The organism is Aestuariivirga litoralis (assembly GCF_003234965.1).
Lineage (GTDB): Bacteria > Pseudomonadota > Alphaproteobacteria > Rhizobiales > Aestuariivirgaceae > Aestuariivirga > Aestuariivirga litoralis.
On sequence record NZ_QKVK01000002.1, the window covers coordinates 393,942 to 448,336 of the forward strand.

The following is a 54,395-nucleotide window of genomic DNA, read 5'->3' on the forward strand; positions in this document are numbered from 1 at the left end:
AGGAGCCGACGATGAAGGGGCCAAGACGCGGGGAGAGTCGCAGCAGCTGGCCGCCGACTTCGATCTGCGTTGCCATGCCGAAGACATCGAAGAGCACGATGCCCGTGGCGGCAGAGATCACCTGATCGACAGCGGGATCATCGAGCGCATTGGCTGGCACGAGATCGACGGGCAGCTGCGTCTGCCGCGCGAGATGAAGGCGAAGATCCGCCTCGTCCATCGGTGTCACCGGATGGCGGCTCATCACCGGGTGCCGGTCGATGCGGTAGGTCTTGCCCTGGTAACCGGCGAAGAGATGGCCAAAGGCCGTGTAACGCCGGAGCTGCGGCGCGCCGACGACGAGCGGCGTCACCTGCTGGGCAAAGACCCCTCGCCCGATCTCGATGGCGCGGCCGATATTGCCGACATGGGGCGCGGAGTCGAAGGTGGAGCAGACCTTGTAATGGCAGAAGCGCGCGCCGAGCGCCTTCAGCCAGCGGAAATACTGCGGCAGATGCGCATCCATCCAGTCCGGCGTCTGGCTGCGGCTCGTTCCTGCAATGCCCACGGCATCGAAGCCCGCGAAGCGCGCCTGTTCTTCCGCAGTGGGAATGCGGGTGAAGAGCACGGTGTTGACGCCATGCAGCGCCATCGACTCCATGACGTCGGTGGAACCCGTGAAGTCGTCGCCATAAAAAGACAGCAGCATCAGGAGGCTTTCCCGTCGCCGAAGAAGGCGAGCGACTGGGCGAGTTCTTCGTGCTCCCTTGCATAGGCTTCGAGCGGAATGCCCGCCACCGCCGCCTCCCAGGCCTGGCTTACCGCACGCACGCCGGCGGCGGGGCCCGACGGGTGGCTGACGATGCCGCCGCCGCAGAGATAGAGCAGGTCCTGCGTCCTCCCCGTGCGCTCATAGGTCTCCGGCGCCTGGCCGCCCCACTGGCCGGAGCCCGCCACGGGCAGCGGGCAATCGGCCTCCGAGAACAGCGGTTCCTTCAGCGCCTTGAAGGAGGCGACGAAGCTCTCGTCCGGCTCCCAGTATTTCACCTTGATGCCGTTGATCTGGAACTGGTCGACACCGAGCAAGCGCCAGTATTGCTGGTAGACCGCGAAATCCATGCCGATGCCGGGATGCCTGGTCAGCAGGTCCCAGCCGTTGCGATGGGCGTGGAGGACGAGGCCGGAGCGCTTCCTGAGGAAGCTCATGCCGCCGAAGCCGATCGAGTTGATGTTGACGACGGCGCAGTTGCCGCCGGCCTCCAGCACCATGTCATGGTTGCGCATCATCTGGTCCGGGTCGGCATGGCTGATGCCGAAGGCATACATCACCTTCTTGCCGGTCTTCTGCTCATGATCAAGGATCAGCGGCATAATGGCCTTCACGCGCTCCGCGAGCGGTGAATAGGCGGGGCTGGCCAGCTTCTCGTCGTCCTTGATGAAGTCGACGCCCGCGTCGATCAGCTCCTTCACCAGCGCAGCCGTCTCGCTGGGGCGCAGGCCCAGCGCCGGCTTGACGATGGTGCCGATGATGGGGCGGCCCTGAACACCCGTGAGGCGGCGGCTGCCCGGAATGCCGAACTGCGGACCGGGATGCGCGCCGCGGAATTCCTCCGGCAGATGCATGGCGACGACGCGAATGCCGGTGAAACCCCGGATCGACCAGACGCCACCCAGGGTGATGGTCATCAGCTGGGCGAGATCGGTGCCGATGGCGTCGAAGGGGAAGTCGATGTCGGCCTCGGCGCGATGGAAGGGGCCGGGGTGGCCGGAGGGGTAGGACGGCGTCTTCACCGGCGGCAGCGGCCGCAGGGCCACGACCCGCGCCGCCACCCTCGCCTTCAGCTCTTCCGTCTCGCCCGGCACGGGGACGAAGGTGCCGGTTGACTGGTCGGCAGCGATCTTGGCCGCCAGCCTTTCCGGACTGCCATCCGTTTCAATGAGATAGGTGAGGCGGATGGTGTGGGGCGGCACGTTGCGCATGGACGGCTAACTGGTATGATGAGCTAAACTCAGGCCAAACTAGCAGCCGAAGCCATGACGATGCAAACCGAGCGTATCATCCGCCGCAAATTGTCCGACGAGGTGCTGGAACGCCTGCTCAAGCTGATCGCCGAGGGCAACCTGAAGGCCGGCGATGCCATGCCATCGGAACGCGAGTTGATGGAGCGCTTCGGCGTCGGCCGCCCGGCGATCCGCGAGGCGATGCAGTCGCTGGCCAACATGGGGCTCGTGTCCATCAGCCATGGCGAACGGGCGCGGGTCAAGGAACTGACGGCACAGTCGATCATCCGCCAGGTGGACCTTTCCGCCCACATCATGCTGCAGCGCTCGTCGGACTCCCTCGAGCACCTGAAGCAGGCGCGGCTGTTCTTCGAGCGCGGCATGGTGCGGGAGGCGGCGGCAAAGGCGAAGCCCGACGACGTGGCCCGCCTGCGTGCCATCGTGGAGCAGCAGCGCGCGGCGCTGGGCAAGGCCGATGCCTTTCTCGCCGCCGACATGCGGCTTCACACCGAGATCGCGGCAATCTCCGGCAACCCGATCTTCGTGTCGGTGAGCGAGGCGATGCTGGGCTGGCTCAAGGCCTATCACACCGAACTGCTGATCTGGTCCGGCAAGGAGACCTACACGCTGGCGGAGCATGCGCTGGTCATCGATGCGATCGAGAGGGGTGACGCCGATGCGGCCGAGGCCGCGATGGTGAAGCACCTGGAGAGGTCAAGCGGGCTTTACGGGCTGAAGGGGTAGTTACCACTCTACGAAACGGTTCGTCACCCCGGCGAAGGCCGGGGCCCCGCTTTGGGCGCCTGCCGCAAGGAAAGAAAGCTGGGTCCCGGCTTTCGCCGGGATGACGGACCTTGGGGGATCGGGAATCGGGATGACGGCACTTAGAGAAGCCCAAGAATGGCCCGCGCCTCCTTGGCGCTTGCCGGGTGTCGCCCATATTCCCCACACATCTCCGCCACCCGTTTTACCAGCTCGGCATTCGACTTCGCCAGCCGCGTCTCGTCCCAGCGGATATTGTCCTCGAGCCCGGTGCGGCAGTGGCCGCCACGCTCGAGGCACCAGCGGTTGACCTCGAGCTGGTGCCTGCCGATGCCCGCCGCGACCCAGGTGGCCTCCGGTGCCAGCCTCGTCACCTCGTCCACCATGAAGTCGAAGGCCTGGCGCACCACCGGCATGGCGTTCCTGACACCCATGACGAACTGCACGTGAAGGGGCTTCTTCAGCACGCCCTCGTCCGCCAGGCGCAGCGCCTGGTAGAGCATGGAGAGATCGAAGACCTCGATCTCGGGCTTCACATCGTATTCCATCATCTTGCCTGCGAGCTCGCGGACGAGGTCCGGGTGGTTCTCGTAGATGATGGTGGGAAAGTTGCAGGAGCCCGTCGACAGCGAGGCCATGTCGCAGCCGAGATGCAGCATGCCGCCGCGCTCCGAGCCCTTGCCGGAGCGCCCGCCGGTGGAGAACTGCACGATCATGCCGGGGCAATGCCTGCGCAACCCTTCCAGCAATTGCGCGAAGCGCTCCGGATCCGAGGTCGGGGTCTGGTCGTCCTTGCGCACGTGCACATGGGCGATGGTGGCGCCGGCCTCGAAGGCGGCCTGTGTGGATTCCACCTGTTCGGCGATGGTGATGGGAACGGCCGGGTTGTGTTCCTTGCGCGGAACGGAGCCGGTGATGGCGACGGTGATGATGCACGGCTTGGTCATGCCGCGAACTTACGTCAATCCCAGCTGCGCATCCAAGAGGGATTGATGAGGCGCAGCTTGCGGCTGCCCAGCGCGGAGATCGCATCCATCTCCCCTTCCGTCAGCGTGAACTCCGCCGCGCGCAGGTTGGAGGCGGCGTTCTCGCGCTTGCGCGTCATCGGGATCGCCGCCACACCCTGCTGGATGATCCAGCGCAGCACCACCTCGGAGGCGGGCCGGCCATGGCGCGCTGCGATGTCCTGCACCACCTTCTCTTCCATGCAGCGGCCGCGCGCCAGCGGGCTGTAGGCGGTGAGCACCATGTTGAGCTCGCGTGCCGTGGCAAGCCAGGCCGACTGGTCGAGCAGCGGGTGGAATTCGATCTGGTTGCAGATGAGCTTGCCGCCGGCCAGCGCCTGCGCACGGCGCATGAGCCGCGGGCTGAAGTTGCTGACGCCCAGCTGCTTCGCCAGGCCGCGCTCGCCCTCACGCAAGAGGCGCTCGACCGGGCCGTCGATCTCGCCATCGGAGGGCGGCCAGTGGATCAGCAGCAGGTCCGGCACGGTGCCGAGATCATCGACCGAGCGCCGGACCGAATCGGCAAAGCGGGCCTGGCAGAGATTGGACGGGTCGACCTTGGTGACGAGGAAGATTTCTTCCCGCGGCACGCCGGACGACACGAGGCCGCGGCCCACCTGCTTCTCGTTGCCATACATCTGGGCGGTGTCGACGTGGCGGAAGCCGGTTTCGAGCGCCATGGCCACGCAGCGTTCCGCCTCCGCCCCCGACAGCGGATAGGTGCCGAGGCCGATGGCGGGGATGCCGTTGAAGCGGTCCATGCAAATCTCCTGGTGCTGACAATCTGGTAGAGCGCGGCGGTGGAACCGACAAGCGAGGAACAACGTTCCGCGTGAGTAACCGGGTCCGGACGGCATCGATAAGACCCGTGGCGCCCCGACAATGTGAAGGAAACCGCCATGCGGCCCCTGCCTGCCACGGTCTATCGCGAAAACAGCCTGGGGCCCGCGCCGGGCCAGGGGCTGGTCAACGGCCTCATCATCTTTCTCGCCATCTGCGCCATCCTTTATGCGGGTGCGGAAATCCTCATTCCGGTGGCGCTGGCCATCCTGCTGTCCATCCTGCTCGCCCCCGTCGTCACCGGGCTGCAGCGGCTGCGCCTGCCCAAGGCGCTGGCGGCCATCGTGACGGTGGTGATGGCGGCGCTGGTGGTGGCGGTGCTGGCGGGCTTCGTGGCCTCGGCCGTCACCAATCTGGCGGCCGACCTGCCCTCCTACCAGTCCAGCCTGCGGGAGAAGGCCCAGAACCTGAAATCAATGACCACCGGCGGCGGCACGCTGGAGCGGGCGGCGGGCGTGCTGGAGAGCCTGCGCAAGGAACTCGACCGGCCCGAACAGCCGCGTTCCGCCGCAACCGAGCCGGTGAAGCCGATCCCCGTCGAGATCCGCGAGGTCACCGGTCCCTTCACCTCGCTCGAGTCGATCCTGTCGCTGCTCATCCATCCGCTGACGCAGCTGGGCATCATCATCCTGATGCTCACCTTCTTCCTCATCTACCGCGAGGACTTGCGAAACCGGCTGATCCGGCTGGCCGGCACCGGCGACATTCACCGCACCACCACAGCCATCGACGAGGCGGGCCGGCGCCTCAGCCGGCTCTTTGCAACACAGATGACCATCAACGCCGCCACCGGCGCCTTCATCGGCACGGCCTTGTTCGTGATCGGCGTTCCGGGTGCGGCGCTGTGGGGCACGCTGACCATGATCCTGCGCTTCGTGCCCTATGTGGGCACGCTGCTGGCGGCCATCTTCCCCATCATCATCGCCGCCGCCGTGGGCGATGGCTGGACCCTGGCACTGGTCACGCTGGGCGTGGTGGTGGTGACGGAAACGATGGTGGGGCATGTGCTGGAGCCCTTGTTCTTCGGCCGCAGCACCGGCCTCTCCCCCGTTGCCGTGGTGGTCGCCGCCGCCTTCTGGACGGCGCTGTGGGGGCCGGTGGGGCTGGTGCTGTCCACGCCCATGACCATCGTGCTGCTGGTGGTGGGCCGCCACATCGAGGCGCTGCAGTTCCTCGAGGTCCTGCTCGGATCGAAGCCGGTGCTGACGCCGGACCATGCCTTCTATCAGCGCATGCTGGCCAACGACCCGGTGGAGGCCGCCGAAGGGGCCGAAACCTATGTCGAGGAGAAGGCGCTCGACAGGTATCTCGCCGAGGTGGCGGTGCCGGGCCTGGTGCTGGCCCAGAACGACAAGGCGCGCCAGGTGCTCACCGAGGACCGCGAAGTCACGGTGGTGAGTGCCTATTCCGAACTGCTGGAGGAGCTGTGGCCGGAGGGCGATGCCGCAGCCGATGCCGCTTCGCCCGTAGTCGTCATCGCCGGGCATGGCGCGCTGAACTTTGCCGCGGCCCTGTCGCTGTCGGCCTTCCTGCGTCTCAAGGGCGTGCCGCACCGCCTGCTGCCGCCCGATGCCGTGCAGCCGGGAAAATTTCCTGACGGGATGGCGGAGGGCGCCGCCATTGCCTGCCTGTGTTATCTCACCGCGCCTTCCGAGGCGCGCTATTCCTATGTCGAGAAGCGCATTGCACAGAGGATGCCGGGGGCGCGCATTCTCGGCGTCGCCTGGCGCGAGGTGGAGGATGCGCGCAGCATGCTGGCCCCCGAGCACGCGCTTGCCTTGCTGCCCTCCGCGGACCTTGCGCATGCCACGGAAACGCCTCGGTCCAGCCCCGAACTGACGGTTGCAACACGCTGAATCACAAGGGTTTTACCTGATGTTCGGAACCAGGTGGGTGGCTCTCCCGTTAGGTTGGCAGCGGTGCAGGATTGCACCACGCAATGTCAACCAACCCAGGAGAGTGTCGCATGGACTGGGATCGCATCGAAGGTAACTGGAAGACGTTCAAGGGCCGCGCCAAGCAGCAGTGGGGCCGGCTGACGGATGACGACATCAACATGGTGGAAGGCCGCCGCGAGGAGCTCGAGGGCCGGCTGCAGCAGCAGTATGGCTATGCAAAAGACCGTGCACGGAGCGAAGTGGACAGCTGGCTGAACTCGCTCTGAGCAGGGGAACGGCCATGAAAAGCCTCATCGCGGTGACGGTGCTGACCATCAGCCAGTTCACGGCCTTTCCCTTCCTCGCCATCGTCGCGGCCAATACGGCGCGCCACAGCGAGGCCCGGAGTGTCGATCCGGCCAACATGACCGTCGTCTACAAGACCGAGGACGGCCGCCGCTTCGAAACCATGTAACCGTCTCGCCACAAAAGGAAGGGCCCGGCATTGCGCCGGGCCCTTTTTGATGGGTCTGATCAGCCGTGGCCGGTCTTGGGCATCAGCGCCGCCTTGACCTCGGGCTCGGGGCCGAATTCGGAGGCTTCGTTGAGGTGCAGCAACTCGCCCAAACGGGCGCGGGCGCGGTTGACGCGGCTCTTGATCGTGCCCACCGCCACGCCGCAGATCACCGCCGCCTCCTCGTAGGACATGTCGCTGGCGCTGACGAGGAGCAGGGCTTCGCGCTGGTCGACCGGCAGCTGGCCGAGGGCCTGCTGCATGTCGGTCAGGTCCATGTGGCCGTCCTGTTCCGGGTGGACGCCGACATTGGCCGCGATGATGCCGTCGGCATCCTCCACCTCGCGCTTGCGCTTGCGGAACACCGTGTAGAACTCGTTGCGCAGGATGGTGAAGAGCCAGGCCTTCAGCTTGGTGCCGGGTTCGAAGCTCTCGCGGTTGGCCCAGGCCTTGAGCAGCGTCTCCTGCACCAGGTCATCGGCGCGGTCCACCTTGCCGGTGAGCGAGATGGCGAAGGCGCGCAGCGGCGGGATGAAGCCGATCAGGTCATTCCTGAACTGGTGATCGCTCATGACCGGGCCACCATGCGGCTAAACTTCAGGTTGTCGCTCTTCACTCTGGCTTACCGCCGCCGGCCTTGTCGAGGTCGGCCAGGAGATCGAGAAAGCGCTGCGGAACCTCCTGCCGGGCAATGTCGTCGTAATAGGCCTTGAGCTTGCTGCTCACCGCCTCCTTGACCACCTGATGTCCGGAGGCCTTGTTTTTCTTGCCCGACGTATCGTTCATGTTCCGAATTTCGCCCGTCCAACCCGCTGCATAGCGGCGGTTCAGTCCTGCACAATGCGTGAAACCGCAGTTTGTTCCAAAGAATTCTGCTAGGCTGGGAACCGCAGGCCGGGGCGCGCGTTAACGCACCTGACGATCACCGAGGGAGGGCCGTGGCGTCACGCCATGCCGTATGTCTGAATGACTCTGTCCGCTACCGTTGCACCCCATCTTCCCTATCTCCGCCGCTATGCCCGTGCACTGACAGGTGCACAGTCCAGCGGCGACACCTACGTGGCGGCCGTGCTCGAGGCACTGATCGCCGATCCGGGCCTGATCGGCGCCGCCAGCACGCCGCGCATCGCCCTCTACAGGACGCTGTGCAAGCTGTGGGGTTCCATCCCCGTCAACGGCCAGCCGGAGGGCGGCCAGCCGGCCTGGGAGACGACCGTCCAGGGCCGGCTTTCCAACATCCCGGGCCCGGCCCGCCAGGTCTTCCTGCTCTCCGCCGTCGAGGGCTTCGAGCGCCGCGAGATCGCGGAAATCCTGCAGCGCCCGGATGCCGACGTCGAGCGCCTGTTCGACGAGGCCAACCGGCAGATCTCCGAGATGATCGCCAGCGACATCCTGATCATCGAGGACGAACCGCTGATCGCGCTCGACATCGAGGACACCATCACCTCGCTCGGCCACCGCTCCGTCGGCATTGCCCGGACCCACAAGGAGGCGGTGAAGCTTGCCCGCGAGAAGCGGCCGCAGCTCGTTCTCTCCGACATCCAGCTCGCCGACGGCAGCTCCGGCATCGACGCGGTGAACGACATCCTCGGCGCGTTCGACGTGCCGGTGATCTTCATCACCGCCTTCCCCGAGCGCCTGCTCACCGGCGAAAGGCCGGAGCCCGCCTTCCTCATCACCAAGCCCTTCTCGCCCGAGATGGTGAAGGCGCTGATCGCCCAGGCCCTGTTCTTCGACCTGCGCTCCCGCAAGGCGGCGTAACGCGCCCACGGGGCCGGCAGCGGGCCGGCCCCCGCCCTTGCATGCCGGGAGCCTGCATCCGACATGACGCCCATGGACAACCGGACCACCGCCATCGTGGTGAACCGCCACGCCGGCACCGTGCGCAGCATGGGGACGGAAGCGGTGCAGGCACTCATCGCCGATGCCTTCCCGGAGGCGCAGGTCAGCCTGCTCGATGGCAGCGACATCGAGGCGCATGTCCGCTCGCTGCTGGGCGGCGGCGCCATCGACCGCCTGATCGTCGGCGGCGGTGACGGCACGCTGGCCAGTGCCGCGGGGCTGGTGGCGGGCAGCAGCGTCGCCCTCGGCATCCTGCCGCTCGGCACCATGAACCTGATCGCGCAGACAGTGGGCATGGAGGCCAGCCTGGGCGCCGCACTGGCGCAGCTGCGCGATGCGCAGGCACAGCCCGTCGATGCCGGGCGCGCCAATGGCAGGCTGTTCCTGCACCATGTGTCGTTCGGCCTGCAGCCGCGCATGGTGCGCATCCGCGAGCGGCTGGGCTACAGCTCGCGCCTCACCAAGATGCTGGCGGCGGCCCGCGCCACGCTGGCGGTGCTGGTGAACCCGCGGTCGCTGCGCCTCGGCCTCACCATCGACGGCCAGCTCGCAGAGATCCGGACGCCGGGGCTCATCGTCAGCAACAACCTCTATGAGAACGCCAGAATGCTGAAGCAGGCCAGGCTCGACGAGGGCGTGCTCGGCATCTATGCGCTGAGCCCCATGCCGCTCATTGCCTATCTGCGGCTGGCAATCGACGTGCTGCGCGGACGCTGGCAGGACAACGTGAACGTCCAGGAGCAGCGCGGCCGCCGGGTCGGCCTGGTGCGGCACCGCCGCCTGCGGCGCGACAGCCGCTCGATCCAGGCCACCGTCGACGGCGAACTCGCGCTGCTGGACCTGCCGCTGCAAATTGAAAGCGAGCCCGGCGCACTGCGCCTGCTCATCCCGTCCGCAACGTCCGCCTGAAGTCGCAAGACATGCGGAACCTCATGGTCGAACCGGGCGTTTGGCTGCCATCGCACGCACACGGGCGTGCTGCCCAACGATCGGAGACTGCAATGGCAGACAATATCGAGAACCATTACCATCAGAGGCCTCAGCGATCGGAATCTTCGGCAACCGGCTGGGTGCTGGGCGTCATCGTCGCCCTGCTCGCCATCCTTGCCCTTTGGTATTACGGCACGCACCGCGATGTCGTTTCGACCACCAACACCACCACCACGGTAACCACCGAGCCTCCGGCCGCCACGACGCCCGTGGCCCCGGCGCCCGAAGCACCGGCCACCACCACCCCCGAGGCGCCCGCCAACGGAACCACCGGAACGACGACCGGGACGACGGGCAGCAACAACGGCACCACCGAAACCGCCCCGGCCCCTGCGCCGGCACCGGCGCCGGCGCCTGCCAATCCGTAGCGCTGCCTGACGCGCGAAAGCCCGGCCCGGGTTGAACGGGCCGGGCTTTTTCCTGCGCGCCGCCTCACGCTTCGGGGTAGACGCCCTTCAGCACGGCGTGAAAGTGCTGCTTCACCACCTCGTGGCAGCTGCAGGCGCGGGCGCGCAACTGGTCCTCGTTCTTGACCACCAGATGGCCGCGGCGCACCGCCAGGGTGCCGTCACGCTTGAAGGTGCCGATGACACGGCTGATGTAGCTCCGGCCCACGCCCAGCATGGCGGCGAGCCGTTCTTGCGTAAGCGGCACCTCCTTCGAGCCCGACCGCTCGATGGCAGCCCCGATCCACTTGGCGGTGCGCTGCTCGATCGAGTGCGCGGCGTTGCAGGCAGCGGTCTGGAACATCTGTGCCACCAGGCAATCGGCATAGCGCGAGAACAGGCTGTCGATGGCGCGCGAACGCGACTTGCATTCATCGAGCACGCTGACGGGGATGGACAGAAGGTCGCCGCCGGTCTGGATCGCAATGCGTGCGAAGGCCGGCAGGTTGCCCTGGCTGACGATGCCGCCAACCGCCCCTTCGCGCCCCACCAGCAGGGCTTCCACGGCGCTGCTGTCGTCGGTCGAGACGAGGAAGGAGACAAGCGTGCGGTGACAGGGAAAATAGACCGTCTGCACGTTCTGCCCAGGATCGTAGAGAACGGTGTTGGAGGCACCCTGCAGGGCCCGCAGGTGCGGCCGCAGCATGTCAAGGTCGGGGCCGCGCAGCGCCAGCAGCAGGTTGTTCCCCGACAGCAGCGTGTCGATCAGCGTGGACGTTTCATAATGCGCCATGAATGGTCACTTCTGCACAGACAAACCTGTGTGATTCCGCTATCACTCAACACCCGGACCGGATGGCGGAAGCGCTGGGCGGGTTGCCTCCCCTGCAGGCCATTGGCTGCAGACTCCCGGATATCGGAATTTGGAACGCTCATGCCGGGCAATTGTTCCAGACCTGCTCCACGCCCGCCCCTTCAGAAAGTCAGCCATGGAAAAACGCCTCCGCTCGGCCCGCGTCGAGTTGCTCGACCAGTGCCTCGTCGTCGAGGATGATTCGATCATCCGGCTGGACCTCGAGCAGACGCTGAAGGGCTTCGGCCTGAAGCACGTGCATGGCGCCTCGACGCTGGAGGCCGCGGCGGAGATCATTTCATCCTCGCCGATCCGCTTCGCGGTTCTCGACTACAACATTGGCCCTTCGAACACGGTTGCCATGGCGGAGGCGCTGGTCGCCAGCGGCGTGCCGGCCTTGTTCCTCACCGCCTACGGCACCTCGGTCGAACTGCCTGAAAGCCTGTCCCGCATGCAGGTGCTGGCGAAGCCGTTCTCGTCCGAGCTCCTTGCCGAGGCGATGCTGAAGGAACTCGGCAGGCTGTCGCCCCCTGCCGAACCCGATGTTTGCGACGGCGGCTGTTGCGTCTAGTCTTGACTGGCGGCTCGCGTTGAGTCGCCGGGGACCTTCCATGCCGAAATTCGCTGCCAATCTCTCGATGATGTTCAATGAATGGGAGTTCCTCGACCGCTTCGCGGCGGCGGCGGACAATGGCTTTGCCGCCGTCGAGTTCCTGTTTCCCTATGCCCATGCACCGGACGAGATCGCCCGGCGCCTCGCCGCGTCGAACCTCACCCAGGCGCTGTTCAACCTGCCGCCGGGCGACTGGGACAGGGGCGACCGCGGCATGGCCTGCCAGCCGGAGCGCGCTGACGAATTCCGCGCCTCGGTGGCGCAGGCCCTGCCCTATGCCTCGGCGACCGGAGTCCGGCGCCTGCACCTGATGAGCGGCCATGGTGACCGCCGTGACGCAGCCGCACTCGAAGCCTACAAGGCGGCCATACGCCATGCCTGCGCCGCGGCGGCGCCGCTCGGCATCGACATCCTGATCGAGCCGATCAACGGGCGCGACATGCCGGGCTATTTCCTCAACGACTTCGGTTTCGCGGCGGGGCTGATCGCCGAACTGGACCCGCCGAACCTCAGGCTCCAGTACGACATCTACCACCGCCAGATCCTGCATGGGGACGTGATGAAGAGCCTCGAGGCGCTGATGCCCGTCACCGGCCATGTGCAGGTCGCCTCGGTGCCGCGCCGCCACGAACCCGGCACCGGCGAACTCGACGATGCGCGCATCTTCCGCCACCTCGATGAACTCGGCTATGCGGGCTATGTAGGGTGCGAATATCGCCCGGCGGCCGGCACCGTCGCGGGGCTTGGCTGGTTCAGGCCGTGACCCTCAGCCCAGGCGGGTGCTGATGGCCGCCGTGGCGACCAGCTCGTCGAGCAGCGCCATGGTTGCCGCTCCGGAACTGGCGAAGGGATTGAGCACGGCGCGCTCGCCATATTTCAGCAGCAGGCCGGGGTTGACCCTGGACAGGTCGACATGGCCCATGGTCCAGTTGCAGAACTTGCGCTCGCGGATTTCCTCGAACACCAGGAGCCGCACATTGGTGTGCCTGCCGTCGCGGACGATGGCGTTGTAGAGTTCGCACACCTCGTCACGCCCGCCTTCCAGAACCTGGATGAACACGTCGCCGCTGTAGCAAAGGATTCCAGTGATGCCGCTCGCCGGATTGTGGCTGCGCGAGGTGTCGAGGATGGCCTCCACCATGGCGCTGGTGAGACCCGACGCGGCCCGGCTTGCATAGACACAGCGAACGATCATCTCGAATGTCAGTCCTTGAGGTTCACGAGGGCGAGGAATTCACGGCGGAGCGAGGCGTTCTTCAGGAAGGCGCCGCGCATCACGCTGTTGATCATCTTGGTGGCATTGTCCTTCACGCCGCGCCAGTGCATGCAGAAATGGTCAGCCTCCATGACGACGGCCAGGCCGTCAGGCGCCACCTTGCTCATCAGCAGGTCCGCCACCTGGGCAATCGCCTCCTCCTGGATCTGCGGGCGCGACATGATCCATTCGGCAAGGCGGGAGTATTTCGACAGGCCAATGAGGTTGGAATGCTCGTTGGGCAACAGCCCGATCCACAGCCGACCCATGATCGGGCAGAGGTGGTGGCTGCAGGCGCTGCGCACGGTGATCGGGCCGACGATCATCAATTCGTTGAGATATTCGGCATTGGGGAACTCGGTCACCGGCGGCTGCGCCACGTAGCGGCCGCGGAACACCTCGTTCAGATACATCTTGGCCACACGGCGTGCCGTGTCCTGGGTGTTGTGGTCATGGTCGACGTCGATGACCAGGCTTTCCAGCACGCCCTTCATCTTTCCGGCCACTTCATCGAGCAGCGCTTCCAGTTCACCGGGCTCGATGAAGGCCGAGATATTGTCGTTGGCGAAATAGCGCCTGTTGGCCTGTTCGACCCGGGCGCGGATCTTCGCGGAGACGGGCTCGGCCCGTCCTTCCTGCGCAGACTTTGGCGGTTTGTCCATTGCCATCCGATCCATGGTGCCGATCCTCGCGTTGTAGCAGCCCGTTCTGCCCGAAACAACCGAAGGGCATGTGAAGCTGTTACGCAGGGACGGCCATGGCGGACCATCATGTCCCGAATGCATCGCCCCGGCGGAGGCCGGGGCGATGCGTGGTGCTTCAGCGGCTGGTGCGGCCGCGGCGGGAGCGGCCCGCCATGGAGGACAGCGTGCCGGGCAGCATCAGCCCGATCACCGCGCCGATGCCGAGGCCGATGGCCCCCAGCACATAGGGACGTTCATCGGCAAGACGCTGCACGACGCGCTGGTCGCCCAGCCCGCGGCTGGCGAGCGGAATGGCCCGTCCGGCCCGGGCGAGAAGCCGCGCACCGAAGCCGCCGCTAGAGTTGGAGATCGACTTGCCGCGCCCGCGCGTGGAGCGGCTGCGCGCCGGCGCCTGTTCCGCCTGCGTGCTGCCACGGCTCGACGCCGAAGAACGCCGCGAGGCGGTTGCCTTCCGGCCCCGCTTCGCCATGCCGCCGGAACGCTTGCGCGCCGGCTTTCGGCCGCGGGGGCCTGCGCTGCCTGCCTCTCCCTGGGTCTGATGGCCGTTGTCGTTGCTGTTGTCCGCTGTCATCCTTCTTCTCCTTTGGTTTGCCCCGCGCCCTGGTCGCAGCCGCGGGATCCTTGCCGTCACGATGGCGGGCAAACCCCGCCAGCCAGCCTGCTCCCGCCAGCACCGCCAGGGAGAGCAGCTTGTTGCGCCCGACACGCTTGCGCAGGCGCGCCAGGACGGAAAGCTTCGGATCGAGCAGTCGCAGCGCATCCTCCGCCAGGGGCACGGGACGCAGCTGCCGGCGCAGGTCGGAGACTGTCGACAACAATGCCTGGCGCCGTGCGCGGACCTCGGCCAGCGCCTGCTCCCGCGCTGTCATGCGGCATCTTCCGCATCGGAGCCGAACCAGCGCAGCACCATGCTGTCCGCCCGCCACGTCATGGCGCGCCTCGCCAAGACCGCACTGAGCGCCGCCACCAGCGCGAAGATGACGGCCACCAAAAAGGCGGCCATCGCGTTATCCGCAACATGCTGCGACAGCAGCGCGATCGCCGCCTGGGTGAGCGCCACCAGGACGCAGATGAAGGATGCCAGCGCAAGGGCCGCAAGACCCGCGGCCTTCAATGCGCGCAGTTTCAATTCCGCCAGTTCCAGCCGCGCGAGCGCAGCTTCCGCCGACATCCAGGCGCGGCCCTCGGCGGCGAGCCGCTCAAGCAGCAGCACGGTCTGCGGAGCTTCGCCATGGAGCTTGTGCATCATGGCCAGTGCAACGCATCGCGCGCTGCTTGGTTCCTCTGGCTGCAAGCCTCCCATGAAAAGAGGCCCCGCGGTTGCGGGGCCCGAGGTGCAGGCAGCCTGTTGGGGGAGGGAGACACTGCCCGGGGAAACGTCGTTACGCGGCATCACCGTCTTCCGCGGACACACGCAGCGATGACCGGCGCGCCTCGAGCACGGAGCTGCCGCGCGCCTGCAGGAATTGCGCGATCACGAGCCCCGCCACGACACTGGAGCCGAAAGCGGCCAACGGGTAGCGCCGGGCCAATTCACGCGCGTCGGCGATCATGCCGGCAAGGTCATTGTCCTGCACATAGCCCGAAAGATCGTCCAGGCCCTCCGCTGCCGCTCCGGCATAACTGCCGATCAACGGCAACGACGGCAGTGATCCGCCGAATTGCCGCAGCGATGCCGCCAGCGTTTCCAGCTGTGCCGCAGCATGATCCTTGCGGCTGTCGGCCAGACTTCCTGCCATGGCGAGAACATCATCCATGAAGCCCGGTGCCGGGCGGCGCTGTGCGTTGCGGCCGCGCTTGCGGGCACGTTTCGGCGCGACGGCCATGCCTGTTCCTCCGGTTGTGATGCGTGGGTTCCCCGCCTTAACTGAAGCGCCTGTGAATAGTTCCGCCGGAACCCTTCGCCCCTGCGCGCCGTTCTGCGGGCCGGCATGCCCGCACAGGATGAAACGCGAGGGGCACGCCGCGGGGAGGTCTTCACACATGACAGCGCAGATCATGATCTGCCTCGCCATCCTGCTGGCGGCGGTGGTGATGTTCTCGTGGGACCGCGTGCCGGCAGACGTCGTGGCACTGGGCGTGATGCTGGCCATCCTCGGCACCGGTCTCCTCACACCCGAACAGGCCTTCGCCGGCTTCGGCTCCAGCACGGTGATGATGATCCTTGGTTTCTTCATCATGACGGCGGCCCTTTCCCATACCGGCATCGTCGATACGGTGGGCCGCTGGATCCTGGCCCATGCCGGCAATCGGCCCTTCGTGCTGCTGGCCGTCATCATGATCTCGGTCTCGACGCTGTCGGCCTTCATCAGCAACACCGCAGCCACTGCCTTCTTCGTGCCGGTGGTTCTGGGCATTGCGGCACACAACAAGCAGAGCCCGTCACGCCTTCTGCTGCCGCTCGCCTTCGCGTCCATCCTGACCAGTTCGGTGACGCTGATCAGCACCTCCACCAACATCGTGATCAGCGAGTTGATGGTGCGGGCGGGCGAGCCGCCGATGGGCATGTTCGAACTCTCGCCCGTCGGCCTTCCCATCGCGGTGGCCGGCATCGCCTATATGCTGACCATCGGGCTGCGGCTGATGCCGGACCGCGGGCGCGACGCCGCAAGCCTCGATGAAGTGGGCAATCGCGACTACACCGCCGACCTCGTGGTGACGGCGGACTCGCCGCTCATCGGAATCGCTCTCGCCTCCTCGCCCGTGGGCAGGGAGTCCGGCTTCAGGGTGGTGCGCCTGCTGCGCGAGGAGAAGCCCGTCACCGACAAGGACGAGGCCCACCTCGCAGCGGGCGACGTCATCGTGGTGGAGGGCCGCCGCCGCGATCTGCTGCGCGTCAAGGACACGCCGGGCCTCGACCTCAAGGCCGATCTCCACCTCGCCGGCAGCGCGGACGAGGAGACGGAGATCGTCGAGGGCGTGCTGATGCCGGATTCACCGCTGATCGGCCACACGCTGAAAAGCGCCGAGTTCCACGAACGCTATGGCCTCAAGGTCCTCGGCCTCAACCGGGCCGGCTTCCGCATGCCGCGCCGGTTGAGCCGCATCCGCATGCGGCTGGGTGACGTGCTGCTGCTGCAGGGCCGGCCAGAGGACGTGCGCGAACTCGAACGCGGCAACCTGTTCAACATCTTCGGCGGGGTGGATACGGAGCGGCTGCGCACCTCTCACGCAGCGCTGGCGGTGCTGATCTTCGCGCTGGCGCTTGCCGCCATCACCTTCGACCTCGTCAGCATGCCGGTTGCGGCCCTGGGCGGGGCCTTCCTCATGCTGCTCACCCGCTGCATCTCGCCGGAGGATGCCTATCGCCGCGTCGAGTGGAAGGTGCTGATCCTCATCGGCGCCCTGCTCTCGCTGGGCGCCGCCATGGATGCCACGGGCACCGGGCGCTACCTGGCTGACAGGCTCATCGCACTGGTGGGGGGCGAGAGCCCGCTGCTGCTGCTCAGCTGCTTCTTCGTGCTCACCGTGGCGCTGACACAACCCATGTCCAACCAGGCGGCGGCGATCGTGGTCGTTCCCATCGCCTTCGAGACTGCCCGGCAGCTCGGCTACAATCCGCGCAGTTTCGCCATGATGATCGCCATCGCGGCCAGCTGCTCATACCTGACGCCGCTGGAACCTTCGAGCCTCATGGTCTTCGGCCCCGGCAGGTACCGTTTCATGGATTTCGTTCGGGTGGGCTTTCCCTTGACCTTCATCATCTTCGCCATTGCCCTTGCACTGGTTCCACTGCTCTGGCCGCTGCGGTGAGCGGAACCCCTTTGGCCTTTGTCACGTTGCCCTGCGCTGAAGGTCCAACAGCAATGGAAGGGCAGACCCCATGAAACTCAAGACCATCCTGGCCAGCACGGCCATTGCCACCCTGGCACTCACCGCCGCACCACAATTCGGCGCTCCGCCAATCGTCACCCGGGCGGAAGCCGCCGTCGATGTGAGCATCGGCATCTTCTATGACCGGCTCGGCGGCCAGGGCGACTGGGTGAGCTACGGCGACCAGTATGTCTTCATCCCGACCAGCGTCGGCCCCGACTGGCGGCCCTATACGCTGGGGCACTGGGTCTACACCAAGCGCTATGGCTGGACCTGGGTGTCCGACGAGTCCTTTGGCTGGGCCACCTATCACTATGGCCGCTGGGGCTATGCCAATGACATCGGCTGGTACTGGGTGCCGGGCCGCAAGTGGGCGCCGGCCTGGGTGAGCTGGCGGCGCAGCAACGACTATGTCGTCTGGGCGCCGCTGCCGCCGGTGCGCGGCGGCGGCGTGGACATCTCGATCAACATCAATGTCGGCGACATCCCCGACTACTACTGGGTTGCGGTACCGACGCGGCGCTTCCTCGAGCCCGACCTGCGGGTCGCCATCATCGATGATGACCGCGAAATCCGCCAGGTGGTGCAGCGCACCGAATTCATCGGCACGCCGCGCATCACCAACAACATCGTCGTCAACAACGTGATCGATGTCGACGTCATCGCCCGCGAGACGGGCCGCAAGGTGCGCGCCGTCGAGGTGCGGGAGACCGACAATCCGGCAGAGGCCAAGGCCAGCGCCGACCAGGTCACGGTGTTCCAGGGCGAACTCGCCAGCGATGCCAAGGAAAAGCCGCGCAAGCTGACGGACGTCAACAAGGTCCGCAAGGTGAAGCGTCAGGACGCAGCCTCCGACGCCACCGCGCCGGCCACGGGCCAGGACCAGGCGGCACCGGCCGACACGGCACCCACGACCGGTCAACCGGCCACCAACGAGGCGGCAACCCCGCCCGCCAATGGCCGCAAGAAGAAGCTCGATACCACCGCCACGCCTGCCCCGGACAATGGAGCGGACGAGGCCACCGCACCACCGGCCAATGGCAAGGTGAGGAAGCCGGCGGCCCAGGCACAGGATGAGCCTTCGGGCGCCACCAAGAAGAAACTGAAGCAGCAGAAGGACAACGCTGCCGCGCCTCCTGCCGCCGAGCAGCCTGCCCAGGCACAGGACCAGACCCCCGCGAAGAAGCGCAAGAAGCTGCAGCAGGGCGGCGAGGAGGCCACGGGCTCGACCAGCGTGGCACCGCAACAGCCCGGCCAGAAGGCCGGCAAGAACCCCGAGGCACCGGGTGCGAACGCCAATGCCCCCGCCGGACAGAAGAAGGGCAAGGGCAAGAAGGAACAGGCCTGCGACCCTGCGACCGACGCCACATGCGCCCCGGCGCAGTAACCCCCGACAGCGAACCGGCCCCTCACGGGGCCGGTTCCTTTTCTGGCAGATCCTAGAGCTTCAGCTTCTGCCTGATCTTCGTCATCTCGGACCACGGATCATCTCGCTTCGCCAGCCGCGCTGGCGCGTTTTTCACCGTATAGTGATCGGCGGAGGGCAGCGCCTTCAGTTCGCTCCAGTCGATCGGCATGGCCACGGGTGCGCCGGCGCGGGCGCGGGTCGAGTATGGTGCCACTGCCGTGGCACCGCGACCGTTGCGCAGATAGTCGATGAAGATGCGGCCCTTGCGCCGGGACTTCGCCATGGTGGCGACATAGCGGGTCGGGTCATCGGCCGCCATTTGCTGGGCCACCAGCCTGGTGAAGGCCTTGGCGGCGTCCCAGTCGAGATCGGGCAGCAGCGGCACCGTCACGTGCAGGCCCTTGCCGCCCGAGGTCTTGAGGAACGAGCGCAGGCCCAGTTCCTTCAGCCTGTCACGCATGTCCAGGGCAGACGCCTTGACATCATCCCATGTGACGCCTTCACCAGGGTCGAGATCGAAGATGAGCCTGTCGGGCCGATCGAGGTCACCGATGCGCGAACCCCAGACGTGGATTTCCAGCACGTTCATCTGCACCAGTGCGAGGAGACCGCGAAGATCGCCGATCTCCATCATCGGCTTGCCCTCGCCGGTGTCAGCGAGGTGAATGGCGGGGTCCAGTCCCATCCATGCATGCTTGGCGAAGAAGCACTGCGCCGCCGCGCCATCCGGACAGCGCACCAGGCTCAGCACGCGATGTGACACATGCGGCAGGATCCACGCCGCCACGGCGACATAATAGTCGCCGAGGTCCTGCTTGGTGACGCCGGCCTCGGGCCACATCACGCGCTCCGGATGGGTGAAGTCGGGCTGCGCGGGGTCGGGGTCGGGGTCGGCATGTTTCGGGATGAAGAGGGGATCCTGTTCCAGCACCACCTCGGAGGCGGGCTTGTCTTCGCGCAGGCCCACGAAGGCAGCCTGCCGCAGCAGCCCATCGGCGGTGCGCCCACGATACTCGATTTCGGCCACGGCTTCGGGCCTCACCCACACGACACCCCTGGCGGCGGCGCGTGACACGGCGTTGCCGAAGTCAGGTGCCTTTCCCGCCATGGCGCTGAACCGGTTGAACAGCGCGCGCGCATCATCGGCGGAGAAGCCCGTGCCGGCGCGTCCGGCATGCATCAGCCTTCCGCCTGCGTAATAGCCAAGCACCAGCGAGCCCACGGCATCCTTCCTGTCGCTGGCCGGCAGGAAGCCAAGCACCACGAACTCCTGCCGCAACATGCATTTCGACTTCACCCAGTGCTCGCCGCGGCCCGACACATAGGGAAGTGCGAGCTGCTTCGAGACGATCCCCTCGAGGCCCAGCCTGCAGGCCTGGGGAAGAATGTCGCCACCCGCCTCCGCGATATGGTCATTGTAGCGGAGCGCGAAGTTGCCGGGTGACTGGGCGATGATTTCGGCCAGCAGCCGCTTGCGTTCCACCAGCGGCGCGCCGCGCAGGTCGAAGCCATCGAGATGGAGAAGGTCGAAGGCATAGTAGACCATGCGGTCATGCCGTCCGGCCTTGAGGTCTGACTGGAGGCCGCTGAAGCTGGTCTGGCCGGCCTCGTCCTGCACGATGATCTCGCCATCGAGCAGCGCCGTCCTGGCGGCAAGCCGTTTCACTGCTTCGGCGACGGTGGGAAAGCGCCTGGTCCAGTCCAGACCCTTGCGGGTCAGCAGCTTCACCTTGCCCGCATCGAGGCGGGCCTCGATCCGGTAGCCGTCATGCTTGATCTCGTGGATCCAGCCATCGCGCGCCGGCGGCCTTGCCACCTGCAGCGCCAGGCTGGGCGCGACGAAGGGCGGCAGGATGTCTTTCTTCGCCCCCTTCACCCTGGCAAGTGCCGCAGGCCCGGCCACGCTCGTCTTGCGGGCGCGTGCCTTGTGATCGGGGCGGAGGTCGCCCCCGCCGGCGATTTCGGCATTGCTCTTGCCCGAAATGACAGAGGCCATGTCCGTGTCCACGGGTTCGGCGCCGCCGGGCGCAAGGGCATTCTCGTCACTGCGCTTGATGAGCAGCCAGTTGTGGCGCTTGCCCTCGTCCTTCATGCGCACGAGCGACCATGTGCCCTTCAGTCTTTCACCGTCAAGCCGGAAGGTGAGGCGGCCCTTCGCCAGGCCCTTGCGCGCGTCACCCTCAGGCAGCCAGGTGCCACGGTCCCATACGATCATGGTGCCACCGCCATACTGTCCTTGCGGAATGACGCCCTCCCACGCCTTGTAGGCCATCGGGTGATCCTCGGTTTGCACCGCGAGGCGGCGGATACCTGGTGTCATGCTGGGGCCCCTGGTCACCGCCCAGCTCTTCAGCACGCCATCGAGCTCGAGGCGGAGGTCGAAGTGCAGCCGCCGCGCATCATGTTTCTGGACGACGAAGGCCAGTTTGCCGCGCCGTGGCCTGGCTGGCGCCGGGGCAGGTTCTGCGGTCCGGGAGAAGTCGCGCTTCGCAGAATAGTCCGCGAGCTGTGGCTTCGACGCGCCCGGCGGCTTCCTCGCCGCCATGCTAGGCCCCCTTGGCGCGCCTGCGGGGCGCCGCCTTGCGTTTCGGCTCCGCCTTGCGCTTCGGCGCGGCCTTGCGGGCTGCCGCGGGCTTGCCGCCGCCACCCTTGTTCAGGCTGTCGCGCAGCGCATCCATGAGGTTGATGACATTGCCCTTGGGCGCTTCCTCCTCGGGCTCGCTCACGATCGTCTCGCCCTTGGCCTTGCGCTGGATCAGCTTGCGCAGCTCGGTTTCATAGTGATCCTCGAAAGCCTCCGGCCGGAAGCGGCCCTGCTTGCGCCCGATCAACTCGGTGACGAGGTCGACCATCTCATGGTCGAGCTTCAGCTTCGGCAGATCGGAAAAGAACTCTGCGATGGGCCGCACCTCGCCCGCATAGCGCAAGCGGTTCAGCATCAGGCCCTGGTCAAGCGGCGCCACGCCGATCAGGTGTTCGCGGCCCTGTGCCGTCAACTGCCCGATGCCGATGGTGCCGGTCTTCCTCAGCGCCTCGCGGATGACGAGATAGCCCTCGGCTGCATGCTCGTCGCCCGGCGTCACGTAGTAGGGCTGCTCGAAATAGCGCGGGTCCACCTCGGCGAGCGGCACAAACTGCGAGAGCTCGATGGTGCGCTTGCTCTCGAGCTTGACGGCGTCGATTTCGTCCGGCGCCATGATCACGTATTCGCCCTTCTCGATCTCGTAGCCGCTGACGATGTCCTTCGCCGCGACCTCGCCAACTCCTTCCGCCGTCTTGGCATGGTGGATGCGCTTTCCGGTGGGCTTGTGGATCTGGTGAAATGAGAGGTCAGCCTTGCGGTCTTCGGCATTGAACACCTCCACCGCGATCGACACCAGCGACAACCTCAGGAAACCCTTCCAATATGCGCGTGCGGCCATGATCCCTCCCTTTCCGCGCCGAAATGCGGCGAAGGCGCGGCAGGTTCCGTTGCCGGGCGGCGCAGCGGAACCTTCGCCGCCTCCCGGCTGTTTGGACCCGGACAGAGATTCAACCCTCAGCAAGGAGAAGGCTCATGGCAACCACCCCGGGTCCGCGGCGGCGCGAAACCATTGCGGACAGCCGCGACGATGAGCGTGACACGCTCACCCCGATGCAGGAGCCGCTCGGCAGCATGGACCGCCCCGGCTCCCGGACCAGCGACCTCAACGAGGTGAACCTGCCGCCGGGCGAAACGGTGCGGCGCACCGGCAATCCCGGCACCACCGGCAGGCCGCCCTCGGACACAGCGGCGCGTGGCGGACGCAGCTTCGTCAGCACCTTCGCGATTGTGGCGGTGGTGCTGCTGGTGGCCTTCCTCATCGCCTTCTACTTGGGCACCAACCGCAATGACCTGGCCACCGGCACCGGCACGACCAACCCGCCGGTCGCCGACAGCAACAGCACGCCCACGAACGATGATGCCACGGGCAGCACGACGGCGCCCGCCCCGCAGACGGCGCCTGGAGCCGGCGATGCCAGCGGCAGCACAACGCCCCCGGCCAATCCCTGATGTGCGACTACAGCCTTGAGCGGCAGACGAACCGCGCGGCGGTGACGGGGGAAAGCCTCGTCACCACCGCCTTTCCGGGATCCACGACACTTGGATTCGCAGCAGCCGGGAGGCTCGATGTGGCCGTGTGCCTGAAGCCCGGCACGGAGCTCGCCTTCGCGGACGCCGTGGCGTTTACCGGGCTGTTCCGCTTCCTCCTGCGGGCGCGGGCGCAGGACTGCCGCACCGCGCGCTTCCGCCATGTGAACGAGGCCAACCCGTTGCTGCACCATGACGCGCTGGAGTTCGGCAGCGGCGAGGTGGTGCTTCTCACCCACCTGCGGCCCGGCCAGCAGGCCGTGGTGATCCAGCTTCCTGCCGTAACCTCGGCGCTGGTGCGGGCATGAGCGGCAAGCAGACACTGCCGCCGCAGCAGCAGGACCACCAGCCCGGCCGCGAGAGCGAGATGACGCCGCGACCCGATTTCACGCCGCGCTTTCGCGGCGCTGACCGTCTCGCGGGCAAGGTCGCCGTGATCTCGGGCGGAGACAGCGGCATCGGCCGGGCCGTCGCCGTCGCCATGGCACGCGAGGGGGCACGCATCGTCATCCTCTATCTCGAAGAACATGATGACGCGCGGGAGACCGCCCGCCTGGTGGCCGGTGAGGGCAGCGCGGCTGAACTCTTCGCCGGCGACCTCGGCTCGGAGCAGGTCTGCCGCGCGGCGATTGCCAGGGCCGTCGCGCGCTTCGGGCGCATTGACATTCTGGTCAACAACGCTGCCGAGCAGCACACCGTCGGGGGCCTCGAGGAGCTGACCGAGGAACAGATCACCCGCACCTTCCGCACCAACGTCTTCAGCATGTTCTTTCTCACCCGGGCGGCACTGGCGCACATGGGCGAGGGTTCGGCGATCATCAACTGCACGTCCGTCACGGCCTATCGCGGACATACGCAGCTGCTCGACTACTCGGCCACCAAGGGGGCCATCGTCACCCTGACGCGTTCGCTCTCACAGCTCCTCGCGGAGCGCGGCATAAGGGTCAATGCCGTGGCGCCAGGGCCGATCTGGACTCCGCTCATCCCCGCCTCGTTCGATGCCGGGAAGGTCTCGACCCACGGCAGCGATACGCCATTGAAGCGGCCGGGCCAGCCCAATGAGGTGGCGAGCTGCTTTGTCTTCCTTGCCAGCGCGGAGGCCTCCTACATGACCGGCCAGGTGCTGCACCCCAATGGCGGCGAGATGGTGGGATCCTGACATCGCAGGGAACCGCATGGGGTGAGAACTGGTTCTGAAGGCAGCCAGACGGCAAGCAGCAGGCCAGGAACCACCCCATGCACAAGGAGAAGAGTGCCGATCTCGCGGGATGGCGTGATGCGCAGGCAACGCGCCTCGAAGCGGACTTCCGCGCCGCCCGCGCCGAACACCGCCAGCATCACGCCGAGGCCTTCGAGACATGGCGGCGGCGAAACCTCAATTTACCATCAGGCAAGGAGAACGACATGACCGTGAACACCCTCAACGACCTTTTCATCGAGACGCTCAAGGATCTCTATTACGTCGAGAAGAAACTGGTGAAGACCCTGCCGAAAATGGCGCAGAAGGCGTCTTCCGACGAACTCAAGGAGGCCATCGAAAGCCACCTGGGCGAAACCGAAACCCATGTGCGCCGTCTGGAGCAGGTCTTCGAACTGCTCGACCAGAAGGCATCCGGCAAGACCTGCGAAGCGATCGAGGGCCTGATCCGCGAGGCCGAGGAGGTGATGGGGGAAATCGCAGACGAGCAGACGCTCGATGCTGCCATCATCTCCTCGGCCCAGACGGTGGAGCACTACGAGATCGCCCGCTACGGCACGCTTGCCTGCTGGGCTGCCGAAATCGGCAACAGCGAGGTGGCGGAGCTGCTGGAGCAGACGCTGGAAGAAGAAAAGGCAGCCGACGAGAAGCTCTCGGAGATCGCCGAGGACGCGGTGAGCCAGCGCGCGGCGGCGTAAGATCGCTCCGCAGTTCCTGATCTCATCATCGCCGGGCTTGTCCCGGCGATTCCTTTTTGGAGGCCGCGAAGAAGATGCCCGGAACAAGCCCGGGCATGATGAGCAGCGGGACCCATTGCGACACAACAGAGTGTCAATACCCCGTCATCTCCACATAGCCGACACCGGGATGACTGCCCGTGATGCGCACCGGGCCTTCCCAGTATTCAACCTGGGTCTCCATCCAGGCATCCTCAATCACCGGCGCCGTCGTGACCGCGACGCCCCTCGCCGGCAGGGAGACATTCCACTGCACCGGCACGCGATGGCCCTTCATTTCCGCCCAGGCGCGCGGCGTGACCGTCAGGGCGCCGGGCGGCTGCGGCTCCGGCGTGCCATCGGGGTTGATCCAGGTGGCAGAGGTGAAGCCGTCTCCTTGGTCACGCAGGCGGAAACCCATGAGCTTCGCGCCGCTGTCGAAGTGGAAGGAGAACCAGTCCCAGCCCGTCTGGTCCTTGGCGAGGGGCTGTGACGACCATTCATGGTCGAACCACGCCTGCCCCGTCACCACAATCTCCTTGCCGTCGACGGTGATGCTGCCCGTCACCCGATAGAAGGGCTGCGAGTAGTAATAGCTCGCCTGGCCCTGCGCGGATTTCACCGAATAGCCGCGCTCGCCCTGCAGCACGAGCGGGCCTTGCGCGTCGAGTTCGAGGCGATAGGAGAAGCCCTCGCCCGCCGCGGTGATGGTGAGGGCGGACAGTTCATCCGCCGGCGGCTTCGCGTGGCCCACCATGTTCCAGTCGTCGATCGCGGCGGAAAAGGGTGCGAGGGTCACCCCCGCCTGCCCCACGCCGCCGCGGCCCACGCGCTCAGCCGAATAGTGGCGCTCGGCCGTGGTCAGCGCCGCATGGCCCATCCAAAGCTGCGGGCTCTGCCAGCCCGGCCTCTCCTCCGGTGCCAGTGCCGAGCGGAACAGCGTCCACTGCGCGCCATAGTCGCGGCCGTCGTCTCCCTTGAGGTTGGCGGTCAGGTACCACCACTCGATGCGGTAGTCGGGATGCGCGCCATGGTCGCGTGGGAACGCCAGCGGCACGCCGCGCCGCGGCATGGCGAAGCCCTGCGCATCGCCCCCCAGCCCGGCGAAGCCCTGTGCCAGCGCGGGAACCGCCATCAAGAGCAGCATCAGGATGATCAGCCTAGCGTTCATTGGCGAAGACCTTCACGAGATCGGCAGGCCGGCGGCGCGTCAGCCACAGGGCAGGCAGCAGCGCCGCCAGCACCGCGCTGGCCACCGCGAGCAGGAACAGCCGCAGCCAGTCCAGCGGGAAAAGATGCATCGGCAGGCGCCAGCCGAAGGCCTCGACATTGATGACGGCGAGCAGCATCCAGGCAAGCCCCAGCCCCACCGGCACGGCCGCCAGCATGGTGAAGCTCGCCAGCGCCGCACTGCGCAGCACTTCAAGGAGCGCCAGCCGCCTCAGCGCCAGCCCCATGGCCCAGGCGGGCGCGAGCTGCGACAGCCGCATGCCGGACAGGGTGAGCAGGCTGGCGAAGATCGCAAGCCCCGCCACACCCAGCGTCAGCACATTGAGGGCCGCCGTCACCGCAAAGGTGCGTTCGAAGATTTTCAGCGAGAAGTCCTTCACCGTGGCCTGGTTCACCACGTTCTCGAGTGGAAGATCGAAAGCCCGGCGCAGGTCTGCGGCCAGCTGCGGCGCCCTGTCGGGCGCAATCCGCACCGCGTAGCGCAGCCGGCTGGCATCGGGGAAGAGCTTCACCAGCATGTCGACACCGATGATCACCTGCCCCTTCGGGTTGCCATAATCCGAGAAGACCCCCACCAGCGGCAGGCTCACGCCGGCCTCCAGCGGAATGGTGTCACCGAGCCTGAGTGCCGCGCGGCGCATCAACTGCTCGTTGGCGAGAACGCCCTCGCCGCGCGCGATCCTGTCCCAGGCATCGGGCTCTGCCTCCAGCATCGGCCAATGGTCGCGATAGGTCGCATGGTCGGCGATGCCAAAGACCTGCACCGGCTGGCCGAACATCCGCAGCTCGGCATTCCAGATCGGCAGCACCGCATCGCTGCGCTGGCGCAGCCACTCGCGCACCTGCAGCGACTCCGCGGCCGAACGTGTGGTGACATAGAGCTCCGACGGCAGCCGCTGGTCCAGCCAGCCGACGAAGGTCTGGCGGAAGCTCTGCACCATGGTGCCAACGCCCGCATTGGCAGCGAGGGCCAGCAGCAGGGCCATCAACGCCAGCGACAGGCCGGGAAGCTGCTGCCGCGTGTCGGCCCAGAACCACTGCGCCACCACGCCCTTCGAGAGTGCCGCAGCGAGTTTCAGCAGCACTGACAGCAGCAAGGGCAAGATCAGGGCCGCCCCCAGCAGCATCGCGCCGAGTGCGGTGAAGCCGGCGACCAGTCCCGCTCCGAACCCCACGATCAGCCACGCAGCGGCCAGCAGCGCCAGCCCTGCCGCCGCCTGCAGCCGAAGGGAGCGTTCCGATGCAAGGCTCCAGGCCCGCGGGCGCGCGGGCGCAAGCAGCGGCATCGCCGCGATGCGCCACAGGCGGGACGCAGCGGAGGCGAGCGTGCCGGCCACGGCGATCGCCAGCCCCAGCCCCCACACCGAGGGCCTGATCGACAGCGTGCCCGGCACCTCCGCGCCATAGAGCCCGCGCAGGCTCGCCGCCACGTCCGGCAGCAGAAGCGCGGCAACGCCATAGCCCAGCGCCACGCCGATCAGACCGGCGACGGTGGACAGCACGAGGAGTTCCGCCACCATCAGCCCGATGAGCGTGCGCAAGGGCAGGCCCACGGCGCGCAGCGTGCGGATCACCGGGCGGCGCTGCTCGAAGGCGAGGCCGATCGCCGAGTGCACGATGAACAGCCCGACGGCAAAGGCGAGGAGACCGAAGGCCGTGAGATTGAGGTGAAAGCTGTCGGTCAGGCGCGACAGGTCGCTTTCCGCCACCGGTGCGCGCCGCACCAGATGTGGCGCCACCTCTGCCAGCGGTTTTGCCGCGGTTGGCTGCCGGGGGTCGATCAGCAGGCGTGACAACTGTCCCGGCGCATCGAGCAGGTCCTGTGCGATGCCGATATCGGTCAGGACCGTGCCGGACGGCAGCGCCTCGCTGATGCTGAGAGGTGGCGTCGCGGCCCCGGCAAGACGATCCGCCGTCTCGCGGGAGACGATGAACAGGCCGGGCGGCGTGATGAAGCGGGAAAGCCCGATGTCTTCCGCCCCGACATCGACCTGGGCGGCCTCGCGCGGCAGCGTGACGGGATCGATGCCGAGAATGCGCAGGCGCTCGCCATCAAATCGCTTCTCGCCCTCGATCACCGGCGACACCAGCCAGCCCGCCTTGCGCAGCGCAATGTAGTCGGATTGCGGTAACCGCATGCCGTCGGCGCGCACCAGCTGCTCCAGGCGGTCCTGCCCCACCACGGCGGCGGCGCGGGCATAGCTTGCACGGGCCTCGCCATTGATGGCCTGCACGGCAGACCACAGGGCGGTGGCCAGCGCCAGCCCCAGCAGCAGCATGGCCAGTTGCAGCCTGTGGCGCCGCCAGTGCGAGAGAAGGGCGAGGAAGCCCTGGGCCAGCATCAGGTGAGCCTTCCCGCCGTCAGGTGCAGGCGGCGGCCGAGCCGCGCCGCAAGCCGGGTCGAATGGGTGACCATCAGCAGCGCGGCTCCCGTTTCGGCGAGCAGCGCCAGCATGAGGTCCAGAACCGCGTCACCCGTCGCCTCGTCGAGATTGCCGGTAGGCTCGTCAGCGAGGATCAGCTGCGGCCTGCCCGCCAGAGCGCGGCCGATGGCCACGCGCTGCTGCTGGCCACCCGAGAGCTGTTCGGGGTAGCGCTCAAGGAGCTTCACCAGCCCCAGCCGCTCCGCCAGCCGATCCGTCCAATCCGCGTCATGGCGTCCACCCAGTCGCGCCTGAAAGGCGAGGTTGTGGCCGACGTCCAGCGACGGGATCAGGTTGAACTGCTGGAACACCAGTCCCACGCTCACCCGGCGGAAGCTCGCCAGCTCCCGGTCCCCCAGCCGCGCGATGTCTTGGCCGCCGAAGCGGATGGCGCCCTGGTCCGGACGGTCGAGCCCGCCGGCCAGGTGGAGCAGCGTGCTCTTGCCGCTCCCCGACTCGCCCGTCAGGGCCAGGCTCTCGCCCGCGTCCAGCGCCAGGCTCACGCCGCGCAGCACGTGCAGAATGCCTTCCCCGGTGGGGTAGGACTTGCTCACATCCGCCAGTTCAAGAAGCATCATCGATCCTGTTGCCGCAACCCGCATCCTACGCAGGCCAGTGCCCAGCGGACCCGTGCAGAGATGCCGCATGCCCGGGAACGGCCGGCCCCGGGCGGCCGTTGCGTTTCAGATGCCAGCAGCGGACATGACATGACAAGGATAATCCCCTCCCTCCTCATAAGCCTCGTGCTGGCGAGTGCACCGGCCCATGCCGGCTACCCCGAGGCAAAGGCCAGCTTCGAAGGCCTGTCGCGCGCCGAACGCAGCGCGGTGACGCTGGGCCTCATTGCCGCCGGCACCTTCGAAGGCCTCGCCGCACTTGGCTTCACACCCTACCTGTACCGCGCCATCCGGGCCTTCGAGCGGCGCCACGGCATGAACGAAGATGGCGTGCTTGCGCCAGAACAGGTACAGCAGCTGGCGCGCCTGGCGGATGACTTCTACCACCAGCTCGGTGCGCGTTCCTACCGGCACCCGCATACCGGTGCGCGTCTGCTGGTGCCGCGCGGCCTGTTCGACAGCGAGCGCCAGACCGCGGAAGGACTGCTGTTCACGCGCCGGGACGGCATGCTGTCGCTGGCCTTCCTGTCCTTCCCCGGTACGGAGAAGAGCTATGACAGGCTGTGGAAGACGCTCTCCGCCGCAACCGAAGGCAAGCACATCGTCTATGAGCGGCGCTTCGACAACCGCTTCGTGGTCACTGGCGTCTTTCACCAGAGCAAGTTCTATACAATGATGGCGCGGGACGGGGCCAACACCACGGGTTTCACAATTTCCTGGGGCGCACCCTATGAAGCGCTGGGCCGCAAGCTGTCCACCTTCCTTGCCAACGCATGGCTGGCGGAGATCCGCTGAGCGCACTAGTCTTCCGCCCGAGACGAAGGAGACTCAACACCATGCCAGCCGCGCCGGACGACCTTGCACGCATGCCCTACCAGCTGCCCTTCCCGCCCGATGCGCTGGCGGAGATCGTCGAGCCCCGGGCCATCCCCGAGGATGACCGTCTGTGGGTGCCGCAGGCAGAGAACCTGTGGTTCCGCCCACTGTGCCTGAACCGCAGCCAAGGCTACTGGGTGAACCTCCTGAAGGTGCGGAAATCCGGCATCGTGTCGCGCCACCGCCACCCGCAGGCGGTGCATGGCCTCGTGCTCAAGGGCCGCTGGCACTATCTCGAACATGACTGGGAGGCCGTCGAGGGATCCTATGTCTTCGAGCCGCCGGGCGAAACCCATACGCTGGTGGTGCCCGAAGGCGTTGAGGAGATGATCACCTTCTTTCAGGTCAACGGCATGATGTATTACGTCGATCCGTGGGGGAAGAACCTGGGTTTCGAGGATGTCTTCACCAAGATCGACATGTGCCGCGCGCATTTCGAGAAGGTGGGGCTGGGGGCGGATTACGTGAACCGTTTCATCCGCTGATGGCAGTCTGGCCCAGTGGCTGCTTCGCGGGCAGGCATGTGCTGGTGACGGGCGGCACTTCCGGCATCGGCCTCGGCATCGCCCGGGCCTTTCTTGCCGAGGGGGCGATCGTCACCGCCACGGGCGTCACGCTCGAGGAACTCAATGCCGCTGCAGACGCCACGATGGCCTTGCGGACCACCCTGCTCGACGTGCGCAGCGCGGCGGAGATCGAAAGTCTCATCGCCTCGCTTCCTGAACTCCATCATGTCGTCAATTGCGCGGGCGTGATCCGGCGTGGGGCGGAGCATGATCCGCAGGTCTTCGCCGATGTCGTGGACATCAACCTCACCGGCACCATGCGCGTCTGCGCGGCGGCACGGGGAAAGCTGACGGCAGCGAAGGGCACCATCGTCAACACGGCCTCCGTGCTCAGTTTCTTCGGCGGCGGGCTGGTTCCGGGCTACGCGGCCTCCAAGGGCGGCGTGGCTCAACTCACCAAGTCACTGGCCATCGCCTATGCGGCCGATGGCATCCGCGTCAACGCCGTCGCCCCGGGCTGGATCGAGACACCCCTGACCGCGGCACTGCGAAGCAATGAGGAACGCAATGCCGCCATCCTCGCACGCACACCCCTTGGGCGCTGGGGAAAGCCGGAGGACATCGCGGGCGGCGTACTGTTCCTGTCATCGCCGCTCGCCGGCTTCATCACCGGCACCGTGCTGGCGATCGACGGCGGATACATGGCGGTGTGAAGACGGGATCTCCCTTTCGCGTCATGCGTGAGAGCATTAAATCACTTCAGCCGGTGCCCGCTTTCATCCAGCAGCAGCACGTCGGCGGGCGAGATGGCAATCGACACTTCCTCACCCTCGCGCCAAACGCGGTCGTCGATGGTGGCGATGGACTGCAGGGTGATGCCGCCCATGTCGACGAAATAGGCGGCGGAGCCCCCGAGGTAGGAGGTCGAGATGATGCGCCCCCTGAGGCCGTCGCGTTCGGGCGGTCCAAGCAGCACCTTCTGCGCGCGGACGATGGCGGTGACCGCCATGCCGTCCCCCAGGCTGGCCGGCGCGGCCGCGGCGAGCACATGATCCTTGTCGAGGCGCAGGCTGGCGATGCCGTCCGCAAGACCCGTCACGCGCCCCGGCAGCAGGTTGGACTGGCCGAGGAAACTCGCGACGAACCGCGACTCCGGCCGGCGATAGACGTCCTCGGGCGTGCCGACCTGCTCGATCAGCCCCTTGTTCATCACCACGATGCGGTCGGACATGGCCAGCGCCTCGTCCTGGTCGTGGGTGACGAAGATCGTGGTGATGCCGACTTCGCGCTGGATGATCTTGAGTTCGGTGCGCATCTCCTCGCGCAGGTTGGCGTCGAGTGCGGAGAGCGGCTCGTCGAGCAGCAGCACGTCCGGCTCGATGACGATGGCGCGCGCCAGTGCGATGCGCTGCTGCTGGCCACCGGACATTTCGGACGGCAGCTTCTTCTCGACGCCGGGCAGGCGCACCATCTCGAGGGCACGCGTCACCTTCTGCGCGATCAGTGACTTTTCGACGTTGCGGTACTTCAGGCCGAAGGCGATGTTGTCGAAGATCGTCTTGTGCGGGAACAGCGCATAGTTCTGGAAGACGAGCCCGATATTGCGCTTGTGGATCGGGATGTTGTCGATCCGCCGCCCGGCCACGTTGATCTCGCCGCCGGTGGGCTGCACGAGGCCGGCGATCGATCGCAATATCGTCGTCTTGCCGCAGCCCGAGGGGCCGAGCAGCGTCACGAACTCGCCCTTCCTGATCGACAGGTTCACGTCCTTCACGGCAACGAAATCGCCATAGGCGAGCGTCACGTGGCGAAGGTCAACGGCGGCGGCTGCGGTCATGTGGTCTCTCTCGGCAATGGGTCTCTCCCCCGCGCGGGCGGGGGAGAGCGAGGTGTTGCGTCAGTGGATCAGCCGCCCTTCGAGATGCGGTCCCACTGCTTGGTCCAGGCGTCGAGGTTCTGCGACCAGTAGTCGGGGTTGGCGAAGGTCAGGCTCTTCATGGTGCCGGTCGGGTCGAAGGCCGGAAGCTTCTCGATCTTCTCGGTCATCTTCACCTTGGTCGGGTCCAGCGAGGGAGGATAGTTCTGGCCCTCGGCTACCGCGATGGCCGTTGCCGGATCGAGCATGAAGTTCACGAGTTCCTCGCACTCGGCCATGGGCGAGCCCTTGAGGATCAGCATGTCCTCCATCCAGGCATAGGAGCCCGGCGGGTCGAGATAGCCGATGGGGTGACCCTGCTGCTGCAGCGCGGCCACGCGGCCCGACCATGCCTCCGTCACCACGATCTCGCCCTTGGCGAGAAGGTCCATGAGCTCGGCACCCGACGACCAGTATTTCTTCACCAGGTCGCGGTTCTCGCGCACCTTGGCCCACACCGCATCGATATCCTTGATGTCGTTGGGGTCCTGGCCAGCCGCCAGCGCGCCGTACCAGACGCGGGTGACCATGTCGCCATAGCCACCGATCTTGCCCTGGTACTTGGGGTCGACCAGCAGCGCCGCACCCTTCTCCTTGGCCTCGGCCTCCGAGATCACGGTGGTGTTGTAGGCAATGCCGGTGGTGCCATAGTCATAGGGCGCGCAGGAGAGCTTGGGCGTGATCTTCAGGAAGGGGTCGATCATCGCCTGCATCACGAACTTCATGTTCGGGATGTTGTCGACGTTGATCTCGCTGTTGAAGCCGCCATCGACGTAACGCTTGTAGTATTCCACACCCGAGGAATGGATGATCTGGAACTCACCCGGCGTCGCGGTCTTCACCTTGGTGATGATCTCGCTCTCGTCGCCGAAGGTGCCCTGCGTCACCTTGATCCCGGTCTTGGCGGTGTAGGGCTGGAAGGCGTACTTGTCGATCGCCTCCTGAACGACACCACCCCAACCGTCGAAGCGGACTTCGCTGACCGCGGCAAGGGCCGACGGCATCCAGCGCATGCCGACACCTGCCGTGGTTGCAGCGGCAGCGGCGAGGCCCAGGAAGGTGCGACGGTCCATGCCGCCATTCATGTAGCGCTCGGTCAGGCGCTCCAGGCGTTTCGTTGTCGTGAGTTTCATTGTTGTAGCTCCCTGTTTGTGGGTCAACGCGCGCTTCGTGCCAGGTAGCGGGCGAGCCCGCCGCCGAGCAGTGGAAGTCCCACGGTTACGACGATCATCAAGGTACCCAGGGCGTTGATCTCCGGGCTGATGGAGATTTTCAGCATCGACAGGATCTCGGTCGGCATGGTCTCGACGCCGGAGGGGCGCCAGAACATGGAGGCCGTGATGTTGTCGAAGGAAATGGTGAAGACGAGCAGCAGGCTGGCGACGATGGCCGGCATGATCAGTGGCAGGGTGATCTCGCGGAAAGTCTGGAAGCGGTTGGCGCCCAACGACATCGCCGCCTCCTCGTAGACCCGCTTCACGCCGATCAGCCGCGCCTGCACCACGAGCACGACATAGGGCAGCGCCAGCATGATGTGGCCCAGCACCAGAAGCCACAAAGTGCGCGGCTGGTGGGCGAAGCGCATCAGCAGGAGGAGGCCCACGCCCAGCACCGTCTCGGGCACGAGTGCTGGCGCGATCAGGATCGTGTTCACCCATTCCTTGCCGGGGAAATCGTAGCGCACGAGGGCCACCGCGGCGAGAATGCCGAGCACCGAGCACACGATGGAGGTGACCACCGCCACCCACAGCGAGGTCTGGAAGGCGCGCAGCACCGAGTCGTTCTCCAGCAGCTTGGCGTACCAGTGCAGCGAGAAGCCGGTCATCGGGAATCCGCCGAACTGCGAGGCGTTGAAGGAAAGGACGATGACCACCAGGATCGGCGCGAACATGAAGATATAGACCAGCACGGTGAAAAATTGCACCGCGCGCCAACCAAAGCCCCTGGTGGAGGTATCCATGCTCATCCGCCCAGTCCCTTGAACACGCGTGACAGACCCATGTAGCGGCTGTAGACCGCGGCCACCGCACCGAGGAAGATCAGCAGCACCAGCGACAGGGTGGAGCCCATCGGCCAGTTCAGCTCGCCCATGATGGTGTCGAAGATGATGTTGCCGAACAGCGCGTCGCGCGTTGAACCGAGGATCTGCGGCGTCACGTAGCTGCCCGCCGCCAGTACGAAGCAGAGAAGAAGGCCAGCCATGAGGCCCGGCAGCGACAGCGGCAACACCACCTCGCGGAAGGCCTGCCATGCGGTGCAGCCCAGCGTGCGCGCCGCCGAGATGAGGTTGCGGTCGATGCCCTCGATTGCCACGTAGACATTGAGGATCATGTAGGGCAGCAGGAAGTGGATCATGCCCATGATGACCGCGCCCTCGGTATAGAGCATGCGGATCGGCTCGTTGATGATTCCGAGCCTGATGAGCGAAACATTGATGACGCCCTGCTCGCCCAGGATGTGGATCCACGAGAAGGTGCGGATGGTGAAGCTGATCCAGAACGGCACGATGAGCAGGAGAAGAAGCAGCCACTTGTGCCGGTAGGTCGTCATGGCGATGCAGTAGGCGGCCGGATAGCCCATGACCGCGCAGAGGATGGCGGTGATCGCCGCCACGCGGATCGTCTTCCACAGGAACATGTGGTAGAAGCCGTCGGTCAGGAACTCATGCCAGTTGGCGGTGGTGAAGACTTCCTTTTCCACGCCCGCGGTGACGAACTCGTAGAACGAGAAGATCGTCATGATGCCGATGGGCAGGATCATCAGCACGAAGAGCGTGATCAGCGACGGGGCCAGCAGGATCCATGGACGGCGGCGTTCGGCCGCCGAGAGCATCGAGGCGCTCATGAGGCGCTGCCCGGCTGGGGGGCGGCCGGCATGCTGCGGAATATGAGAGCTTTCTTCACGTCAACTCGTCACCGTTTTGCAACATGCTCCAAGCTTTGGCATGAGGTGTCAACCCCGCGCCGGCGCGCCGGCGCCATGGCCGGACGGAGGTTGACAAGCCGGCCGGGGCAGATTCTCCTCCGTCCATGCCGGTGACCGATTTCTTCGCCGTGGCGCCGCCTGCGGCCCAGCCCTTGTCGCGGCCCTTCATCAAGATGCAGGGCTTGCGCAACCATTTCGTGTTCCTCGACTGCCGCCTGCACCCGGTTCCTTCCCCCGCGGACATCATCCGCATCTGCGACGTGCATGCTGGCGTGGGGGCCGAGCAGGTCATCACCATCGAGCCGCCGCGCGCCGCGAATGCTGCCGCCTTCATGGGCATCCACAACATCGATGGCACGGTGGCCCAGGCCTGCGGCAATGCCACGCGATGCCTCGCCTGGCTGCTGTTCGACGAGACCGGGCAGGAGGAACTGCTGATCGACAGCCTCGGAGGGCCATTGCAGTGCCGCAAGGAGGGCCCGTGGGACGTCAGCGTCACGCTCGGCCCCATCACCACCGACTGGGCACGCGTGCCGCTGGCCAGGGCGGTGGACACGCAGCACCTGCCGCTCGCCAGCGGCGCCCTCACCGATGGCGTGGCCCTGTCGATCGGCAACCCGCATGCGGTGTTCTTCGTCGACCAGGAGATCGACATTCCGGCGCTCGCGCCCGGCATTGCCCGGGACCCCCTGTTCCCCGAAAGCGTGAATGTCGGCGTGGCGCGCGTTGTCGACGCAACGACGCTGCAGCTCGCCGTATGGGAGCGGCCCGGGATGCTCACCCAGGCCTGCGGCACCGGGGCCTGCGTGGCCGCCTATGCCGGGCGCCTGCGTGGCCTGCTGAGAGGGAGCGACTTCACGGTCCACCTCCCCGGCGGCACACTGCGCATCCGCCTGCTGGATGATGGCCGTGCGGTCATGTCAGGCCCCGTGGCCTTCTGCTGCACCGGATATGTCTAGCGGCCGAGGCCGGAGTTTCCCGTGCTTCAAAAAGATTTCATGACATTGCCGCGGATCGCCCGAAAAGCCTCTTGCCGCAAGGCTTCCTGCATTTGACATACAATAGCGGTTGCCCGTATCGGGCCAGTACATTATCAAACCCGTCAGTCCGGGCTGCATTCATAAGAAGCCCGGCTGACGTTCAACCCCCGGGAGGACCCATTCCATGATTACCCGTCGCCTGTTCACCGTATCCGCCGCCGGCCTCGCCGCGGCGCTCGCTGCCGGCATTGCGCCGGTGATGGCCGAAAGCAAGGGCCTGATCGGCATCTCGATGCCCACCAAGTCCTCGACCCGCTGGATCTCGGACGGCGAGAGCATGGTGAAGGAATTCACCGCGCTCGGCTACGAGACCGATCTCCAGTACGCCGAAGACGACATCCCGAACCAGCTCGCCCAGATCGAGAACATGGTCACCAAGGGCGCCAAGGTGCTCATCATCGCGGCGATCGACGGCACCACGCTGTCGGACATCCTGAAGAAGGCCAAGGAAGGCGGCGCCAAGGTCTTCGCCTATGACCGCCTGATCTCCAAGACCGGCGACGTCGACTACTACACCACCTTCGACAATTTCGGCGTGGGCGTGCTGCAGGGCACCTCGCTGGTCGATGGCCTGAAGGAGCGCTTCCCGGACGTGAAGCCGTGGAACGTCGAGCTCTTCGGCGGATCGCCGGACGACACCAACGCCTTCTATTTCTACGACGGCGCCATGTCCGTCCTCCAGCCGCTGATCGATGCCGGCCAGATCGCCGTCGTGTCGGGCCAGATGGGCATGGACAAGGTCGGCACGCTGCGCTGGGACGGCGCTGTCGCGCAGGCCCGCATGGACAACCTGCTCTCGGCCTTCTACACCGACAAGAAGGTGCAGGGCGTGCTCGCGCCTTATGACGGCCTGTCGCGCGGCATCATCTCGTCCCTCAAGGGCGTGGGCTATGGCACGCCGGACCAGCCGATGCCGATCGTCACCGGCCAGGACGCCGAGCTGGCCTCGGTCAAGGGCATGATCGCCGGCGAGCAGTATTCGACCGTGTTCAAGGACACGCGCGAACTCGCCAAGGTCACCGCCAAGATGGTCGACACGGTGCTCTCGGGCAAGGATCCGGAGATCAACGACACCAAGACCTACAACAACGGCGTCAAGGTGGTTCCTTCCTACCTGCTGAAGCCGGTGTCCGTCGGCAAGGGCGACATCGAGACGGTGCTGGTCGGCTCGGGCTACTACACCGCCGACCAGATCAACAATTAAGCCTCTCAAGGCTTCGTTTCACGAACAGTCAGCCCCGGGGATGATCCCCGGGGCTGGCCTGTGTTCCAGCCCAGCGACGCGAGGACCGATGCAGCCCATTCTCGAAATGCGCGGCATTACCAAGACCTTCCCAGGCGTGAAGGCGCTGACCGATGTCAACCTCTCGGTCATGCCCGGCGAGATCCATGCCGTGGTCGGCGAGAATGGCGCTGGCAAGTCCACCCTCATGAAGGTGCTGTCCGGCGTCTACCCGCACGGCAGCTATGACGGCCAGATCTTCTTCGACGGCACCGAGCGCAAGTTCGCCTCGATCGCCGATTCCGAAAACACCGGCGTCATCATCATCCACCAGGAACTGGCCCTCGTGCCGCTGCTCTCCATCGCCGAGAACATCTTCCTCGGCCACGAGACGGCGAAAAACGGCGTCATCGACTGGTTCGAGGCCTTCCGCCGCACCAAGGACCTCCTCGGCAAGGTCGGCCTCCACGAACACCCCAACACGCTCATCACCAATCTCGGCACCGGCAAGCAGCAGCTGGTCGAAATCGCCAAGGCGCTCAACAAGTCGGTGAAGCTCCTGATCCTCGACGAGCCGACATCGAGCCTCAACGAAACGGATTCGAACGCGCTCCTCGCCCTCCTGCAGGAGTTCCGCGCGCAGGGCATCTCCTCGATCCTCATCACCCACAAGCTCAACGAGGTGATGAAGGTGGCAGACCGCATCACCGTGATCCGCGATGGCAGGACGGTCGACACGCTCGACACCAAGACAGCCAAGGTCGACGAGGACCGCATCATCAAGGCCATGGTCGGCCGTGAATTGACCGACCGTTATCCGCCGCGCCATGCGAAGGTCCTGAACCCGATCTTCGAGGTGAAGAACTGGAACGCCTATCACCCGCTCCATGCCGACCGGCAAATGATCAAGGACGTGAACTTCCACGTCTGCAAGGGCGAGGTCGTGGGCATCGCCGGCCTCATGGGTGCCGGCCGCACCGAGCTCGCCATGTCGATCTTCGGCCGCGCCTATGGCCAGAAGATCTCGGGCGAGGTGCTGCTCCACGGCAAGCCCATCGATGTCAGCACCATCCCCAAGGCCATGGACGCGGGTCTTGCCTATGCCACGGAAGACCGCAAGACCTATGGTCTCGTGCTCATCGACCACATCAAGCACAATGTCACGCTGGCCAATCTCGAGGGTGTCGCTGCACGGGGCGTCGTTGACGACCTCGAGGAGCTGAGCGTTGCCAACAAATACCGCCAGGACCTCAAGATCCGCTGCTCCTCGGTCTACCAGACCACCGTCAACCTTTCCGGCGGCAACCAGCAGAAGGTGGTGTTGTCGAAATGGCTGTTCTCCGGCCCCGAGGTGCTGATCCTCGATGAGCCGACGCGCGGTATCGATGTCGGCGCCAAGTACGAAATCTACGGCATCATCAACCAGCTGGCCGAGGCCGGCAAGGCGGTGATCGTGATCTCGTCGGAAATGCCGGAGCTCCTCGGCATCTCCGACCGCATCTATGTGATGAACGACGGCCGGCTCGTCGCCGAAATGCCGGCAAAGGAGGCCTCGCAGGAGAAGATCATGCGGGCCATCATGAAATCATGGGAAGACTGACATGACCGACGTGACCAAAGAGGCCCCGGTGAAGCCCGCCCTCTCGCGCTTCCTCAAGGCGCATGTGCGCGACTACGCACTGCTGATCTCGCTGCTGGCCATCATGATCTTCTTCCAGATCACCACCGACGGCACGCTGTTCAAGCCCGTCAACATGACCAACCTGATCCTGCAGAACAGCTACATCGTCATCATGGCGCTGGGCATGTTGCTGATCATCGTGGCCGGCCACATCGATCTCTCCGTCGGCTCCGTTGCAGGCTTCATCGGCGCGGTGGCCGCGGTGATGATGGTGAACTGGAAGGTCGATCCCTTCCTCGCCGGCATCGCCTGCCTGGCACTCGGAGCCGTCATCGGCGGCGCACAGGGATATTTCGTCGCCTATTACAAGATCCCGGCCTTCATCGTGACGCTGGCGGGCATGCTGGTGTTCAAGGGCCTGGCCTTGACCGTGCTGGGCGGGGCCTCCGTCGGCCCCTTCCCGAAGTCCTTCCAGTTGCTGAGCTCCGGCTATGTGCCGGATGTCTTCAACTTCACCCTCAATGGCCAGCCGTTCAACCTTCTCGCCTTGCTCATCGGCATCGTGGTCACGGGGCTCATCGTCTATTTCAACCTTCGCGCCCGCCGCAACCAGCAGAAGCATGGCCTGGCGGAAGAACCGGACGTGATCTTCTTCGGCCGCAACATCCTCATCGCCGTGGCGCTCATCGGCTTCTCCTGGCTGATGGCCAGCTATAAGGGCCTGCCCAACGTGCTGATCGTCATGTTCGCCCTCATCGCGCTGTTCGTGTTCCTGACCACGCGGACGACCTTCGGCCGCCGCGTCTATGCCATGGGCGGCAACGAGAAGGCGGCGAAGCTCTCCGGCATCAATACCGAGAAGCTCACCTTCCTGATCTTCGTCATCATGGGGGCGCTGGCCGCCCTCGCCGGCCTCATCTTCGCCGCCCGCCTCAACGTGGCAACCCCCAAGGCGGGCCTCGGCTTCGAGCTGGACGTCATCGCGGCCTGCTTCATCGGCGGCGCGGCGACGACGGGCGGCGTCGGCAAGGTGATCGGCGCCGTCATCGGCGCCTTCATCATGGGCGTCATGAACAACGGCATGTCGATCATGGGCATCGGCATCGACTGGCAGCAGGTCATCAAGGGCGCGGTCCTGATGCTCGCGGTGTTCCTCGACGTCTATTACAAGAACAAGGGCTAACCCGCTACGGCGGGCCCGGCCCGAGGCAGTGCTGGCACACCAGCGGGGATTGCACTAGCCTTGGGCGTCAACACGCCGGGGGAAAGAAGTGACATCCATCTCTGCCGAATTCGTTCTGCTGCTGGTCACCATCAACCCCTTCGCGGCGCTTCCTGTCTTCCTCTCAGCAACGGCGGGCATGACCGAGGCGGAACGGCGGCGCACGGCGCTCCGCGCCTGCACCATCGCGAGCGTGATCCTGCTGTTCCTGCTCGCCTTCGGGCAGATCTTCCTCGAGAAGATCGGTGTCTCCCTGCCAGCACTGCGCATCGCTGGCGCGCTGGTGCTGCTGATCCTGGGGCTGCGCATGGTGTTCGGCGAGGTGCCGGGAGGCTCCGGTGGCTCTGCCCCGGCGGGGGACGTGGCGGTGTTTCCGCTCGCCATGCCGATGCTGGCGGGCGGCGGCTCGATCGCCGCCATCGTGGCGATGACCGATCACCGGGTGAACAGCATTCTCGACCAGGCGGTGACGGCCCTGGTGCTGATCGCCGTCATGGCGGTGATCTATCTCGTGCTGCGTTCGGCCGAGAAGATCCAGAACGCCATCGGCGAAACCGGCACCAATGTGATGAGCCGCATCATGGGCCTGGTGCTGGCCGCCCTGGCGGTGCAGACCTTCTTCAGCGTCTTCGGGCCGCTGCTGGGCGCTGCCGTCTATCCTTGAGCGCGCTCGCGCGGCATGCGGATGTTGAGGAAGGCCAACGCCACGACCACCAGCGGGCTCAGCACGCTGAACAGCGCATAGGGCGCATAGTGCAGCGTGCCCACACCCAGCGTGGCCGCCATGTAAGCGCCGCAGCTGTTCCACGGCACCAGTGCGGAGGTGGGCGTTGCCGTGGCGCCCACCGCGCGCGACAGCACGATGGGCGCGAAGCCCAGCCTTGCGAAGGCCGGCTTGAACATGCGGGCCGGCAGCACGATGGCGATATACTGGTCCGCCGTCACCACATTGGCAGCGACCACGGAGCCGACGGTGGCGGAGATCAGCGCGCCGGTCGATCTGGTGCGCGTCACGATGGGCTCGATCAGGCGGTCGAGCACGCCCGCCTTCTCGACCACGCCGCCGAAGGCCAGCGCGGTGATGACCAGCCAGATGGTGTTGAGCATGCTGTCCATGCCGCCGCGCGAGACGAGCTGGTCGATGGCGGCATTGCCGGTGTGAGTCTCATAGCCATTGGCCAGCGCCAGCCACACGCCCTTGATGAGGCCCAGGATGTGCGGCAGGTCCTGCGCCTCGGCAAAGGCGACGACCCGGTCGGGCGAGCCCACCGCCGCCACCACGCCGCCCGCCAGCGCGCCGAGGAAGATCGCGGTGAAGGGCGGCACCTTCAGCAGCGCCAGCGCCGCCACGAGCACCAGCGGGATGAAGAGCAAGGGCGAGGTGGGGAAGAATTCGCGGATGGCGAGGATCTTGTCGGTGGCGTCGAAATCCCCCGGACGGCCCAGCCACCAGAACAGCACCAGCGACAGCAGCAAGGCGATGGACGAGGTGAGCGCCGTCTCGCGGATGTGCTGGTAGAGGCCCACGCCCACGGTGCCCGAGGCGAGATTGGTCGAATCCGACAGCGGTGACGTGGTGTCGCCGAAATAGGCGCCGGAGATGATGGCAGCCGCCGTGATGGCAGGGTCGAGCCCCATGTTGGCAGCGATCCCCATGAAGCCCACGCCGATCGTTCCGGCCGTGGTCCAGGAACTGCCGATGGAGGAGGAGACCACCGCGCAGATGATGGCGGTGGTGAGGTAGAAGTAGTTCGGGCTGAGGATCTGGATGCCGTAATAGACCATGGCGACCAGCGTGCCGCTCATCGCCCAGGTACCGATGAGGGCACCCACCGCAAAGAGGATGAAGATGGCGCCGATGCCGGAGCTGACACTCTCCACCGCCGCCTTGTTGAGCACAGCCAGCGAATGGCCGCGCCGCCACGCGACGAACACGGCGATCATGGTGGCGACCGTGAGGGCCACCTGGCTGGGGCCTGCGGCCCCGCCATCACCGAACAGGAAGAAGGACAGGCCCACGAGCACGACGAGGCTCGCCACCGGGATGATGGCTTCCACCAATCCCAGCGGCTGCGGCTGAACCTCGTCTTTCCCGCTCATCGCGCGCCCCTCGCCCCGGCGCGTGCCCGTGGCCGGCCGTGCCCGCTAGTAGTCGACCGCGTCACGGATGATCGGGCAGGTCATGCAATGGCCGCCGCCACGGCCGCGGCCGAGCTCGGCGCCGGAGATGGTGATGACCTCGATCCCTTCCTTGCGCAGCAGCGTGTTGGTGTAGGTGTTTCGGTCATAGGCATAGACCACGCCGGGCGAGGCGCACACGAGGTTGGCGCCGCTGTCCCACTGGGTGCGCTCGCGCATGTAGGCGGTACCGCCGGTCTCCACCACGCGCATCTTCTTGATGCCGAGAGCGCCCGCCACCACCTCGACGAAGCTGCCCTCGTCCTTGGTGAGCTCGACACCCGAGGGATGGCTGCTCGGACGATAGGAATAGGCCGAGATGTGGTTGACGATGTCGGGGTAGAGCAGCACGCAGTCACGGTCGGCGAAGGTGAAGACGGTGTCGAGGTGCATGGCGGCGCGCAGCTTCGGCATGGCCGCCACGATCACGCGCTCGGCGGCGCCCTTGGCGAAGAGTGTCGCGGCCAGCTGGCTGATGGCCTGGCGCGAGGTGCGCTCGCTCATGCCGATCAGCACATTGCCCTTGCCGATGGGCATCACGTCGCCGCCCTCGAGGGTGGCGAGGCCATGGTCCTTGGTGGGATCGCCCCACCAGACATTCACCTTGCCGGCGAAGTCCGGGTGGAACTTGTAGATGGCTGTCGTCAGGATTGGCTCCTCGTGCCGCGCCGGCCAGTAGAGCGGGTTCAGCGTGCAGCCGCCATAGATCCAGCAGGTCGTGTCGCGCGTGTAGAGCGTGTTGGGCAGCGGCGGCAGCAGGTATTCGACCTCGCCCGCCGCCTCGCGGATCACCTCCAGCGCCTTGCCGCCGATCGCCTCGGGGAATTCCTCGGTGGACAAACCGCCGATGAGCGTCTCCGCCAGGTCGCGGTTGGAGAGGCCGTCGAGATAACTGCGGATCTCGTCGATGAGGCCGAGGCCCACCTGGTCCGGCACGATCTGGTTGTCGAAGATCCACTTGCGGGCCTCCGGGATCGCCATGGTCTCGGCGAGGAGGTTGTGCATCTCGACCACGTCGATGCCGCGGTCGCGCATCTTGGTCACGAAGTCGAAATGGTCGCGCTTCGCCGTCTCGACCCACAACACGTCGTCGAACAGCAGGCGGTCGCAGTTGCTGGGGGTGAGGCGCTGGTGGGCACGGCCGGGCGCGCAGACCATCACCTTGCGGAGCTGGCCCACTTCCGAATGGACGCCGAACTTGGTTTCGCTGGACATGTGAGAGGCACCTTTCGACTAGGGAGTGATGGTTCCGGAGATGAGGCCCCAGACCCCGATGAGTCCGGCGACCGCGGTGACGGCGAAGATGACGAGGTCGCGCGGCGAGAAGAGCGGCATCTTCCAGTCCCGCCGGGCCCAGACATAGAGGATGGTGCCGGGCACATAGAGCACGGCGACGAGCAGCACGTATTTCAGCCCCGCCGCGAGGAACATGAAGAGTACGTAGATGACGGCGATCCAGGAGAAGATCTGGTCGCGCCCGCGCTGGTTCTCCACCCCCTCATAGCCCTCGCCGCTCCGCGCCAGCAGCACGCCATAGCCGGCCACCAGCAGGTAGGGCAGCAGCGTGGTGACGCTGGTCATGTCGAGCATGAAGTTGAAGGCGTCCTGCGACCAGTAGGTGGAGATGACGAAGAGCGAGACCACCGCATTGGTGAGCCACAGCGCATTGGCGGGCACGCGGTTGCCATTCTGCGCCGAGAACAGCCGGGGCATGTCCTTCGACTTGGACGCAGCGAACATCACCTCGGCGCAGATCAGCGACCAGGCGAGATAGGCGCCGAGCACCGAGATCAGCACGCCGACCGAGATGAACACCGCACCCCAGTGGCCGACCACCGACTCGAGCACGCCGGCGAGCGAGGGCTGGCGGAGCCCCGCGATCTGCGACTGCATCATCGAGGCATAGGGCAGCAGCGTGATCGCCACCATGAGGCCGGTGACGCCGACGAAGCCGAGGATGGTGGCGCGGCCGACATCGGCCCTGGTCTTGGCGAAGCGCGAATAGACGCTCGCCCCCTCGATGCCGAGGAAGACGAATACGGTGATCAGCATGGTGTCGCGCACCTGCTGCAGCAGCGGCTTCTCCGGCATGTCCGCCCCGCCGAAGAAATTGTCGGCGAACTGGGAATAGTTGAACACGAAGATCAGCGCGATGATGGTGACGAGGATCGGCACGATCTTGGCAACCGTGACGACCGAGTTGATGAAGGCCGCCTGCTCCACGCCGCGCAGGATCATGAAATGGAAGGTCCAGATGCCGATGAGCGACACCACGATGGCGGTGAGGGTGTTGCCGCCGCCGAAGACGGGGAAGAAGGCGCCCAGCGTCGAGCCGATCAGCACCCAGTAGAACACGTTGCCGAGGCATGAGCCGAGCCAGTAGCCGAAGGCGGAGAGGAAGCCCATGTAGTCGCCGAAGCCCGCCTTGGCATAGGCGAAGACGCCCGCATCGATGTCGGGCTTGCGCTCCGCCAGGGCCTGGAAGACGCGCGCCAGCATGTACATGCCGGTGCCGGCGATGGCCCAGGCGATGATCGCGCCGAAAGGCCCGGTCGCGGCACCGAAGCGCCCCGGCAGGTTGAAGATGCCCGCACCCACCATGGAGCCCACCACCATGCCGGTGAGGGCCACGAGAGACATTTTTCCGGCTTGCGATGCTTGGTTCACGTGATGCCCCCCCCCGATGGCGTGGACGCCGTGCGGCAGGTCCGCCGGAGCCTTCTCTGCAACCCTGATATAACTTTAGATTGCAGTTTAATTCAAGTGATAGGAGCAGGGGGGGGCAAAAACGTTTTCGTGATCGGGCTCAGGTCTCCAGCAGCAGTTCCGCCATGGTCTCGTTGGTGATGAGACCGTTGATCAGGCAGCCGCGCAACGCGCCCTTCACGGCGCGCAGCCGGGCCGTGGCCATGGCGACGCCAATCACCTTCTTCTGCGCCGGCTGTTCCAGCGGCACGCTCAGCACGCGGTCATTGGTCAGCCCCTCGATCAGCTGCCCCTGGCCGTCGAAAGCCCAGCCGGTGATCTCGCCCACCGCACCGGCGCGCATCAGGGCGCGGATCTCGTCATGGCGCACGAAGCCGTCCCGCAGCAGGGCCGCCGTCTCGTCCACCGTCCCGATGCCGATGAAGGTGACGTCCGCCTGGCGGGCGAGTTCGATCACGTTCCTCAGCGTCTTCTGCGCCAGCAACAGGGTCTTCTCGTGCACCGTGGGTGCAATGACGGGGAGCGGCATGGGGTAATGCGGCGCCTTCACCCGGTCGCCGATGCGGCTCACCACGTCGAACAGCGAAGCGGAGCCATCGGGCGCGATGTTGCCGACGAGCGACACCATCTTGTGCTGCGGGCAATCCATGGGGCTCACCTGCTCCACCATGGCGCGCAGCATGCGGCCCGTGCCCATGGCGCAGATGACGGGGTGCTGCGACACCAGATAACGCTCGAGTTCCGCCGCCGCCGCCTCCGCCACGCCCAGCGAATCCGAGGTGGATGCGGGATCGGCCGGCACCACCTCGCACATGGAAATGCCGTAGACCTCCTTCAGCCGGCCCGAGAGCTCGATGCAGCGGCCAATCGGATGGTCAAGGCGCACCTTGATCAGCTTCTCGCTCACGGCGAGCGAGACGAGGCGCTGCGCCGTCTGGCGCGAGACGCCGAGCTTCTTCGCAATCTCGTCCTGGGTGTTGCCGGCGATGTAATAGAGCCAGCCGGCGCGTGCCGCATCGTCGAGCCTGTCGCTGTCCGCGTCGATCTTCCGGGTCATGCCGTCCTCTTTCCCTCCACAACTAAGGTGAGAGCGCGGAAGAGGAAAGCCCCAATTCGCGGAAGCCCGCCCCCAGCTCCGCCATGCCCGCCACCACCCGGTGCGGCACCACCTCCGCCGGCAGGCGATAGCCCGCCAGCACATGGCAACCGCCTGCGAAGTGCCAGACTTCCATGCCCGCCGCCAACCCGGCTCTCACGCCCAGCTCACTGTCCTCGATGACGAGGCAGCGGGCGGGCTCGGCCCCCATCCTCGCCGCCGCATGCAGGAACAGGTCCGGGGCGGGCTTGCCCCTGGCCACTTCCGATGCGGTGAAGCAGCGGCCTTCGAAGAAGGCGGTGAGGCCCGAGGCACGCAGCGACAGCGCCAGGCGGCGGGGGCTGGAACTGGTTGCCAGACAGAAGGGAACACGCAGCGCTGCCAGCACCTCGGCGACGCCCGGCATCGCAACGAGCTCCGCCTCGAGCCTGGCGAACAGGCGGTCGCGATAGCGGCCCTCGAAATCCTCCGGCAGGGCGCGACCAAAACGCTCCTTCGCGCGCAGCGCCGCGGCGGCGAAGCTGCGACCGAGGAAATCGCTGCGGAAGGCCTCCTCCGTCAGCGGAAAGCCCTCCTCCGTCATCATGGCCATCAGCACGCCGGCGCTCAGCATCTCGCTGTCCACCAGCACGCCATCGCAATCGAAGATGATGAGGTCACAACCCATGACCTCCTGACGTAATTCACCCGCGCCACGCTTGTCCAGCACTGCCGGGAACAGCAGGCCTCGCCGGGCGTTCATCAGGCAGCGCGATCCACGTGTCAACCAGACGCGATGGCACCGGGGAATGCGGATGGTTTTTCTGGTTTCCCGCCGCAGCCGACGAAATGGCAGCCGAGCTCCTGTCCCATCCGTGGACGCGCGTCCTCAACCCGTGGCGATGCCACGGGTCACACCGATCACCGCCTTTACCGGCAGGTGGTCGGACGCGATCCGTGAAAGCTCCGTCTCCACCGCCTGCATCTCGTAAACCGTCACGTGGCGGTTGGTGAGCACGCGGTCGAGCGGCCACAGCGGGAAACGTGAAGGAAAGCTGGCGATCGTCATGTCGACGTCGCTGAGGTGGGGATCGAAGGGCTTCAGGGCGGAGCGCCCGCCGGTGCGCCATTCATTCGTGTCACCCAGCAGGATCACCGCCCGGTCGTCGACGGGATGCGCCGCATCGAGGATCGCCTCCGCCTGCCGCGCGCGGGACGACTTGAGGAGGCCGAGATGTGCTCCGATGATGCGGATGGGGTGGCCCGAGAACTCGAAGTCCACCAGCACCGCGCCGCGCGGCTCGAATCCCGGCAGCGTCATCTTGTGGACGTTGGCCACATTGCCCGCCTGCTCGCGGTAGAGGATCACATTGCCATGCCAGCCATGGCTCAGCTTGCGCGAGCCCTGATCCAGCACCGAACGATAGCCACCCTTCTCGTAGAGTGCCTTCAGGTCCAGCAGGCCCCTGCGGCTGCCGAAACGCTGGTCCGCCTCCTGCAGCGCCACGATATCGGCGCCAAGTTCCAGCACCACGCTCAGCACCCGGCCGGGGTCGAACACCCCGTCCGTCCCGACACATTTGTGAACGTTGTAGGACGCCACCGAAATGGTCAGCGCAGGGTCGTGTCCGTCATGGGTGGGACGTTTCTGGCCCTTGGGTGCAGGCACCCGGCCGGCCGCTCGCGTCAGGTTCCGGCGCAGTGCGGGAACGATATGTCTCATAGTGCATTCATCCTTGCCGTCCGGCCCTGCTCCGCGCCCGGATGACTCATGCTTTCCGGCGTGACAAGGTGCCCATTCGCAAGCCCCGGTTCAAGTGTTCTCGGCGAACATTATGTTGGAAAATTGATTGACGGATTCTCCCCAGATATGGGCCCTGCTGGCCGTCGCTGCCGCCGTAGTGGCGGTCATGGGAATTGCCGCCATCAACGCCTTCGGCCGCGTGGCGCAGCGCCGCCTCGGGCCGCCCACCCTGTCTCTCCCCGTACAACCGGACCAGACACCGCTCGACCGCGCCGTGGCGCCCCTCCTGGCACAACACCCCGCCGAAAGCGGCCTGATGCTGATGACCTCGAGCATCACCGCCTTCCGTGCCCGGCTCGAAACCGTGCGCCTCGCCGGGCGCAGCCTCGACCTGCAGTACTATTTCTGGAAGCGTGATCTCACCGGGCAGATCCTCATCCGCGAGGTTGCCGCCGCTGCCGAACGCGGCGTGCGGGTTCGCCTCCTCCTCGACGACATCAACTCCTTCGGGCTCGATCCGTCGCTGCTGGCGCTCGACAGCCATCCCAACATCGAGGTGCGCCTGTTCAACCCGAGCCGCAGCCGCACGGACACCTTCCGGCGCGGCCTGGAGCTTACCTTCAAGTACTTCACGGCCACCCGCCGCATGCACAACAAGTGCTGGCTGGCAGATGGCCGCGTGCTGATTGCCGGCGGCCGCAACATCGGCGACGAATATTTCGATGCCTCGGCCGATGCCAACTTCCACGACATCGACGTGCTTGCCGTCGGCCATTGCCTTGGTGAGGCGCAGGCCAATTTCGACCGCTACTGGAACAGCGAGCCGGCGCTGCCCATTCGAAACCTGCACAAGCTCCGCCAGATGCGCCGTCCGCGGTTTTCCCGTCTCGTGAAGAGGCTGGACGAGCATGCGCGGTCCGACCGTGCCCAGGCGATGCTGCGCCACGTGAGCACGAATTCGAAGGCCCCGGACCTCAGCGATCCGGAAGCACTCGCCTGGTCGCAGGGCGTCGAAGTGGTGGCGGACCCGCCGGAGAAGGCGGCCGGCCTCGCGCGTGACAATTGGATGGGCCAGCGCATCAACGCGCTCATCGCCGCCGCCCGGGAAAGCCTGCTCATCAGCTCACCCTACTTCATTCCCGGGGCCGCAGGCGCGCGCACGCTGAGCGGTCTGGCCACCGCTGGCCGCACCATCCGCATCCTGACCAATTCGCTCGCGGCAACCGATGTCATCGCCGTGCATGGCGCTTATGCACGCTATCGCCGCGCGCTGCTGTCAGCGGGCGTCCAGATTTACGAGCTGAAACCGGAGCCGAAGCGGCACCGCGCCTCGCTCTTCGGCTCACGCACTGCCAGCCTGCACACAAAGGCCTTCCTCATCGACGGCCGCCAGGGCTTCGTCGGCTCCTTCAACCTCGATCCGCGCTCGGCTTCGATCAATACCGAGATGGGACTGCTCTTCTCCTGCCCCCGCCTGGTGCAGCAACTCAAATCGGCTTTCGAAACGCAGATGGGCCGGGATTTCAGCTATGGCCTCATGCTCCGCCATGGCCACCTCTTGTGGAGCGAACGCAAGAACGGCCGTGACCTCGACCACGCGTCGGAGCCCGAAGCCCCGCTGCGCCGCTCCCTGCCTGCCTGGCTCATCTCGTGGCTGCCCATCGAGTCGCAGCTCTAGCCCCTCAGGCGATCGCCGGCGCGCCGAGCAGCCACAGGCCAAAGCCCGTATAGGCCACCATGCACAGCGCCAGCGGCAGTTCCAGCTTCATCATGCGCTGCGGCGGCAACCCCTCCTCCACCGCCATCGCATGCGCCACCGCCACGCCGATCACATGCCCGATCACCAGCGCCAAGGTCTGCGTGGCATAGATCGCCAGCGCGCCCGAGGCCGTGTTCTGGAACGAGGTCATCACATGCGCATGCCCGATCCCGAAGACATCGGCTCCCCTCTGCAAGGGATCGTTCAGCGCCAGCAGCAGGTATTGCGACTTCACCAGCGTATCGCCGAGGTAATGCGCGAAGTGATAGGCAATCGAGATCGGGATCAGCGAATAGACCAGCCGGCCGCACAGCCTCGTGAGGGAGTCGGGCCGTCCCGCCCACCGCCACCCGGCCCACACCGCGGCGAAGAAGCCCGCCGCCAGCACACCGCTCACCAGCAGGATGCCGATCGTGTTCGCCGCCATCAGCGGTGTGCGGCCCGGATAGTCCAGCGGGTTGATGCCGATGAGCGAGAGCCAGGCGAAGGTGTTGGCGAAGCCGTCGAAGGTGATGGTGCCCAGCGTCAACAGAACGAAGATCACGCCGCTCACCGGCAGCGCGGGCAGCGCAAGCAGCCCCGCACCGGGCCAGCGCAGCCCGCCGCGCCCGAAGGGGGCGGCGGCGCCGAGCTGTGCGAGGAACACCGCGAAGGGGTCGGCCTTGCCCAGCCAGTCCTTCACCCCAAAAGCCAGCACGGCCGCGAAGCCCACCGCGAGATAGACACAGACAGCGGTCGCAAGAATTGCAGGATCCTCGGGCGCAGGCCAGACCAGCTGGAACCACGCGAAGGCGAAGAAGATCAGCACGGCGGGCCAGTAGGACGCCCAGGCTGGATAGCGCAGCGGCGGCGCATGGTCCTCATGCCCTAAGCGCCCGCGCAGCAATGCCGCAGGACCCGTGAAGGGGTTGAGCGCCTGCCACAGGTTGCCGAACAGCGGATGCAGCATCACGATCTCCACCCACCACAGCGTCCAGATGGCGAGCGGCAGGAGATTTTCCACCGGGTCGCGCGGTCCGAGGAAACCCAGCACGAGCAAGGCCGCGAGAATGAGTGCCGAGACCAGGCTCGTCACCTGCGCCACGGCGGGCGACAGCGGCTCCGGAAGTGATGCCGCCTTCATGGCCAAACGCGGCAGCAGCGTGACGGCGATGAAGGAGACCAGCACCGCGGCGGCACCGCCCGCGATCACCCAGCCCGTGGGCAGCAGCATCACGAAGCCGCGCCCGGCGGCATGGGCGAAGGCAGGCCCCGTCAGCAGCAGCAGCGCGGCGATGGCGAGGGCCAGCCGCTGCATGCTCAGATGCCCACGTAGCGGTCGATCAGCGCGCGGTCCTTGGCGAGGTCGGCCGCGCTCTCGAGCCCCGTCACGCGCCCGTTTTCGACGAAGGCCACGCGGTCGGCGACCGGCAGCACGGCATCGACGCGCTGCTCCACCAGCAATGTCGTCACGCCGTGTTCCTTCAGGTCCAGCACCGACTGGCGGATGCGCGCGATCATCGCCGGCATCAGGCCCTCCGTCGGCTCGTCGAGCAGCAGCAGCTTGGGCGAGATGCACAGGGCCCGCGCCATGGCCAGCATCTGCTGTTCGCCGCCGCTCATCGTGCCCGCGCGTTGCGAGAGCCTGTCCTTCAGCAGCGGGAACAGCGCGAGCACGTGCTCCAGCACCTCCGGCCCGGAATTGCGCGTCATCAGGCCAACACGCAGGTTCTCCATCACGGTGAGGTCGGAGAACAGCCGCCTGCCCTGCGGCACATAGCCCACGCCATGGCGCGGCACTTCGTGCGCGGGCAGCTTCGACAGTTCCGTGCCGTCAAGCGAGATCGACCCGCCGCGCGCCGCCACGAGCCCCATGATTGCTTTCAGGGCGGTCGTCTTGCCCGCGCCATTGCGCCCGAGCAGGCACAGGATCTCGCCCTTCTCAGCCGTGAGCGAGAAGGAGCGCAGCACCTGCGCCTCCCCATAGAAACAGTCGACCCCGCGCATCTCCAGCATCAGCCCGTCCCCAGATAGGCGGCCTGCACGGCAGCATTGGCGTGGACCTCCTGCGGCGTGCCCTCGGCGAGGATTGAGCCCCTGTCCAACACGGTGATGCGGTGGGCAAGTTCCATCACGAGCGGCATGTTGTGCTCGATCAGCAGCACCGTCTCGTCCCTCGCCACGTCGCGCACCAGCGTGATGAAATTGTCGATCTCGGCATCGGACAGCCCCTGCGTGGGCTCGTCGAGGATCAGGAGCTTCGGCTTCAGCGCCAGCCCCATGGCCACTTCAAGCAGGCGCTGGTGGCCATAGGCGAGCGTGCCGGCGATCTGCGAGGCGCGATCCGCCAGCCCCACCCGCGCCAGCGGCTCGAGGCTGGCCCGGCCACCCGGCTGGTGCGCGGCCAACGCCACGTTCTCGGCCACCGACAGGTTCTGGTAGATTGAGGTGATCTGGAACGTATAGGCGATGCCCTTCTGCACGCGGGCGTAGGCGGGAAGCTCCGTCACGTCCTCGCCCTCGAAGAGAATTGTTCCGGCGCTGGGCGCGATGCGGCCGGAGATCAGGCTCACGAAGGTGGTCTTGCCCGCGCCATTGGGCCCGATCACCGCGCGCACCTCGCCCTTCTCGACGCGGAAGTTCACGTCACTCACCGCCTTCAGCCCACCGAAGTTCTTCGACAGGCCGCGCGTTTCCAGCAGCACCGTCATGGCAGCCACCGCCACAAGCGCTGGCGCAGAGTGCCGAGGATACCCTTGGGAAAGAACAGCACCAGCAGGATCAGCACCACGCCGACGAAGAGCAGGCTCGCCGAGGTGAAGCCCGAGGCAAAATCGACGAGCAGGAACATGAGCGCTGTGCCCAGCACCGGCCCCAGCACGGTGGCGGCCCCGCCGAGCAGCGTCCACAGCAGCGGGTGGATCGAATACTGGATCGAGGCCAGCGTCGAGCCCGCATAGGCGAAGAGCAGCGCATAGGCCGCACCCGAGAAGGCCGCAAAGGAGCCTGACAGCACGAAAGCGATGAGCTTGTAGCGCTTCACGTCATAGCCCAGCATCGCCGTGCGGTTCTCGTTCTCGCGGATCGCCACCAGCACGTGGCCGATCTTCGAGCGCACGACGGCGAGGCACGCCGCAATGGCAAGCGCCAGGAACACGAGCGCGATATTGTAGCGCAGGACGGGGTCGGCGAGGTTCACCACATGGCCGAAGAGCGAGAAGACCCGCTGGTCGTCCTTGATGACGATCCCCTCGTCGCCGCGCGTGATGTCGCCGAAATAGAGCACCGTAAGGAAGGCCGCCTGGCTGAACATCAGCGTCACGATCATGAAGGCAACACCGCTCGCGCGGAGTGCGATGAGCCCGATGACGGTGGAGACGATGACGCCGCAGACCGCCGCGAAGAGGAAGGCCTCGGGCACCGCCATGCCGAGCCGCGTGACACCCAGCGCCGCCGCATAGAGGCCGGTGGCGAAGAACATGGCATGGCCGAGGCTCAGCAGGCCCGCATAGCCGAAGAGGATATTGTAGCCCAGCGCATAGACCGCCAGCACCATGATGCGGGTCGCGGTCAGCACCGCATAGTCGCTCGCCACGAACTGCAGCAGGAACAGCGCCACAATCACCGCGCCGTGGAGCAGGAGGACGCGCGCCGTCATCGGGCCGGCACCCCGAACAGCCCCTGCGGCCGGAACACCAGCACCAGCGCCACGGCCAGCGTGGCGATGATCGAAGCCAGGGTGGGCGAGAAGAACATCGAGATGATGCCGTCGCTGAGCCCGATGATGATGGCGGCAATCACGCTGCCCTTGATCGAACCGAGCCCGCCGATGATGACGACGATGAAGCTCATCAGCAGCGGGTCGAGCCCCATCAGGTAATGCGCCTGCTGGATCGGCACGATCAGCACCGCGGCGATGGCGACAAGGGCGGCACCCGCCACGAAGACGGCGGAATAGACCTGGTTCACCGGAATGCCGAAGGCGGTCGCCGTCTCGCGGTCGAACTGGGTGACGCGCATGATGAGGCCGAGCTTCGTCTTCGCCAGCACCCACCACACGCCGAGCAGCAACGCCACGGAGGCCAGCACCACGAACAGCTTGTAGCCCGAGAAGCCGAACCACGGCAGCGCGATGCGGTAGGTGAAGGGCGCCGACACCGCCTTGGCATCGGCCCCGAACACGGTGAGCGCCAGTTGCTGGATGACGAACATCAGCCCGATGGTGGCGACGATGGTGGCCTCGGGGTCATAGTTGATGCGCCGCAGCAGCAGCCGTTCGGTGACGAAGGCCAGTGCCCCCACCGCGAGCGGCGCGACGATGAGCGCCACGACGAAGCCCGCAGCCGGACCGCCCGGCACCGACTTCGCCACGAACCACGCCAGCATGGCGCCCAGCATGAAGAACTCGCCATGCGCCACGTTGACCACGCGCATGACGCCGAAGACCAGCGACAGGCCCAGCGCCGAGAGCGCCAGGACGGCCGCGGCCAC

General features: G+C 66.3%; 56 protein-coding genes (2 of these 56 cut by a window edge). 24 read left to right on the forward strand and 32 right to left on the reverse strand.

The genetic code is table 11. The annotated features are described in order from the left end of the window. Nucleotides 1–688, reverse strand: the 5' portion of a protein-coding gene (locus DK847_RS05795) for a four-carbon acid sugar kinase family protein (protein ID WP_111196761.1). It extends 623 nt beyond the left edge of the window; the window shows 688 of its 1,311 coding nt (coding positions 1–688); its start codon is at nt 686–688; its stop codon lies off the left edge, out of view. Continuing rightward, nucleotides 688–1,959: a 3-oxo-isoapionate-4-phosphate decarboxylase OiaX gene (gene oiaX / locus DK847_RS05800; RefSeq protein ID WP_111196763.1), complete on the reverse strand. Its 1,272-nt coding sequence runs from the start codon at nt 1,957–1,959 to the stop codon at nt 688–690. Before oiaX ends, DK847_RS05795 begins: the two co-directional genes overlap by 1 nt. A 54-nt stretch (nt 1,960–2,013) precedes the next feature. Between oiaX and DK847_RS05805 the strand changes: the two genes are divergently transcribed. Beyond that, nucleotides 2,014–2,724, forward strand: a complete 711-nt coding sequence (locus DK847_RS05805; RefSeq protein ID WP_111196765.1) for a transcriptional regulator NanR — start codon at nt 2,014–2,016, stop codon at nt 2,722–2,724. A 140-nt stretch (nt 2,725–2,864) separates the two neighbouring features. On the opposite strand, the gene DK847_RS05810 is transcribed toward DK847_RS05805, so the two are convergent. Both DK847_RS05810 and DK847_RS05815 read right to left on the reverse strand, forming a co-directional pair. Further along, nucleotides 2,865–3,689, reverse strand: coding sequence for a 3-oxoadipate:acetyl-CoA acetyltransferase (locus DK847_RS05810; RefSeq protein ID WP_111196766.1), 825 nt, complete (start codon nt 3,687–3,689; stop codon nt 2,865–2,867). Between the two features lie 14 nt (nt 3,690–3,703). Further along, on the reverse strand, nt 3,704–4,507 hold the full coding sequence (locus DK847_RS05815) for an aldo/keto reductase (protein WP_161957165.1): 804 nt from the start codon (nt 4,505–4,507) through the stop codon (nt 3,704–3,706). Between the two features lie 138 nt (nt 4,508–4,645). Between DK847_RS05815 and DK847_RS05820 the strand changes: the two genes are divergently transcribed. The 3 genes from DK847_RS05820 (at nt 4,646) to DK847_RS20545 (ending at nt 6,938) form a co-directional block, all read left to right on the forward strand. After that, nucleotides 4,646–6,442: an AI-2E family transporter gene (locus DK847_RS05820; RefSeq protein WP_146256055.1), complete on the forward strand. Its 1,797-nt coding sequence runs from the start codon at nt 4,646–4,648 to the stop codon at nt 6,440–6,442. A gap of 110 nt (nt 6,443–6,552) precedes the next feature. Beyond that, nucleotides 6,553–6,750: a CsbD family protein gene (locus tag DK847_RS05825; protein WP_111196772.1), complete on the forward strand. Its 198-nt coding sequence runs from the start codon at nt 6,553–6,555 to the stop codon at nt 6,748–6,750. 14 nt (nt 6,751–6,764) lie between these two features. Next, nucleotides 6,765–6,938 carry a hypothetical protein gene (locus DK847_RS20545; RefSeq protein WP_161957166.1) on the forward strand — a complete coding sequence of 58 codons (174 nt, stop codon included), beginning with the start codon at nt 6,765–6,767 and terminating at the stop codon, nt 6,936–6,938. Between the two features lie 59 nt (nt 6,939–6,997). Here the strand turns inward: DK847_RS20545 and DK847_RS05830 are convergent, their stop codons facing one another. Beyond that, on the reverse strand, nt 6,998–7,549 hold the full coding sequence (locus tag DK847_RS05830; RefSeq protein ID WP_111196773.1) for a sigma-70 family RNA polymerase sigma factor: 552 nt from the start codon (nt 7,547–7,549) through the stop codon (nt 6,998–7,000). A gap of 40 nt (nt 7,550–7,589) precedes the next feature. Continuing rightward, entirely contained in the window at nt 7,590–7,763 is a 174-nt protein-coding gene (locus tag DK847_RS20550; protein ID WP_161957167.1) for a NepR family anti-sigma factor, read from the reverse strand. Between the two features lie 180 nt (nt 7,764–7,943). On the opposite strand from DK847_RS20550, the gene DK847_RS05835 reads away from it, so the two are divergent. The 3 genes from DK847_RS05835 to DK847_RS05845 all read left to right on the forward strand — a co-directional run bounded on the left by DK847_RS05835 (nt 7,944) and on the right by DK847_RS05845 (nt 10,177). Next, complete coding sequence (locus tag DK847_RS05835; RefSeq protein ID WP_111196775.1) at nt 7,944–8,738, forward strand: response regulator; 795 nt, start codon at nt 7,944–7,946, stop codon at nt 8,736–8,738. A 63-nt stretch (nt 8,739–8,801) separates the two neighbouring features. Beyond that, nucleotides 8,802–9,728 (forward strand): diacylglycerol/lipid kinase family protein, encoded by a 927-nt coding sequence (locus DK847_RS05840; protein WP_111196777.1) that lies wholly within the window; start codon nt 8,802–8,804, stop codon nt 9,726–9,728. A 92-nt stretch (nt 9,729–9,820) separates the two neighbouring features. After that, nucleotides 9,821–10,177, forward strand: a complete 357-nt coding sequence (locus tag DK847_RS05845; RefSeq protein ID WP_146256056.1) for a hypothetical protein — start codon at nt 9,821–9,823, stop codon at nt 10,175–10,177. Nucleotides 10,178–10,241: 64 nt separating this feature from the next. Here the strand turns inward: DK847_RS05845 and DK847_RS05850 are convergent, their stop codons facing one another. After that, the gene (locus DK847_RS05850; RefSeq protein ID WP_111196781.1) at nt 10,242–10,988 is read right to left on the reverse strand and encodes a Crp/Fnr family transcriptional regulator; all 747 of its coding nucleotides are present in this window, start codon (nt 10,986–10,988) and stop codon (nt 10,242–10,244) included. Between the two features lie 196 nt (nt 10,989–11,184). Here DK847_RS05850 and DK847_RS05855 point away from each other — a divergent pair, with 196 nt between their 5' ends. Both DK847_RS05855 and otnI read left to right on the forward strand, forming a co-directional pair. Continuing rightward, nucleotides 11,185–11,619 carry a response regulator gene (locus DK847_RS05855; RefSeq protein WP_111196783.1) on the forward strand — a complete coding sequence of 145 codons (435 nt, stop codon included), beginning with the start codon at nt 11,185–11,187 and terminating at the stop codon, nt 11,617–11,619. Nucleotides 11,620–11,659: 40 nt separating this feature from the next. Further along, a complete protein-coding gene (gene otnI / locus DK847_RS05860; protein ID WP_111196785.1) occupies nt 11,660–12,424 on the forward strand; it encodes a 2-oxo-tetronate isomerase in 765 nt (254 codons plus the stop codon). A gap of 3 nt (nt 12,425–12,427) precedes the next feature. On the opposite strand, the gene DK847_RS05865 is transcribed toward otnI, so the two are convergent. From DK847_RS05865 to DK847_RS05885, 5 genes are all read right to left on the reverse strand, one after another. Further along, complete coding sequence (locus tag DK847_RS05865; RefSeq protein ID WP_111196787.1) at nt 12,428–12,856, reverse strand: BLUF domain-containing protein; 429 nt, start codon at nt 12,854–12,856, stop codon at nt 12,428–12,430. Nucleotides 12,857–12,864: 8 nt separating this feature from the next. Further along, the gene (gene folE / locus DK847_RS05870) at nt 12,865–13,578 is read right to left on the reverse strand and encodes a GTP cyclohydrolase I (protein WP_204508244.1); all 714 of its coding nucleotides are present in this window, start codon (nt 13,576–13,578) and stop codon (nt 12,865–12,867) included. 157 nt (nt 13,579–13,735) lie between these two features. Continuing rightward, a complete protein-coding gene (locus DK847_RS05875; RefSeq protein WP_111196790.1) occupies nt 13,736–14,191 on the reverse strand; it encodes a hypothetical protein in 456 nt (151 codons plus the stop codon). 294 nt (nt 14,192–14,485) lie between these two features. Next, on the reverse strand, nt 14,486–14,869 hold the full coding sequence (locus DK847_RS05880; protein ID WP_161957168.1) for a phage holin family protein: 384 nt from the start codon (nt 14,867–14,869) through the stop codon (nt 14,486–14,488). 133 nt (nt 14,870–15,002) lie between these two features. Continuing rightward, entirely contained in the window at nt 15,003–15,446 is a 444-nt protein-coding gene (locus tag DK847_RS05885) for a hypothetical protein (RefSeq protein ID WP_161957169.1), read from the reverse strand. Between the two features lie 157 nt (nt 15,447–15,603). Between DK847_RS05885 and DK847_RS05890 the strand changes: the two genes are divergently transcribed. Both DK847_RS05890 and DK847_RS05895 read left to right on the forward strand, forming a co-directional pair. After that, nucleotides 15,604–17,373 (forward strand): SLC13 family permease, encoded by a 1,770-nt coding sequence (locus DK847_RS05890; protein ID WP_161957170.1) that lies wholly within the window; start codon nt 15,604–15,606, stop codon nt 17,371–17,373. A 70-nt stretch (nt 17,374–17,443) separates the two neighbouring features. Beyond that, complete coding sequence (locus tag DK847_RS05895) at nt 17,444–18,820, forward strand: DUF6600 domain-containing protein (protein WP_111196797.1); 1,377 nt, start codon at nt 17,444–17,446, stop codon at nt 18,818–18,820. Between the two features lie 52 nt (nt 18,821–18,872). Here the strand turns inward: DK847_RS05895 and ligD are convergent, their stop codons facing one another. Next, the gene (ligD, locus tag DK847_RS05900; RefSeq protein ID WP_111196799.1) at nt 18,873–21,386 is read right to left on the reverse strand and encodes a DNA ligase D; all 2,514 of its coding nucleotides are present in this window, start codon (nt 21,384–21,386) and stop codon (nt 18,873–18,875) included. Between the two features lies 1 nt (nt 21,387). Continuing rightward, entirely contained in the window at nt 21,388–22,263 is an 876-nt protein-coding gene (ku, locus tag DK847_RS05905; RefSeq protein ID WP_111196801.1) for a non-homologous end joining protein Ku, read from the reverse strand. A 134-nt stretch (nt 22,264–22,397) separates the two neighbouring features. Here ku and DK847_RS05910 point away from each other — a divergent pair, with 134 nt between their 5' ends. From DK847_RS05910 to DK847_RS05925, 4 genes are all read left to right on the forward strand, one after another. Next, nucleotides 22,398–22,874 carry a hypothetical protein gene (locus DK847_RS05910; RefSeq protein ID WP_111196802.1) on the forward strand — a complete coding sequence of 159 codons (477 nt, stop codon included), beginning with the start codon at nt 22,398–22,400 and terminating at the stop codon, nt 22,872–22,874. After that, the gene (locus tag DK847_RS05915) at nt 22,874–23,260 is read left to right on the forward strand and encodes a hypothetical protein (protein ID WP_111196804.1); all 387 of its coding nucleotides are present in this window, start codon (nt 22,874–22,876) and stop codon (nt 23,258–23,260) included. The genes DK847_RS05910 and DK847_RS05915 overlap by 1 nt, the downstream gene beginning before the upstream one ends. Next, entirely contained in the window at nt 23,257–24,111 is an 855-nt protein-coding gene (locus tag DK847_RS05920) for an SDR family oxidoreductase (RefSeq protein ID WP_111196806.1), read from the forward strand. The genes DK847_RS05915 and DK847_RS05920 overlap by 4 nt, the downstream gene beginning before the upstream one ends. Before the next feature lie 77 nt (nt 24,112–24,188). Continuing rightward, nucleotides 24,189–24,848 (forward strand): YciE/YciF ferroxidase family protein, encoded by a 660-nt coding sequence (locus tag DK847_RS05925; RefSeq protein WP_342634745.1) that lies wholly within the window; start codon nt 24,189–24,191, stop codon nt 24,846–24,848. Nucleotides 24,849–24,981: 133 nt separating this feature from the next. Here DK847_RS05925 and DK847_RS05930 read toward each other — a convergent pair whose 3' ends face one another. The 3 genes from DK847_RS05930 to DK847_RS05940 are packed head-to-tail and all read right to left on the reverse strand — an operon-like array spanning nt 24,982 to nt 29,094. Next, entirely contained in the window at nt 24,982–26,037 is a 1,056-nt protein-coding gene (locus DK847_RS05930; RefSeq protein WP_111196808.1) for a lipocalin-like domain-containing protein, read from the reverse strand. After that, nucleotides 26,027–28,438, reverse strand: a complete 2,412-nt coding sequence (locus tag DK847_RS05935) for an ABC transporter permease (RefSeq protein ID WP_111196810.1) — start codon at nt 28,436–28,438, stop codon at nt 26,027–26,029. The genes DK847_RS05930 and DK847_RS05935 overlap by 11 nt, the downstream gene beginning before the upstream one ends. Continuing rightward, on the reverse strand, nt 28,438–29,094 hold the full coding sequence (locus DK847_RS05940) for an ABC transporter ATP-binding protein (RefSeq protein WP_111197281.1): 657 nt from the start codon (nt 29,092–29,094) through the stop codon (nt 28,438–28,440). Before DK847_RS05940 ends, DK847_RS05935 begins: the two co-directional genes overlap by 1 nt. A 132-nt stretch (nt 29,095–29,226) precedes the next feature. On the opposite strand from DK847_RS05940, the gene DK847_RS05945 reads away from it, so the two are divergent. From DK847_RS05945 to DK847_RS05955, 3 genes are read left to right on the forward strand one after another with little or no spacing between them, the layout of a single operon-like run. Further along, the gene (locus DK847_RS05945) at nt 29,227–29,931 is read left to right on the forward strand and encodes a peptidoglycan-binding domain-containing protein (protein ID WP_146256058.1); all 705 of its coding nucleotides are present in this window, start codon (nt 29,227–29,229) and stop codon (nt 29,929–29,931) included. A gap of 41 nt (nt 29,932–29,972) precedes the next feature. Beyond that, nucleotides 29,973–30,497, forward strand: coding sequence for a 2,4'-dihydroxyacetophenone dioxygenase family protein (locus DK847_RS05950; protein WP_111196813.1), 525 nt, complete (start codon nt 29,973–29,975; stop codon nt 30,495–30,497). After that, the gene (locus tag DK847_RS05955; protein ID WP_111196814.1) at nt 30,497–31,231 is read left to right on the forward strand and encodes an SDR family NAD(P)-dependent oxidoreductase; all 735 of its coding nucleotides are present in this window, start codon (nt 30,497–30,499) and stop codon (nt 31,229–31,231) included. The genes DK847_RS05950 and DK847_RS05955 overlap by 1 nt, the downstream gene beginning before the upstream one ends. 41 nt (nt 31,232–31,272) lie before the next feature. Here DK847_RS05955 and DK847_RS05960 read toward each other — a convergent pair whose 3' ends face one another. From DK847_RS05960 to DK847_RS05975, 4 genes are all read right to left on the reverse strand, one after another. After that, nucleotides 31,273–32,355 carry an ABC transporter ATP-binding protein gene (locus tag DK847_RS05960; protein WP_111196816.1) on the reverse strand — a complete coding sequence of 361 codons (1,083 nt, stop codon included), beginning with the start codon at nt 32,353–32,355 and terminating at the stop codon, nt 31,273–31,275. 68 nt (nt 32,356–32,423) lie between these two features. Continuing rightward, entirely contained in the window at nt 32,424–33,566 is a 1,143-nt protein-coding gene (locus DK847_RS05965; RefSeq protein WP_111196818.1) for an extracellular solute-binding protein, read from the reverse strand. A 23-nt stretch (nt 33,567–33,589) separates the two neighbouring features. Next, on the reverse strand, nt 33,590–34,399 hold the full coding sequence (locus tag DK847_RS05970) for an ABC transporter permease (RefSeq protein WP_342634746.1): 810 nt from the start codon (nt 34,397–34,399) through the stop codon (nt 33,590–33,592). After that, nucleotides 34,396–35,277: an ABC transporter permease gene (locus DK847_RS05975; protein WP_111196822.1), complete on the reverse strand. Its 882-nt coding sequence runs from the start codon at nt 35,275–35,277 to the stop codon at nt 34,396–34,398. Before DK847_RS05975 ends, DK847_RS05970 begins: the two co-directional genes overlap by 4 nt. A gap of 185 nt (nt 35,278–35,462) precedes the next feature. Here DK847_RS05975 and dapF point away from each other — a divergent pair, with 185 nt between their 5' ends. The 5 genes from dapF (at nt 35,463) to DK847_RS06000 (ending at nt 41,127) form a co-directional block, all read left to right on the forward strand. Continuing rightward, complete coding sequence (gene dapF / locus DK847_RS05980) at nt 35,463–36,317, forward strand: diaminopimelate epimerase (protein WP_111196824.1); 855 nt, start codon at nt 35,463–35,465, stop codon at nt 36,315–36,317. Between the two features lie 280 nt (nt 36,318–36,597). After that, nucleotides 36,598–37,602 carry a multiple monosaccharide ABC transporter substrate-binding protein gene (gene chvE, locus DK847_RS05985; RefSeq protein WP_425358685.1) on the forward strand — a complete coding sequence of 335 codons (1,005 nt, stop codon included), beginning with the start codon at nt 36,598–36,600 and terminating at the stop codon, nt 37,600–37,602. 40 nt (nt 37,603–37,642) lie between these two features. Continuing rightward, nucleotides 37,643–39,220 (forward strand): multiple monosaccharide ABC transporter ATP-binding protein, encoded by a 1,578-nt coding sequence (gene mmsA / locus DK847_RS05990; protein WP_425358682.1) that lies wholly within the window; start codon nt 37,643–37,645, stop codon nt 39,218–39,220. 1 nt (nt 39,221) lies between these two features. Then, nucleotides 39,222–40,424: a multiple monosaccharide ABC transporter permease gene (mmsB, locus tag DK847_RS05995; RefSeq protein ID WP_111196829.1), complete on the forward strand. Its 1,203-nt coding sequence runs from the start codon at nt 39,222–39,224 to the stop codon at nt 40,422–40,424. An 88-nt stretch (nt 40,425–40,512) separates the two neighbouring features. Next, nucleotides 40,513–41,127, forward strand: a complete 615-nt coding sequence (locus DK847_RS06000) for a MarC family protein (RefSeq protein WP_111196831.1) — start codon at nt 40,513–40,515, stop codon at nt 41,125–41,127. Here DK847_RS06000 and DK847_RS06005 read toward each other — a convergent pair. From DK847_RS06005 to DK847_RS06030, 6 genes are all read right to left on the reverse strand, one after another. Further along, nucleotides 41,118–42,563 carry a Na+/H+ antiporter NhaC family protein gene (locus DK847_RS06005; RefSeq protein WP_111196833.1) on the reverse strand — a complete coding sequence of 482 codons (1,446 nt, stop codon included), beginning with the start codon at nt 42,561–42,563 and terminating at the stop codon, nt 41,118–41,120. The two genes, DK847_RS06000 and DK847_RS06005, sit on opposite strands and share 10 nt — an antisense overlap. 45 nt (nt 42,564–42,608) lie before the next feature. Next, nucleotides 42,609–43,856, reverse strand: a complete 1,248-nt coding sequence (arcA, locus tag DK847_RS06010) for an arginine deiminase (protein WP_111196835.1) — start codon at nt 43,854–43,856, stop codon at nt 42,609–42,611. 18 nt (nt 43,857–43,874) lie between these two features. Continuing rightward, complete coding sequence (locus DK847_RS06015) at nt 43,875–45,281, reverse strand: basic amino acid/polyamine antiporter (protein WP_111196836.1); 1,407 nt, start codon at nt 45,279–45,281, stop codon at nt 43,875–43,877. Between the two features lie 166 nt (nt 45,282–45,447). Next, nucleotides 45,448–46,404, reverse strand: a complete 957-nt coding sequence (locus tag DK847_RS06020; protein ID WP_111196838.1) for a sugar-binding transcriptional regulator — start codon at nt 46,402–46,404, stop codon at nt 45,448–45,450. 22 nt (nt 46,405–46,426) lie between these two features. Beyond that, nucleotides 46,427–47,185 (reverse strand): HAD family hydrolase, encoded by a 759-nt coding sequence (locus DK847_RS06025; RefSeq protein WP_204508245.1) that lies wholly within the window; start codon nt 47,183–47,185, stop codon nt 46,427–46,429. A 126-nt stretch (nt 47,186–47,311) separates the two neighbouring features. Then, nucleotides 47,312–48,145: an endonuclease/exonuclease/phosphatase family protein gene (locus DK847_RS06030; RefSeq protein ID WP_111196849.1), complete on the reverse strand. Its 834-nt coding sequence runs from the start codon at nt 48,143–48,145 to the stop codon at nt 47,312–47,314. Between the two features lie 187 nt (nt 48,146–48,332). On the opposite strand from DK847_RS06030, the gene DK847_RS06035 reads away from it, so the two are divergent. Further along, nucleotides 48,333–49,844, forward strand: coding sequence for a phospholipase D family protein (locus DK847_RS06035; RefSeq protein ID WP_111197283.1), 1,512 nt, complete (start codon nt 48,333–48,335; stop codon nt 49,842–49,844). Nucleotides 49,845–49,848: 4 nt separating this feature from the next. Here the strand turns inward: DK847_RS06035 and DK847_RS06040 are convergent, their stop codons facing one another. The 5 genes in view from DK847_RS06040 to DK847_RS06060 are tightly spaced (at most 2 nt apart) and all read right to left on the reverse strand, a layout consistent with a single transcriptional unit that may run on beyond the window. Beyond that, nucleotides 49,849–51,222: a hypothetical protein gene (locus tag DK847_RS06040; RefSeq protein WP_111196851.1), complete on the reverse strand. Its 1,374-nt coding sequence runs from the start codon at nt 51,220–51,222 to the stop codon at nt 49,849–49,851. A gap of 2 nt (nt 51,223–51,224) precedes the next feature. After that, the gene (locus DK847_RS06045) at nt 51,225–51,920 is read right to left on the reverse strand and encodes an ABC transporter ATP-binding protein (RefSeq protein ID WP_111196853.1); all 696 of its coding nucleotides are present in this window, start codon (nt 51,918–51,920) and stop codon (nt 51,225–51,227) included. Next, on the reverse strand, nt 51,920–52,615 hold the full coding sequence (locus DK847_RS06050; protein WP_111197285.1) for an ABC transporter ATP-binding protein: 696 nt from the start codon (nt 52,613–52,615) through the stop codon (nt 51,920–51,922). Before DK847_RS06050 ends, DK847_RS06045 begins: the two co-directional genes overlap by 1 nt. Beyond that, the gene (locus DK847_RS06055) at nt 52,612–53,562 is read right to left on the reverse strand and encodes a branched-chain amino acid ABC transporter permease (RefSeq protein ID WP_111196855.1); all 951 of its coding nucleotides are present in this window, start codon (nt 53,560–53,562) and stop codon (nt 52,612–52,614) included. The genes DK847_RS06050 and DK847_RS06055 overlap by 4 nt, the downstream gene beginning before the upstream one ends. Next, nucleotides 53,559–54,395: the 3' portion of a branched-chain amino acid ABC transporter permease gene (locus DK847_RS06060; protein WP_111196857.1), read on the reverse strand. It continues 45 nt past the right edge of the window; 837 of the gene's 882 nt are visible here — the last part of the coding sequence; its start codon lies beyond the right edge, outside the window — the gene reads right to left on this strand; the stop codon is at nt 53,559–53,561. The genes DK847_RS06055 and DK847_RS06060 overlap by 4 nt, the downstream gene beginning before the upstream one ends.

What these genes read in the sequence shown, in the direction of transcription:
- oiaX (WP_111196763.1), bottom strand. Translation starts at nt 1,959, where the DNA reads ATGCGCAACGTGCCGCCCCACACCATCCGCCTCACCTATCTCATTGAA.
- DK847_RS05805 (WP_111196765.1), top strand. Translation starts at nt 2,014, where the DNA reads ATGACGATGCAAACCGAGCGTATCATCCGCCGCAAATTGTCCGACGAG.
- DK847_RS05810 (WP_111196766.1), bottom strand. Translation starts at nt 3,689, where the DNA reads ATGACCAAGCCGTGCATCATCACCGTCGCCATCACCGGCTCCGTTCCG.
- DK847_RS05815 (WP_161957165.1), bottom strand. Translation starts at nt 4,507, where the DNA reads ATGGACCGCTTCAACGGCATCCCCGCCATCGGCCTCGGCACCTATCCG.
- DK847_RS05820 (WP_146256055.1), top strand. Translation starts at nt 4,646, where the DNA reads ATGCGGCCCCTGCCTGCCACGGTCTATCGCGAAAACAGCCTGGGGCCC.
- DK847_RS05825 (WP_111196772.1), top strand. Translation starts at nt 6,553, where the DNA reads ATGGACTGGGATCGCATCGAAGGTAACTGGAAGACGTTCAAGGGCCGC.
- DK847_RS20545 (WP_161957166.1), top strand. Translation starts at nt 6,765, where the DNA reads ATGAAAAGCCTCATCGCGGTGACGGTGCTGACCATCAGCCAGTTCACG.
- DK847_RS05830 (WP_111196773.1), bottom strand. Translation starts at nt 7,549, where the DNA reads ATGAGCGATCACCAGTTCAGGAATGACCTGATCGGCTTCATCCCGCCG.
- DK847_RS20550 (WP_161957167.1), bottom strand. Translation starts at nt 7,763, where the DNA reads ATGAACGATACGTCGGGCAAGAAAAACAAGGCCTCCGGACATCAGGTG.
- DK847_RS05835 (WP_111196775.1), top strand. Translation starts at nt 7,944, where the DNA reads ATGACTCTGTCCGCTACCGTTGCACCCCATCTTCCCTATCTCCGCCGC.
- DK847_RS05840 (WP_111196777.1), top strand. Translation starts at nt 8,802, where the DNA reads ATGACGCCCATGGACAACCGGACCACCGCCATCGTGGTGAACCGCCAC.
- DK847_RS05845 (WP_146256056.1), top strand. Translation starts at nt 9,821, where the DNA reads ATGGCAGACAATATCGAGAACCATTACCATCAGAGGCCTCAGCGATCG.
- DK847_RS05850 (WP_111196781.1), bottom strand. Translation starts at nt 10,988, where the DNA reads ATGGCGCATTATGAAACGTCCACGCTGATCGACACGCTGCTGTCGGGG.
- DK847_RS05855 (WP_111196783.1), top strand. Translation starts at nt 11,185, where the DNA reads ATGGAAAAACGCCTCCGCTCGGCCCGCGTCGAGTTGCTCGACCAGTGC.
- otnI (WP_111196785.1), top strand. Translation starts at nt 11,660, where the DNA reads ATGCCGAAATTCGCTGCCAATCTCTCGATGATGTTCAATGAATGGGAG.
- DK847_RS05865 (WP_111196787.1), bottom strand. Translation starts at nt 12,856, where the DNA reads ATGATCGTTCGCTGTGTCTATGCAAGCCGGGCCGCGTCGGGTCTCACC.
- folE (WP_204508244.1), bottom strand. Translation starts at nt 13,578, where the DNA reads ATGGACAAACCGCCAAAGTCTGCGCAGGAAGGACGGGCCGAGCCCGTC.
- DK847_RS05875 (WP_111196790.1), bottom strand. Translation starts at nt 14,191, where the DNA reads ATGACAGCGGACAACAGCAACGACAACGGCCATCAGACCCAGGGAGAG.
- DK847_RS05880 (WP_161957168.1), bottom strand. Translation starts at nt 14,869, where the DNA reads ATGATGCACAAGCTCCATGGCGAAGCTCCGCAGACCGTGCTGCTGCTT.
- DK847_RS05885 (WP_161957169.1), bottom strand. Translation starts at nt 15,446, where the DNA reads ATGGCCGTCGCGCCGAAACGTGCCCGCAAGCGCGGCCGCAACGCACAG.
- DK847_RS05890 (WP_161957170.1), top strand. Translation starts at nt 15,604, where the DNA reads ATGACAGCGCAGATCATGATCTGCCTCGCCATCCTGCTGGCGGCGGTG.
- DK847_RS05895 (WP_111196797.1), top strand. Translation starts at nt 17,444, where the DNA reads ATGAAACTCAAGACCATCCTGGCCAGCACGGCCATTGCCACCCTGGCA.
- ligD (WP_111196799.1), bottom strand. Translation starts at nt 21,386, where the DNA reads ATGGCGGCGAGGAAGCCGCCGGGCGCGTCGAAGCCACAGCTCGCGGAC.
- ku (WP_111196801.1), bottom strand. Translation starts at nt 22,263, where the DNA reads ATGGCCGCACGCGCATATTGGAAGGGTTTCCTGAGGTTGTCGCTGGTG.
- DK847_RS05910 (WP_111196802.1), top strand. Translation starts at nt 22,398, where the DNA reads ATGGCAACCACCCCGGGTCCGCGGCGGCGCGAAACCATTGCGGACAGC.
- DK847_RS05915 (WP_111196804.1), top strand. Translation starts at nt 22,874, where the DNA reads ATGTGCGACTACAGCCTTGAGCGGCAGACGAACCGCGCGGCGGTGACG.
- DK847_RS05920 (WP_111196806.1), top strand. Translation starts at nt 23,257, where the DNA reads ATGAGCGGCAAGCAGACACTGCCGCCGCAGCAGCAGGACCACCAGCCC.
- DK847_RS05925 (WP_342634745.1), top strand. Translation starts at nt 24,189, where the DNA reads ATGCACAAGGAGAAGAGTGCCGATCTCGCGGGATGGCGTGATGCGCAG.
- DK847_RS05930 (WP_111196808.1), bottom strand. Translation starts at nt 26,037, where the DNA reads ATGAACGCTAGGCTGATCATCCTGATGCTGCTCTTGATGGCGGTTCCC.
- DK847_RS05935 (WP_111196810.1), bottom strand. Translation starts at nt 28,438, where the DNA reads ATGCTGGCCCAGGGCTTCCTCGCCCTTCTCTCGCACTGGCGGCGCCAC.
- DK847_RS05940 (WP_111197281.1), bottom strand. Translation starts at nt 29,094, where the DNA reads ATGCTTCTTGAACTGGCGGATGTGAGCAAGTCCTACCCCACCGGGGAA.
- DK847_RS05945 (WP_146256058.1), top strand. Translation starts at nt 29,227, where the DNA reads ATGACAAGGATAATCCCCTCCCTCCTCATAAGCCTCGTGCTGGCGAGT.
- DK847_RS05950 (WP_111196813.1), top strand. Translation starts at nt 29,973, where the DNA reads ATGCCAGCCGCGCCGGACGACCTTGCACGCATGCCCTACCAGCTGCCC.
- DK847_RS05955 (WP_111196814.1), top strand. Translation starts at nt 30,497, where the DNA reads ATGGCAGTCTGGCCCAGTGGCTGCTTCGCGGGCAGGCATGTGCTGGTG.
- DK847_RS05960 (WP_111196816.1), bottom strand. Translation starts at nt 32,355, where the DNA reads ATGACCGCAGCCGCCGCCGTTGACCTTCGCCACGTGACGCTCGCCTAT.
- DK847_RS05965 (WP_111196818.1), bottom strand. Translation starts at nt 33,566, where the DNA reads ATGAAACTCACGACAACGAAACGCCTGGAGCGCCTGACCGAGCGCTAC.
- DK847_RS05970 (WP_342634746.1), bottom strand. Translation starts at nt 34,399, where the DNA reads ATGAGCATGGATACCTCCACCAGGGGCTTTGGTTGGCGCGCGGTGCAA.
- DK847_RS05975 (WP_111196822.1), bottom strand. Translation starts at nt 35,277, where the DNA reads ATGAGCGCCTCGATGCTCTCGGCGGCCGAACGCCGCCGTCCATGGATC.
- dapF (WP_111196824.1), top strand. Translation starts at nt 35,463, where the DNA reads ATGCCGGTGACCGATTTCTTCGCCGTGGCGCCGCCTGCGGCCCAGCCC.
- chvE (WP_425358685.1), top strand. Translation starts at nt 36,598, where the DNA reads ATGGCCGAAAGCAAGGGCCTGATCGGCATCTCGATGCCCACCAAGTCC.
- mmsA (WP_425358682.1), top strand. Translation starts at nt 37,643, where the DNA reads ATGATCCCCGGGGCTGGCCTGTGTTCCAGCCCAGCGACGCGAGGACCG.
- mmsB (WP_111196829.1), top strand. Translation starts at nt 39,222, where the DNA reads ATGACCGACGTGACCAAAGAGGCCCCGGTGAAGCCCGCCCTCTCGCGC.
- DK847_RS06005 (WP_111196833.1), bottom strand. Translation starts at nt 42,563, where the DNA reads ATGAGCGGGAAAGACGAGGTTCAGCCGCAGCCGCTGGGATTGGTGGAA.
- arcA (WP_111196835.1), bottom strand. Translation starts at nt 43,856, where the DNA reads ATGTCCAGCGAAACCAAGTTCGGCGTCCATTCGGAAGTGGGCCAGCTC.
- DK847_RS06015 (WP_111196836.1), bottom strand. Translation starts at nt 45,281, where the DNA reads ATGTCTCTCGTGGCCCTCACCGGCATGGTGGTGGGCTCCATGGTGGGT.
- DK847_RS06020 (WP_111196838.1), bottom strand. Translation starts at nt 46,404, where the DNA reads ATGACCCGGAAGATCGACGCGGACAGCGACAGGCTCGACGATGCGGCA.
- DK847_RS06025 (WP_204508245.1), bottom strand. Translation starts at nt 47,185, where the DNA reads ATGAACGCCCGGCGAGGCCTGCTGTTCCCGGCAGTGCTGGACAAGCGT.
- DK847_RS06030 (WP_111196849.1), bottom strand. Translation starts at nt 48,145, where the DNA reads ATGAGACATATCGTTCCCGCACTGCGCCGGAACCTGACGCGAGCGGCC.
- DK847_RS06035 (WP_111197283.1), top strand. Translation starts at nt 48,333, where the DNA reads ATGGGAATTGCCGCCATCAACGCCTTCGGCCGCGTGGCGCAGCGCCGC.
- DK847_RS06040 (WP_111196851.1), bottom strand. Translation starts at nt 51,222, where the DNA reads ATGCAGCGGCTGGCCCTCGCCATCGCCGCGCTGCTGCTGCTGACGGGG.
- DK847_RS06045 (WP_111196853.1), bottom strand. Translation starts at nt 51,920, where the DNA reads ATGCTGGAGATGCGCGGGGTCGACTGTTTCTATGGGGAGGCGCAGGTG.
- DK847_RS06050 (WP_111197285.1), bottom strand. Translation starts at nt 52,615, where the DNA reads ATGACGGTGCTGCTGGAAACGCGCGGCCTGTCGAAGAACTTCGGTGGG.
- DK847_RS06055 (WP_111196855.1), bottom strand. Translation starts at nt 53,562, where the DNA reads ATGACGGCGCGCGTCCTCCTGCTCCACGGCGCGGTGATTGTGGCGCTG.